Genomic DNA, 50,905 nt, shown 5'->3' with positions numbered 1-50,905 from the left:
GTCAGCAACTCCGTTCGAGACACACACCGAGCGTTCCAGCGACCAGCCCAAACCTTTGGGAGACAGGCCACTAGGCTCGGGGATGCCTCGGCGGGGTCGCCGGGCACTTTCGGGGGAAAGGACAACCATGGCCGAGAACGAGCAGACGTCTTCCGCCGCGCCGCGTCGTGCCACGACCGGCGCCACGACCGGCGAACCGCCCGCGGGCTGGACGCCGAGCCCGGAGGCCAAGGCCTCCGCGACGCGCTTCCGCATCATCGCCGCGGTCCTCTGGGCGCTCGCGATCGCGGGCGAGGCCGTCGGCATCTTCTGGCTCCTGCGCCAGCGCGAGTTCGTCGACGAGGGCGGCGCGCTCGTCCGCGATCCGGACACCGGCCTCCTGGAAGAGCAGGGAGCGACGGCGCAGTTCCCGCAGTGGGCGTTCATCGCCCTGCTCGTCCTGCTGGTCGTGATCGCGGCACTGTCGATCATCGGCTCGATCCTGTGGAAGAAGGCCAACACCCTCGACCCGGCGCGGCGCGCGGACGGGACGCGGTTCTTCGTCCAGAACCAGCTCGGCGCGATCATCGCGGTCGTCGCCTTCCTCCCCCTGGTCATCCTCATCTTCCTGAACAAGGACATGGACAAGGGACAGAAGGCGACCGCCGGCATCGTCGGCATCGTCCTCGCCGTCCTCGCCGCGATCGTCGGGACGAGCTTCGCCCCGCCGTCCGTCGAGCAGTACACCGCGGACCAGTCCGCCGTGATCCAGCTCCTCGGGGCCGATGAGGTCGTGTGGGTCGACGGCGGCAAGGTCTATCACGTCTGCGACGAGGTGCCCGCGATCCAGACCGGCAGCGAGATCCGCACCGGCACCACCTCCGAGGCCATCGAGGCGGGGAAGATCCGGCTCACCCTGCAGTTCGCGTCCGAGCTGCGCACCTGCGGCCTGGCGGTGCCCGAGAATGCCGACGAGATCACCGAAGCCCTCCGCGCGATCCAGGCCGGCCAGGTCGACACGCCTCTGCCTGCTCCGGTCTGGGCCGACCCGACGGATGCCCCGATCCAGATCGAGGACGCCCCCGCCGACGCGGGCTGACGTCAGGAGGCGCCCAGGGCCTCGACGAGACGATCCTCCGCCGAGGCGAGGTGGGCACGCAGCACCGCGGCCGCGCGCTCCGCGTCCCCGGCGGCGACGGCCTCGAGCATCTCCGCGTGCTGCGCGGCGATGAGTTCCGCGTCGAGGAGACGCCGCCCCTGCACCTGCGCCATGCACAGCCGCACCTCGTCCAGCACGCTCCGGTACATGCGACTGGTGCGCTCGCTGCCCAGCGCATCGATGAGGGCCGTGTGGAAGCGGAGGTCGGGATCGACCGTCGCGGGATCGGGGCCCGGTGCCATCGCCTGCAGCTCGGCGTTCGCCGCCACAGCGGCCGCCGGCACGGCGGCGCTCTCCGCCAGTTCGCGCAGCGCCGCGCTCTCCAGCCGGATCCGCGTGCGGTAGACGTCGCGAACGGTCTCCGCCTCGATGCCGACCACGCGAGCCGTGCGATGCGCCGTCCGCACGAGCAGCCCGCTGGCCACCAGCTGCTCGATGGCCGCTTTCGCGCTGGGACGGGCGACGCCGTAGGCCTGGGAGACCGCCGCCTCGGTGAGCGGCTCCCCCGAGCGGATCTCGCCGGAGAGGATCCGGGTGCGCAGCTGTCCGGTCACGGCGTCGACCACGCCGACCACGCCGAGGGGGCGCTCCGCGATCGAGGTCATGCGGAACAGTCTAGTGAGGCGTCCGTCGTTCAGTACACTTGTCTGACAATCTTCGAGCGGAGCAGAGGAGCACCGTGCCCACCACCCTCGACCACCCTCTCGACCCGGCGCTGCTGGGAGCCGAGACGCAGGTCCACGCCCGATCCATCGACCGGTTCGCCCGCGCCCACGACGCCTCGCATTACCTGCTCGTCCCGGACGCGGTGCTCTCCCCCGCGGACGCGGACGGCGTCGCCCGCGCGTTCACGGCGGTCCGGGCGGCCGGGCGCACGCTCACGTTCCGCTCCGGCGGCACCAGCCTCTCCGGACAGGGCATCAGCGGCGACATCCTCGTCGACACGCGCAGCCACTTCCGTGACATCCGCATCGAGGACGACGGCGCCGCGGTGCGGGTCGGCCCCGGAGCCACCGTCCGGCAGGTGAACACCCGGCTGGCCCGGTACCGCCGCAAGCTCGGGCCGGATCCGGCCAGCGAGATCGCCTGCACGATCGGCGGTGTCGTCGCCAACAACTCCAGCGGCATGGCCTGCGGCATCACGGAGAACTCGTACCAGACGATCACCTCGATGGTCGTCGTGCTCCCCAGCGGGACGATTCTGGACACCGGACGCGCGGACGCCGCGGACGTGCTCCGCGCCGCGGAACCCGCCCTGTTCGCCGGACTCTCGTCGCTCCGGGAGCGGCTGCTCGCCTCGCCCGAGAATGTCGCCTTCCTCCGACAGCAGTTCTCGATGAAGAACACCATGGGCTACGGACTGAACGCCCTGCTCGACTTCGACGACCCGGTGCGGATCCTCGAACACCTCCTCATCGGATCGGAAGGGACCCTCGGCTTCGTCGCGGAGGCCCGTTTCCGCACCATCGAGGTGCGCCCCGCGATCGCCACCGGTCTGCTCGTCTTCGATACGCTGTCGGCGGCGATGACCGCGCTCCCCGCTCTCACGGAGCTCGGGCTCGCGACGATCGAGCTCCTGGACGCCGCCTCACTGCGCGTCGCCCAGGGCCTGAGCGACGTCCCCGCCGCGATCTCCGAGATCGACGTCCAGGGCCACGCCGCGCTCCTCGTCGAGGTGCACGCCGCCGACGACGAATCCCTCGCCGTCGCGAGCGCGACCGCGCAGGCGCACTTCGACGCCCTCCCCCTTGCCGTCACTCCGCGACTGACCACGGATGCGGCAGAGCGCGCCGCGCTGTGGCACGTCCGCAAGGGCCTCTACACGGCGGTCGCCGGAGCGCGGCCGTCCGGCACGACCGCCCTCCTCGAAGACATCGTCGTCCCCGTCCCCCGGCTGCTGGCCACCTGCGAACGCCTGATCGAGCTCTTCGCGGAGCACGGCTACGAGGGGTCCGTCATCTTCGGGCACGCGAAGGACGGCAACGTCCACTTCCTGCTGAACGAGCGCTTCGACGACCCCGACAGCGTGGCGCGGTACCGCCGCTTCACGGACGACCTCGTCGAGCTCGTCCTCGCGCAGGAGGGATCCCTCAAGGCTGAGCACGGCACCGGCCGCATCATGGCGCCGTTCGTGCGGCGGCAGTACGGCGACGAGCTCACCGACATGATGTGGGAGATCAAGCGGCTGTTCGATCCGGACGGCGTCCTCAACCCCGGCGTCGTGCTCTCCGACGACCCGGACTCCTATCTGCAGGACCTGAAGCGCGTGCCCACGGTCGAGCGGGAGGTGGACCGCTGCGTCGAGTGCGGCTACTGCGAACCCACGTGCCCGAGCAAGAGCATCACGCTCACACCCCGGCAGCGCATCGTGCTGCGCCGGGACATGGCCTGGGCCGAGGAGCAGGGCGACACGACGCTGCTGCGGGACCTGCGCGCGGACTACGACTACGACGGCGTGCAGACCTGCGCGGTCGACGGCATGTGCGGCGTCGCGTGTCCGGTGGACATCAACACCGGCGACCTCGTCCGCCGCCTCCGCGCCGAGCAGGAGAACGCCGTGGAGGGGGCCGCGTGGGGAACGGCGGCGAAGCACTGGAGCACCGTCACGCGCGCCGGGGGCGTCGCCCTGACGGTCGCCGACGCGCTTCCCGTCCCGCTCGTGCGCGGCGCGACGCGGATCGGACGGGCGGTGCTCGGCGCCGACACCGTGCCCCTCTATGACGGCGGCCTCCCCCGCGGCGGCACTGCTCCGGCGCGACCGGTGTCCCCGCCCGATGCGCAGGCCGTCTTCTTCGGCGCCTGCATCGGCACGATGTTCGGCCCGGAGGACGAGGGCCCCGGCTCCCGCGACGCCCTGCGCGCGCTGCTCGACCGCGCCGGGATCGCCGTCGTGGTCCCCGAGGAGAACGGCGGGCTCTGCTGCGGGACGCCGTGGAAGTCCAAGGGACACCTCAACGGCTATCGCCTCATGTCGGACCGGGTGCTGGCCTCGCTCTGGGACGCCAGCCGCCACGGGGAGCTCCCGGTCGTCTGCGACGCCGCCTCCTGCACCGAGGGCCTCGACGTGATGCTCACCCAGGCCGTCGCCGCCCATCCGGAGTACGCCGGTCTGCGCATCGAGGACGCCACCACGTTCGTCGCGCGGGAGGTGCTGCCGCGCCTCTCCGTCGATGCGAAGCTCCCCTCGATCGCCGTGCACCCGACCTGTTCGACGACCGCGCTCGGCGCGACGGGCGCGCTGACAACGATCGCTGCCGCCGTCGCCGACGAGGTCTTCGTGCCCGACGGCTGGGGCTGCTGCGCGTTCGCCGGCGACCGAGGAATGCTGCACCCCGAGCTCACCGCGAGCGCGACGGCGCAGGAATCGGCCGAGGTCTCCGCGGCCGATGCGGCCCGCGGCGGCTTCGACGCCTTCGTGTCGGCCAACCGCACCTGCGAGATCGGCATGACCCGCGCCACCGGCCGCCCGTACCGCCACGTGATCGAGGTGCTCGAGGAGCGCACGCGCCCCTAGTCCAGCGACGAAGGGCCCCCGTCGGATCACCGACGGGGGCCCTTCTGCGGCGCCTGTGTCAGGCGCCGTGCGCGGTGAGCACGGCGACCGGAGCCTCGCGGAGTCCGGCCGGGATCACGATGCGGGTCGAACCGCCGTCCGCGGACGTCTGGGCCGGAGTCCCGTCCGCCCACGACAGCCCAGCGCCCGCGAGCTCGGACGGCAGCTCGAACTCGCCTGCCGCCGGGTCCAGCGCGTGCACGTGCACCGCATCCGTCGACGTGGTGTAGCGACGAGGAGCCCCCGTCCGCTCCCCCATCCGCGTCCAGGGCCGCGTGCCGTAGATCGCCGCGCCGTTCACGGCCAGCCAGCCGCCGAGCTCCTGCATCGCCTTCCGCTGCAGCGCCGGAATGGACCCGTCCGCCGCGGGGCCCACGTTGATGAGCAGGTTGCCGTTCTTCGCGACGACGTCGACGAGGAGCCGGATCAGGGCCGCCCCGGAGAGCGAGTGCCGCTCGTCCTCGGCCTGGTTGAACCCGAACGAGTAGCCGAGCCCGCGGGTCGACTCCCAGGGCTCGGGGATGATGTCCGGGATGTCCGTGTATTCGCGGGTGAGGAAGCCGTGGTACGGCACGCCCCACCGGTCGTTGACGACGCCGTCCGGGACGGCGTCGAAGTAACGCCGCAGCAGTGCGGCCACGGCGTAGTCCTCCGTGCCCTTGCCGCCGTCCGGCCACTCGATGTCGTTCCAGAGCACGTCGGGCGCGAACCGCTCCACGAGCTCCTCGAGCTGCGCGGCGGCGTACCGGGAGAAGGGGGCGTCGTTGCGACGGAACCGGAACAGGTCGGTGTCCGACTCGATCGGCGGGAAGTCGCTCACGTGCCAGTCGAGCGCTCCGGAGTAGTACACACCGAACCTGGCTCCGGCCCGCCGCGTGGCGTCGTGGAACTCGGAGATGAGGTCGCGACGAGGGCCGCGCGCGACGGCGTTGAATCCCGTCGTGGCGGTGTCCCACAGACAGAACCCCTCGTGGTGCTTGGTCGTGGGCACGACATAGCGGGCCCCGGCCGCGACGAGCTCGCCGACGAAGGCGTCGGCATCGAACGCGGCGGCGTCCCATCGGTCGGCGAGGTCCTCGTAGGAGGTCCCGGGTCCGTAGGTGCGCTGGTGGCGCTCCCACGTCGGGCTGCCCGGGATGCGGACCGTGTTGCCGTACCACTCCGCGTACTGGTGCCACGCATAGGCGTCCTCGGTGGGGATGTTCGCGCCCTCCCCGTGCTGCACGGCCCACGCCGGCACGGAGTACAGGCCCCAGTGCACGAAGAAGCCGAGCTTGGCGTCGCGGTACCAGTCCGGCACGCCGTTCGCCGGGTAGACCGGGGCCGCCGCACCGAAGTCGGGGCCGGTGCGCTTCTCGAAGTTCATCATGATGCCGTGTCCTCCTCGTCGGCGCCGCGGCGCACGACCACCGCGGTCAGGTCGGGGTCGCCGGTCGTGTCGAACGGGAACACCCCGGGGCGCAGGCGATGGTGTCCGAGGCGGAGCAGGTCCTGGTCCACCCCGCCCGGGGTGAGCGCCAGCGTCCATCCCGCCGCCAGCTCGTACAGCTCCGGCTCCAGGTAGCCGATCTTCACGACCACGACGTCCGCCGTCGTCGGCTCGAGCCCCAGCATCCGGAAGTCGGAGAGATGGTGGAAGGGCTTGCGGCGCGCGGTCACGATGGCGTGCAGCCCGCCGACAGCGATCACCACCTGGGTGCCGGCGTCCGGGTCGCCGTCGGTGACGGAGAACACCGTGCCGGTGATCTCGACCGGTCCGTGGGGCCCGGAGTCGACCGCAGCTCCGGCGGACAGCGTGACCGTCGCACCGACGCCCGCCTCCACGGCTTCGGCGACGGCCCGCGAATCGAAGATCGAGGCGACCAGCGTCGTGTGCGTCCCGTCGGTGAGCTCGGGTCGCTGGAGCAGCTGGGCGAGGGTCCAGGTCACATCGCCCGCTCCCCCGGCCGTCGGGTTGTCCCCGGAGTCGGAGATCACGTACGGACGCGGGGCTCCGGACGCCAGAGCCTCCTCCAGTGCGTCGTCGAGGCTTCCGGTCTTCGCGACGAAGACGAAGTCCTCCCGCGCCTCCCAGAACATCCGGGCCACGCGCTCCGCCTCCCGGGCGATGACCTCCCGGTCGTCGCCGGTGACCACGACGTAGGCCTGGCAGCGCGGCTCGTCCGCCCACGCGTAGCCGATCCACACCGAGGCGTCGACGACACCGGGCAGGGCCTCGATCCCGGGGAGCTCGGCATAGATGCTCTGCGCGGGTTCCAGCCGCGTACTCGTCTTCTCCCCCGGTAGCAGCACCGGAACGGGCACCCAGGCGGTGAAGGGCCGCCGCGCCTGCACGTCGCCGCCGTGCGGGCCACGGAGACGGTCGAGCAGGTTCCACACCGCTCGCTCCTTCGTGTTCAGCCAATCCTCGTGCGGGGCCATGCGATAGCAGGTGAGCAGATCCACCGCGTCGCGCAGCGTCTCCGACACGTTCCCGTGCAGGTCCATCGACGTGGAGACGAGGGTGTCCGGCCCCAACGCCGAGCGCACCGCGAGGGCCAGATCGCCCTCGGCATCGTCCATCCCGACGACGCTCATCGCGCCGTGGATGTCGAAGAAGAAGCCGTCGAACGGCCCCTGCGCGCGGATCCCCTCGACGAGCGCATCCTTCATCCGCTGGTAGGTGTCCGGGTCCACGGCGCCGCCGGGCAGCGACCGACCGTGGGTGAGCGGGACCCACTCCGCGGCCTCGGCGAGCTCACGCCCGGCATCGAGGAACGGGTAGTACGCCCGCAACGCGTCGCCGGTCCGGATCGTGAAGGCCTCGTCCCCGGAGATGTGCGGGGAGAACGTGCTCGACTCGATGGAGATGCCGCCGATGCCGATCCGGGGCCGCGCGAGCCCGCCCTCGGCGAGCGGCGGCAGCGGACCCATCCAGATCTCGTGGGCTTCCGGGCGTGCGGTCACGGTGCTGTTCTCCTCTGCGGTCGCAGTCGTGGTCAGGAAACGGGGGCGAGGGCGCGCCGGGCGCTCTCGATGGCGCCGAGCGCGACGGCGTCGGCGCCCAGGACGGCGGGGACGATGCGCAGCGCGATGCCGGACACCGGGGCGTCGGTGCGAAGGGTTCGCTCGATCGACGGCGACAGGAGGTCCCAGGCCGCCGTGACCCCGCCGCCGACGATGGCGGTCGGCAGGTCGAGGAGCGTCGCCGCACTGGCGCAGGCGAGAGCGAGCGCACGCCCGGCGTCGTCGAACACCGCGCGGGCGTCGGCGTCGCCGACCCTGGCAGCCTCCGCGACCTCCCTGGCGTCATTCACCGGACGGCCGGTGCGCTCCGCGAAGCGCCGGGCGATCGACGTCCCGGAGGCCAGGGTCTCCAGGTGGCCGGTCTGCCCGCAGGTGCAGACGAGATCGCTGTAACCGGGCGTGTGCCCGATCTCCCCGGCCGCGCCGTGCGGGCCGTGGTGCAGCTCCCCGCCGATGACCAGCGCGCCGCCGACGCCCGTGCCGAGCATCACACCGAGCACATCGGGCACGCTCGGACCCGCCGCGGCCGCTTCACCGAGGAGGAAGGCGTTCACGTCGTTCTCCACCCGCACCGGGACGCCGAGGCGCTGCGCCAGCTCCGGGCCGAGCGGGAAACCCGCCCAGTCCGCGAACAGGGCGGACGCGGCGCGGATGGTGCCGCTCTCGTGGTCGATGACCCCCGCGGCACCCACCCCCACCGCGGCGACCGTGACACCGGCCTCGGCCGCGAGCCGCGCGACGAGACCGGCCGCCGCATCCGCCATCGCCGCGCCGCCGACGCTCGCGGGCGCCGGCACGCTTCCGCGTGCGAGGACGGCTCCGAAGGCGTCCACGACGAGGGCGGCGATCTTCGTGCCCCCGATGTCCACCCCCGCCAGCGCCAGGTCGGCCGCGAGGCCCGTGGTGGTTCGTCGAGGGTCGTCCGTCTGCTGCCCGACCGCGCTCATCGTCCGCCCAGCCCGGCCATCGCGATGCCCTTGACCAGGTGCTTCTGCAGCACGATGACGAGCAGGGTGGTGGGGATCATCGAGATGATGGCGGCGGCCATCTGCAGGTCCCAGCGGGTGCCGGTGAGGCCGGCGAAGCTCGCCAGACCGACGGGCAGCGTGCCATGCGCGTTGTAGTCGACGGTGACGATGAGGGGCCAGAGGTAGCTGTTCCAGAACGAGAGGAACGTGAAGACCGCGAGCACGGCGACCGCGGACTTCGACAGCGGCAGGATGATCTGCAGGAACGACCGGACGGGACCTGCGCCGTCGACACGGGCCGCCTCCTCCAGTTCGTAGGGGATGCCGCGGAAGAACTGCCGCATCAGGAACGTGCCGAAGGCGCCGAACGCGAAGGGCAGGATGAGCGCCTGATAGGTGTCGACCCAGTTGAACCACTGCATGACCTGGAACATGGGGATGACGAGCACCTCGGCGGGCACCATCAGCGTGGCGAGGAAGAGGACGAACACCGCGTCCCTGCCCTTCCACCGCAGGCGCCCGAACGCGTATCCGGCCGTGGTCGACACCACCAGCACGACCAGGGTGCCGCCGATCGCCACGATGAACGAGTTCATGATGTACGTCAGGAACGGTCCGTAGGCGAAGACGTCGACGAAGTTGCTCCAGCGGATCTCGGAGCCCACCAGGGTCGGCGGCATCGAGAACATCTCCGAGTTCGGCTTGAGGGCCGAGAAGAACGCGTAGACGAGCGGCGCGATGAAGATGAGCGCCGCGACGTAGATGGTGACGTGCGCGAGGATCAGCCGGGCACGCGCGCCGGGCGTTGTCGCCGCGCCGCGGGCCCGCTCCCGCTCGCGCTGACGCCGCGGGGCGGTGCCGGTGGGCCGGACGAGGGTCTCAGTGCTCATAGTGCACCCACTTCTTCTGTGCGGCGAACTGGATGCCCGTGATCGCGATGATGATCGCGAAGAGGATCCATGCGGCGGCGGCGGCGAGCCCGAGGTCGCCGAACGTGAAGCCCTGCTCCCAGATGTACATCACGAGCGGCTTGGTGGCGTTGCCGGGGCCGCCTCCGGTGAGCATCTGCGGCTGGACGAAGACCTGGAGCGAGGTGATCATCGTCATGATCGTCGCGAAGAAGATCGACGGCGAGATCATCGGGATGATGATGCTCCAGACCCGCCGGAACCCCTGCGCACCATCGATGCTGGCGGCCTCCAGCACGCTCTCCGGGAGCTGCTCGAGGGCTGCCGAGAAGATCAGCATGTTGTAGCCGAGACCCTGCCAGACGCTCATGACGACGACCATGATCATCGCCCAGTTGGGGTCGGCGAGGAAGTTCGGCAGCTCGATGCCGAACCAGGTGACCGAGAGGCCGTTGAAGAGCCCCTGGGGCTGCAGCATCATCTTCCACACCAGGACGTTCGCGACCATCGGGGTCACGACGGGGATGAAGAAGAGGACGCGCAGGGCACCGCGGCCGCGGATGCGGGGGCCGAGTCCGAGGGCGAGCACGAGCGAGAGAGCGACGCTCAACGGCACGTACAGCAGCGTGTACACGGCCGAGTTCCGCAGCGCGGGCCAGAAGTCCGGGCTGCTGGTGAACAGCTTGACGTAGTTGTCCACCCCGTTGAAGGTGCGTTCGCCGAAGGTCGGCCAGTCGAACACGCTCATCACGATCGACAGCCCCACGGGCACGATCGTGAACAGGGCGAGGCCCACCAGGGCCGGGCTTGCGAAACCCAGCGCCTGGCGGCCCTCGACCTTGGCGAGCGATCCTCGACGTCTCGTCGTGATCGTCATCTCGTCGTCTCTCTCTGTTACTGCTGTGCGGGCCGGATCCGGCTCACTCGCCGAACTGCGCCTGGGCGTTCGACAGCAGCTCCTCCATCGTCATCTGGCCGTTGTAGACGCTGACGAGGTTGGGCTGGATGTAGCTGTCGAGCTTCTGCCAGTTCTTGGTCATGTAGAGCGGCACCGTGTCGCCGAACGCGGCCTCGAACACCGACTGGACCTGGTCCCGGTACTGCTCGTCGATCGACTCGAAGTACAGCGGCTGCGACGAGGTGCGGGCCGGGTAGGAGCGGCCGGACGAGGCGATGTAGTCCTGCGCGTCCTCGCCGACGAGGGAGCCGAGCACCTTCAGCGCGGCCTCCGGGTTTTTGCAGTTCTCGGCGATGCCGTAGCCGGAGCCGAGGATGGGACCGGGGTTGCCGTCCACGCCGGCGGGCAGCGGCACCATGCCGGCGGCGAAGCCGGACTCGTTGTTGAGGTAGCTGACCGCGTTCCAGGTGCCGTCGACGGCCATCGCCGCGTTGCCGCCCGTGTACTGGTTCTCGCCCCAGCCGGTGTCCGATGCGGAGGCGACCGGAGCCGCGACCTTCTTCTCGGTGACCAGGCCGGCGTACCAGGAGGCCGCGTCGACGAAGTCCTCGTCGTCGATGTGCAGTGTGCCGTCCTCGGAGGCGGGCTGCGTGGCGGAGTAGGCGATCGGCATCGACATCCACTGGTAGCCGCCCATGCCCATGCCGAAGCCGTACTTGCCGTCCTTCGTGGCGTCGGCCGCGATCGTGGCGAAGTCGTCGAATGTCCAGCCGATCTCCGGAGTCGCGGCGCCGGTGGCGGTCAGCATGTCCTGGTTGTAGTAGACGAGCATGGTGGCGACGTCGAACGGCACGCCGTAGACCTTGCCCTCGAAGCTGAGGATGCCGTCCGCGCTCGGGTTGAACTCCGACCAGTCGATGCCGGCGGTCTCGAGGTCCTCGTCGCTCAGCTGACGGAAGCCCGCCGTGTAGCCGCCGAGCTGCGCACCGCTCATGCCGGTGATGCAGGCCATGTTGCCGCTGGCCATGTTGGTGGTGAGCTTCGTGAAGAAGTCGCTCCACGGCGAAGTCTGCAGCTTGATCTTGATGTCCGGGTTCTGCTTCTGCGCGAACTCGATCTGCGCCTCCAGTGCGTCGACGTCCGACTCGCTGCCGGCCCACATGTCCACGACGATGGTGTCGCCGTCGGCCGAGCCTCCGGATCCCCCGCTGCTCGCACAGCCGGTCATCGCCACGGCCACGCCCGCGACAGCGGCGACAGCCCCCACACGCAACTTCTTCATTGAATGCCTCCTGAGAAGGGAACGGTTATTTCGAGACTCGAACTAACCAATTAGGATTTCGTATGAAGTTACGCTGTCATAGTTCGCAAGGTGCCGCAAGCTGAACATCCGATGTTTATAGGGTGGTGATAATTCGTCACTCCCCCGAAACATGCGACATCCCCGCTACGCTGACGATGCTCCGAGACGAAGGGCCTCCATGACGAACCCCGCCGACACCCCCGTCGACGATCCGCACACCCGGCGCATCCTCGACTTCGTCGCGCGCGGTCAGGCCCGCTCCCGCTCGGAGCTCGCCTCCGCTCTCGGCGTGGCCGCCTCCACCGTCGGCCTGCGCGTGCAGGCGCTTCTCGATGCGGGCGTGCTGGAGGAGGCCGGGGCCGGCACCTCCCGCGGCGGACGACGGCCGCGCGTGCTCCGGATCGCCGGCGACGGCATCGTGCTGTCCGCCGATCTCGGCGGGCGCCATGCCCGCATCGGGCGGCACGACCTCAGCGGCGGCCTGCTCCACTCGGAGACCATCGCGATCGACGTGGCGGACGGCCCGGAGGCCACGCTGGAGAGAGTGTCGGAGGTGTTCGAGCGCCTGCTCGCCGAGACGCGGGTCCACGCGATCGGCGTGAGCCTGCCCGGCCCCGTCGACGTCGCGACCGGCTCCGTGGATCAGCCCTCGCGGATGCCGGGGTGGCCCGGATTCCGCGTCGGCGAGCACCTCGCGGAGCGCCACGGCGTCCCCGTCGTCGTCGACAACGACGCGAATCTCGCCGCCCTCGGCGAGCACCGTCGCCAGCTCGGGCACACCCAGCACAGCATCACCGTCAAGGCGGGCACGGCGATCGGCAGCGGGATCATCGTGGACGGCCACATCCACCGCGGGGCCACCGCTGCGGCCGGCGACATCACGCACACGCGGATCGACGGCAGCGGGGACATCCCCTGCTCCTGCGGCAACACCGGCTGCCTGGAGACTGTGGCCAGCGGCGCGAGCCTCGTCCGCCAGATGCGCGAGCGCGGCAACACCGACGTCCGCACCACGGCCGACGTGCTGACACTGGCACGGGACGCGGACCCGCTGGCGACGACGCTCGTCCGCACCGCCGGGACCCACCTGGGTCAGGCGCTCTCCGGGGTCGTGAACTTCTTCAACCCGCACGCCCTCTTCCTCACCGGGAGCATGAGCGCCTCCGAGCCGTTCATCGCCGCGGTGCGCAGCCGGGTCTACGAGGCCTGCCACCCGCTCGCGACCCAGCGCCTGCGGATCGAGGCTGCGGCCACCGGCGCGGACGCGATCCTGCACGGCGCCGCGCGCCTCGCGCTGGAGGGCATGGAGATCCCGGTGGCGACGGCCTGAGCCGCCGCCACCGACGGCCTCACTCCCCCGTCAGCCGCAGCTCGATGACCGGCATCAGCACGTCGGGACGGCGTACCGGGAGGTGCACCGTGAGCGTCCCCTCGGCCTCGCCCGCCGGCGTCATCAGGTCGGCCTGCTGGTCCGGGTCGCTGACGCTCGTGCGCAGCCAGGACCCGTCGTTCAGCAGGCGCGCATACGAGACCTTGCCCGCAAGACCGGGCAGATGCACGAAGCCCAGCGGCCAGCTGAACAGGCTCAGGTAGAGCCGGTCGCCGCGGAGCGTGTACACGCCCTCTCGGGGCGGCGTGAACGGCGCGTGGCCGGCCCCGATCACGGCGCGGTCGTGGAGCCGCATCCACTCCCCGATCTCGGCGAGGGTCGCCGCGTCCCGGGGCGCGATCGCCCCGCGCCCGTCCGGACCGATGTTGAGCAGCATGTTGCCGCCCATCGACACCGAGTCGACGAGCATCTGCACGAGCAGCACCGGCGACTTCTGGTCGGTGTTGTCCCGGTGATAGCCCCAGGAGCCGTTGAGCGTCTGGCACGCCTCCCATACGAGGGGCACCCCGTCGCGGACGATCGGAGCCGTCGGCTGGTACTGCTCGGGCGTCACGAAGTCCGCGGGGATGCCGAGCCGGTCGTTGACGAGCATCTCCGGCTGCAGCTCGCGGCACAGCGCGAGCAGCGCCTCGGCGTCCCAGTCCTGCGGCCCCTTGCCCTCCCAGCCATCCTTGGACTCCGGGTAGGTGAAGTCGAAGAACAGGTAGTCGATGTCGCCGTACTCGGTGAGCAGCTCGCGGACCTGACCGTGCAGGTACTCCCGGTAGCGGGCCATGTCGCGCCCCTCGTTCAGGGCGTGCGCGTTCTCCTCGTCACGTCGGGGGTGGTTCCAGTCCACCGTGAAATCGGGGTGATGCCAGTCGATGACCGAGTGGTAGAGGCCGACACGGATGCCCTCGGCACGGAGAGCGTCGACGTACTCGCGCACGAGGTCCCGCCCGACCGCCGTGACGGAGGTGAAGTCGGTCAGCTTCGAGTCCCAGAGGCAGAAGCCGTCGTGGTGCTTCGTCGTGAGCACGACGTAACCCATCCCCGTCTCCTTGGCGGTCTTCGCCAGGGCCGCGGCATCGAAGAGGTCGGGGTCGAAGTTGTCGAAGTAGGGGCGGTACTCCTCGTCGGTGAGGCGTTCGTAGTTCTGCACCCACTCGTGCCGCGCGGCCCCGCTGTAGAGGCCGAAGTGGACGAACATGCCGAAGCGGGCGTCATCAAACCATTCCTGTCGCATGCGTCCATCCTGGCACAGACATCCGATGTCTGCGCCCCGGAATGCCGTACCGAACGCCGAACGGGCGCCCCCGGAGGGACGCCCGTTCGTTCGCGAGTCGAATCAGCGCGCGGCGCTGCCGTCGACGTAGTCCTCGTCCTGCTGCTTCCAGGCGAAGAGCGAACGCAGCTCCTTGCCGGTCGCCTCGATGGGGTGCTGCTCCTCCTTGGCGCGGAGGGCGAGGAACTCCTCGGCCCCGTTGTCCTGGTCCTCGATGAAGCGCTTCGCGAACGCACCGGACTGGATGTCGGACAGGACGCCCTTCATGCTCTCCTTGACGCGCTCGTCGATCACGCGCGGACCGGAGACGTAGTCGCCGAACTCGGCGGTGTCGGAGATCGACCAGCGCTGCTTGGCGATGCCGCCCTCCCACATGAGGTCGACGATGAGCTTGAGCTCGTGCAGCACCTCGAAGTAGGCGATCTGCGGCTGGTAGCCCGCCTCGACGAGGGTCTCGAAGCCGGCCTGCACCAGGTGGCTCATGCCACCGCAGAGCACGGCCTGCTCGCCGAAGAGGTCGGTCTCGGTCTCCTCGGTGAAGGTCGTCTTGATGACGCCGGCGCGGGTGCCGCCGATCGCCTTCGCGTACGAGAGCGCGAGGTCCCAGGCCTGGCCGGACGCGTCGCGCTCGACGGCGATGATGTCCGGGATGCCACGGCCGGCGACGAACTCGCGACGCACGGTGTGGCCGGGAGCCTTCGGCGCGACGAGGATCACGTCGACACCCTCGGGAGCGTCGATGTAGCCGAAGCGGATGTTGAAGCCGTGCGCGAACGCCAGGGTCTTGCCCGCCGTCAGGTTCGGGGCGATCGACTCGCTGTAGATCGTGCGCTGGTGCTGGTCCGGCGCGAGGATCATGATGACGTCGGCCCACTCGGTCGCCTCGGCGACGGTCTTCACGGGGAAGCCGGCCTCCTCGGCCTTCGCGGCGGACTTCGAGCCCTCCTTGAGGGCGATCGCGACCTCGACACCCGAGTCGCGCAGGTTCTGGGCGTGGGCGTGGCCCTGCGAGCCGTAGCCGACGATGGCGACCTTCTTGCCCTGGATCAGGGACAGGTCGGCGTCGTCGTCGTAGAAGATCTCGGTGCTCACTGGTTTCTCTCCTTGGTTGTGGTTGTGCGGGACGCGCGGTCCCTGAGTCTGTCGAAGGGTCAGCCGCGCAGGACGCGCTCGGTGATGCTCTTGCCGCCGCGGCCGATCGCGAGGAGGCCGGACTGGGCGATCTCCTTGATGCCGAAGGGCTCCAGAGCGCGCAGCAGCGCCTCGACCTTGCCCTTGTCTCCGGTGACCTCGATCACGAGGGCGTCGGCGGCGTAGTCGACGACCGAGGCGCGGAAGAGGTTGACGACCTCGATCACGTTCGAACGGCTGGCGTTGTCCGTGCGCACCTTCACGAGCATGTGCTCGCGCTGCACGGACGACGCCGGGTCCAGCTCGACGATCTTGATGACGTTGATCAGCTTGTTGAGCTGCTTGGTCACCTGCTCGAGCGGCAGCTCCTCCACGTCGACGACGACCGTGATGCGGGAGATCCCCGGCACCTCGGTCACGCCGACGGCGAGGGAGTCGATGTTGAAGCCCCGGCGCGCGAACAGGCCGGCGACGCGGGTCAGGAGGCCGGGGGTGTTCTCCACCAGCAGGCTCAGGACGTGGGTCGACATGGCTCAGTCCTCCTGGTCGAACGCGGGCGCGTGGTCGCGCGCGTACTGGACATAGCTGTTGCTGACCCCCTGCGGCACCATCGGCCACACCATGGAGTCGGCACTCACGACGAAGTCGATCACCACGGGGCGGTCGTTCGTCTCCAGCGCGAGCTGGATGGCGGCGTCGACCTCCTCCTCCTTCTCCACGCGGATCGCGAGGCAGCCGTACGCCTCCGCGAGCTTCACGAAGTCGGGGATGCGGATCGTGCCGTGCCCGGTGTTCAGGTCGGTGTTGGAATGACGGCCGTCGTAGAAGAGCGTCTGCCACTGCCGGACCATGCCCAGCGACGAGTTGTTGATGATCGCGACCTTGATCGGGATGTTGTTGATCGCACAGGTGGCGAGCTCCTGATTGGTCATCTGGAAGCAGCCGTCGCCGTCGATCGCCCAGACCTGGCGCTCCGGCTCCGCGACCTTGGCGCCCATGGCCGCCGGCACCGAGTAGCCCATCGTGCCCGCTCCGCCGGAGTTCAGCCAGGCGTTCGGACGCTCGTACTTGATGAACTGCGCGGCCCACATCTGGTGCTGCCCCACACCGGAGGCGAAGATGCCCTCCGGACCGGTGAGCTCGCCGATGCGCTGGATCACGTACTGCGGGGCGAGCAGACCGTCGGTCGTCGGCGCGTACCCGAGCGGGAACTCGTTCCGGAGCCCGTCGAGGTACGACCACCACTCCTCGATGTCGGGCTTCGCGTCGGCCGTCGCTCCGCGGAAGGCGGCGTCGAGGTCGGTGAGCACGTCGCGCACGTCGCCCACGATCGGCACGTCGGCCGTGCGGATCTTGGAGATCTCCGCCGGATCGATGTCGACGTGCACGACCTTCGCGTGCGGCGCGAACAGCGCGGCCTTGCCGGTGACGCGATCGTCGAACCGGGCGCCGAGCGAGACGAGGAGGTCGGCCTCCTGCAGCGCGAGCACGGCGGGAACGGTGCCGTGCATGCCGGGCATGCCCAGGTGCTGCGGGTGCGAGTCCGGGAACGCGCCGCGCGCCATCAGCGTCGTCACGACGGGCGCGCCGGTCGACTCGGCGAGCTCGAGCAGCTCGGCCGCGGCCCGGCCGCGGACGACGCCTCCGCCCACGTACAGCACCGGCTTCTTCGCCTCCGCGAGGAGGGCGGCGGCCGCCTGGATCTGCTTGCCGTGCGCCTTGGTCACCGGTCGGTACCCGGGGAGGTCGATCTTCGGCGGCCACACGAACGGTGCCGTCGCCTGCTGCGCATCCTTGGTGATGTCCACGAGCACCGGACCGGGGCGCCCGGTGCCGGCGATCTCGTAGGCCGCGGCGATGGCGCCGGGGATGTCCGCGGCGTCCTTCACCAGGAACGAGTGCTTCGTGATCGGCATCGTGATCCCCACGATGTCGGCCTCCTGGAACGCATCCGTCCCCATCAGCGTCGAGAACACCTGACCGGTGATCGCCAGCAGCGGCACCGAGTCCATGTAGGCGTCGGCGATCGCCGTGACGAGGTTGGTCGCTCCGGGACCGGAGGTGGCGATGCACACGCCGACCTTGCCGGATGCGGACGCGTAGCCCTCGGCCGCGTGGCCCGCGCCCTGCTCGTGCCGCACGAGGATGTGGCGGAGCTGCGAGGCGTCCATGAGCGGGTCGTAGACCGGGAGGATCGCGCCGCCGGGAAGGCCGAAGACGTCCGTGACGCCGAGCAGCTCGAGCGAGCGGACGACGGCCTCCGCACCGGTGATCTCCGGGGCGGATGGGCGGGCGGGCGGCCTCGGCACGGCCGAGACGGAGTCAGCAGTCATGACTTTCCTTCTGATGAACTGTGCGGGACACCGGCGCTCCGATCGAGCGGTTGCTGAGCCGGTCGATGGATCAGCCGGTCGTCGCGCCCTCGGCGGCGGACCGCACGAGGCGCGAGTACTTGGCAAGAACGCCTCGGGTGTAGCGCGGGGGAAGCGGCTCCCAGCCAGAGCGGCGGGAGGCGAGCTCTGCCTCGTCGACGAGTAGATCGAGAGAGCGAGCTGCGATATCGACCCGTATCAGATCACCATCGCGCACGAAGGCGATAGGACCTGCGTCCACCGCTTCGGGTGCTATGTGGCCGATGCACAGGCCGGTTGTGCCGCCTGAGAATCGTCCGTCCGTCAAGAGTAGTACATCTTTTCCGAGCCCCGCGCCCTTGATGGCCGCGGTGATGGCGAGCATCTCGCGCATGCCCGGTCCGCCCTTGGGGCCCTCGTACCGGATGACGATGACCGTCCCCGGCTCGATGCTGCCCTCGGCGACCGCGTCCATGGCGGCGCGCTCCCGCTCGAAGACCCGCGCGGGGCCCTCGAAGACGGCAGCGTCGAAGCCGGCGGTCTTGACGACGGCACCCTCCGGCGCGAGCGATCCGTGCAGGATCGTGAGTCCGCCGGTGGCGTGGATGGGGTTGTCGAACGTGTGGATGACCTCGCCGTCGATCGGCTGCGGGTCGAGCTCGGCGAGGTTCTCGGCGAGCGTCTTGCCGGTGACGGTGAGCGCGTCGCCGTGCAGCAGCCCTTCGTCGAGCATCGCCTTCATGATCACGGGGATGCCGCCGTGCCGGTCGACGTCGTTCATGACGTACTTGCCGAACGGCTTCATGTCGGCCACGTGCGGGACCTTGTCGCCGATGCGGTTGAAGTCGTGCAGGCTCAGCTCGACCTCGGCCTCGCGGGCGATCGCGAGGAGGTGGAGGACGACGTTGGTCGAGCCGCCGAGAGCCATCGCGAGGGCGATCGCGTTCTCGAACGCCTCCTTGGTGAGGATGTCGCGCGTCGTGATCCCCTGGCGGAGCAGGTTGACGACCGCCTCGCCCGACCGGTGCGCGAAGTAGTCGCGACGACGGTCGGCCGCGGGCGGAGCGGCGGAGCCCGGGAGGCTGAGGCCGAGCGCCTCGGCGACGGAGGCCATGGTGTTGGCCGTGTACATGCCGCCGCACGCGCCCTCACCGGGAGCGATGGCGCACTCGATGCGCTTGAGGTCCTCCTCGCTCATGAGGCCGGCACGGCAGGCCCCGACCGCCTCGAACGAGTCGATGATCGTGACGTCCTTCTCGGTGCCGTCGGAGAGCTTGACCCAGCCCGGTGCGATCGACCCGGCGTAGAGGAAGACGCTCGACAGGTCGAGGCGCGCGCTGGCCATGAGCATGCCGGGGATGGACTTGTCGCAGCCGGCGAGGAGGACGGAGCCGTCGAGGCGCTCGGCCATCATCACGGTCTCGACCGAGTCGGCGATGACCTCGCGGGACACGAGCGAGAAGTGCATCCCCTCATGGCCCATCGAGATGCCGTCCGAGACGGAGATGGTTCCGAACTGCAGCGGGTACCCGCCGCCGGAGTGCACGCCCTCCTTCGCGCCCTGCGCGAGCCGGTCGAGGCTCAGGTTGCAGGGCGTGATCTCGTTCCAGCTCGACGCGATGCCGATCTGCGGCTTGTCCCAGTCGGCATCCCCCATGCCGACGGCGCGGAGCATGCCGCGGGAGGTCGTGGCCTCGATGCCGTCGGTGACGACGCGACTGCGGGGCTTGATGTCGATGGGCGCGCTGGCGGAGGGATCATGCGAGGACATGACGAGAGTCTATTCCTGCGCGACGGCCCTCTCGTTCGCGAGCGTCTCCAGAAGCGCGGCGATCTGTTGTGGGGAGTCCACACGGAGGGTCGCGGCGCTCTCCCCCGGTCCGACGCGCACGCCGAGGTCGCCCTCCTGCAGCACGCGCATCGCATCCTCGTCGGTCACGTCGTCGCCGGCGAAGAGGATGCCCGTCGCGTCGAAGCGCTCCCGGAGGGCGATCATCGCGGCGTCCTTGCCCTCGTTCCGCGACGAGAACTCGAGGACCCGGTGACCGGCGCGCCGCCGCCAGTGCGGGAAGCGCTCGGCGACGAGGGCGTCGATCTCGGCGAAGACCTTCTCCTCGGTGTCCCGGTCCGCGCGGCGGGTGTGGACGCCCATGCCGAAGGTCTTGGGCTCCAGCTCCGCCCCCTCGTAGCGGTCGATGATCGGCTGCGCGGCCGCCCACAGCTCCTCCCGCGCCCCGGTCTCGGTCGCATCGCCCGGCGCGTCGGCGGCCCCCTCGCCGGGGAACCAGTACTGCGCGCCGTGGGAGCCGGCGAGCACCACGACGGAGTCGTCGGTGTGCTCGGTGATCTCCCGGAGGTCGTGCATGCTGCGCCCGGAGACGTAGGCGACCACGGTGTCGGGCATGGCAGCGAGGCGATTCATCTGCACGGCCACCTCGGGAAGCGCCCGCGCGGCCATGGGGTCCACGACGAGCGGGGAGGCGGTGCCGTCGAAGTCGAGGGCGACGACCAGGCGCGGCGTCGTCGCGAGGGCGGTGAGGTCGGCGTCGGCGGTTCCGGGGATCCAGGGGCGCGTCACGGTGTCTCCGATCGAGAGGAAGTAGGGGGTGCAGGAAGGCGGTCAGCGGCTGCGGACGTCCGCGAGGGCCTCGAGGAAGGACGACGACCAGGCGTTCACGTCGTTGTCGAGCACACGTCGGCGCAGGGACCGCATGCGGCGTCCCTGCTCGGCGGGCGACATCTCCACGGCCTCCATGATCGCGTCCTTGAGCCCGGCGATGTCGTGCGGGTTGACGCGCACGGCCTGACGGAGCTCGTCCGCCGCGCCGGTGAACTCGCTGAGCACCAGCACGCCGCGGTTGTCCGTCCGCGTGGCGATGTACTCCTTCGCGACGAGGTTCATACCGTCGCGCAGCGCCGTCACGAGCATGACGTCCGCCGCGAGGTACAGGGCGACCATCTCCTCGCGCGGGTACCCCTGATGCAGGTAGCGGATGGCGGAGTGGCCGACCGTGTCATGGTCGCCGTTGATGCGGGCCACCGCGAGCTCGATCTCGTCCCGGAGGTGCGCATAGGCGTCCACCCGCTCCCGGCTCGGGCTTGCCACCTGGATGAGCGTGACGTCCTCCACGTCTAGGCGGCCGTCTTCGAGGAGCTCGCCGTAGGCCTTGATCCGGTGCCCGATGCCCTTGGTGTAGTCCAGGCGGTCGACGCCGAGGAGGATGCGCTTGGGGTTGCCGAGGCTGGCGCGGATCTCCGCGGCCCGCGCCCGGACGTCCTCCCGCGCGGCGAGCTCGAGGTACGGGGCGGTGTCGATGGAGATCGGGAACGCCTTGGCGATCGCCGTCCGCGAGCCGCCCTGCTCCGGGACCGTGATGTTCGGCCCCTTCACCTCGTAGCGCAGCCGTCGCCGCACCGCGGTGAGGAAGTAGGTCGCGTCCTGCGCCCGCTGGAAGCCGATGACGTCGGCGCCGAGCAGCCCGCGGAGCACCTGGTCACGCCACGGGAGCTGCGCGTAGAGGCCGTGCGCGGGGAACGGGATGTGGTGGAAGTAGCCGATCGTGACGTCGGGGCGCAGCTCGCGGACCATCTGGGGCACCAGCTGGAGCTGGTAGTCGTGGACCCAGACGGTGCCGTCCTCAGCGGCGGCGGCCGCGGCGGCCTCGGCGAACCGGCGGTTGACCCGCACATACGCCTCCCACCACTCACGGTGGTACTGCGGCGGGGCGATGACGTCGTGGTAGAGCGGCCAGATCGTGTCGTTGGCGAAGCCCTCGTAGTAGTCCGCGACCTCCTCGGAGCTCAGCGACACCGGGATGAGATGGATCCCGTCGGCGTCGAAGGCCTCGAGCTCCACGTCCGGCTGACCGGGCCAGCCGACCCAGGCGCCGTGCACGCGGCGCATCATCGGCTCGAGGGCGGCGACGAGGCCGCCGGGCGACGTCCGCCAGGTCTCCTCGCCGTCGGGCCCCACGACCCGGTCCACCGGGAGGCGGTTGGCGACGACGACGAAATCAGCAGCGGTCACAGGGGCACTCCTCGGTCCAGGAGCTTCCAACCTACCGAGGATGAGCGCCGACCGCTGGTCCGCGCTCAGGCCTTGACAGCGGACGTTCCGCGGTGCAGACCGCTGAGGGCCCAGTTGGCGAGACCCGCCGCGAACGCGATGCCGGCCGCGATCATCGGAAGCACGAGGGCGGCCGACGTGCCGAGACTCTCCGCGACCTCCCCCGCCACCGCGGCGCCGATCGACTGGCCGACGATCACGCCGGAGCCGAGCATCGTCATCACCGTCGCCGATCGGCCACGGGGGCTCCGCGCCGCTCCGAAGCTGTACTGGGTGACGAGGGTCGGGCCGATGCCGATGCCCATGATGGCCAGGGCGAGCATCATCCCCGCCGGCGAGTCGACGATGCCGAGCAGCAGCGAGCCGGCGAGGAGGACTCCGGAGAAGACGAGCCATCGCGCCCGGAGCGAGAACCGCGCGGGGAGCCACGCGACACCCAGGGCCAGCAGCGCGGAGCCGACGCCCATCACGCCGTACAGCAGGCCCGCCTGCTCCGGGGCGCCGAGGTCGGCCATGAACGACGTGAGCGAGGTGAGCATGGTTCCGAAGAAGATGCCGACGCCGAGGATGCCGAGGACGACGATGAGGAGCTGCGGCCGGAACAGCTCGGACACGGCGGAGGGCGCCCGACCGTCCTCGGTGCGGTCCTGCGAGACATGCCGTCCGCTCGGGTGCAGCGCGAAGGCCCCGACGAACACCAGGGTCAGCACGGCGGCGCCGACCAGCGGGGCCCAGGGTGCGAGTGCCGAGGCGAGGACGCCCACGAGGAAAGGACCGAACACGAAGACGGTCTCGTCGGCGGCCGACTCGTACGCCATCGTGCCGGAGACGGTGCGGGCGCGGCGCTCCGCCGGCATCCGCTCGCCGATGATCGTGACCAGACGGGAGCGCGAGAGCGGCGCCACCTGCGGAGCCGTCGCACCGATGCCGATCGCGGTGAGAAGCACGAAGCCGTCGGCGGCCGGACCGTAGACCACCGCGGTGAAGAGCAGGAGCATCGCCGCGTTGCCCACGGCGAGCGCGAGGAGGACCGTGCGCTGGCCGAAGCGGTCGGCGGCGGCGCCCAGGAGCGGGCCGAAGCAGGCGGTGCCGAGACCGACCGCAGCGGACGTGAGCCCGCCGAGCGACAGGGATTCCCGCGCCGACACGACGACGGTCAGCACACCGACCACCATCATGGCGAAGGGCAGACGCGCGATGAACGCGATGAGGAAGTAGGGCAGGCCGGCGAGGCGGAAGAGGCTCGGCTCGGCGATATCGGGCGTGGTGCTGGCGTGTGTCATGGCTCTCGCGCGTCGACGACGCGATGTCGGGTGCCGCCGCTGTCCGCCGGAGATGCCGACGGCCGGTAGATACACGGTTTCTGCGGCCGCGGGCGAACCGCGACCCTCCCATGATATCCGGTGCCTCAGGACGCATGCCCTGCCAGTCGCTCCCCCGCCTTGTCAAGCCACCGACCCGCGTGCGCTCCCTGCGGGTACCGTAGGGGCATGCGCTACCTCTTCAGCACCGGACTCGTCGCCGCGATCTCGGCTGGGATCTCGCTGCTGCGCGGCACCCGCAACGAACCCATCACCTGGCGCTCGCTCCTGTCGTGGGTGAGCTGGGGCATCACCATGGCGCTCGCGGTCGGCGCGGTCGTCGACATGCGCCGTGAGCGCCACGGCGTGCCGGTGGACGCGGACTCCCCGCAGTCGGTGAAGAAGTCCAAGAAGGCGCAGCGTCTGCAGTTCCGTTCGCAGAAGGCCCTCGCCGACGCGCAGGGGCACGCCCAGGACAAGCGGTCCTGACGCACCCCCGCGCCTCCCGCGTCACCGGGTGAGGATGAGTGCCTCGCCCTGACCGCCGCCGCCGCACAGGCCGACCGCCGCGGTTCCGCCTCCCCGGCGGGCCAGCTCGTGCGCGACGTGCACCACGAGGCGGTTGCCGGAGGCACCGATCGGATGACCGATCGCGATGCCGCCGCCGTGCACGTTGACGATCTCCCCGTCCAGCCCGAGCTCGGTCTGCGAGCGGGCCACGACGGCCCCGAACGCCTCGTTGATCTCCACGAGGTCGAGGTCCTGCGGCGTGATGCCCTGTTTCCGGCATGCCTGCTCGATCGCCCGCGCCGGCTGCGCCTGGAGCGAGTTGTCCGGGCCGGCGGTCTGGCCGCTCGCCCCGACGGTCACGAGCACCGGCCAGCCCTTGGCCTCGGCCGTCCCGCGAGTCGTGACGACGACGGCGGAGGCGCCGTCCGAGATCTGGGATGAGTTGCCCGCCGTGATCGAGCCGCCCTCGGCGAAGGCGGCGCGCAGTCCCGCGAGGGTCTCCACCGTGGTCTCGGGGCGCACCCCCTCGTCTCGGGTCACCCGCACGGGTTCGCCCCGGCGCTGCGGCACCTCGACGGCGACGATCTCCGCGTCGAGCACACCGCTCTCCTGCGCGGCGGCGGCCCGCTGATGCGAGAGCGCGGCGACCTGGTCCTGGGCCTCCCGGGTGAGTTCGTAGCGCGCGTTGTGCCGCTCAGTGGACGCGCCCATGCTCTCCCGGTCGTAGGCGTCCGTCAGCCCGTCGTAGGCCATGTGGTCGAGGACCTCGACGGTGCCGTAGGTCCAGCCATCGCGCGATCCCATGAGCAGGTGCGGTGCGCGGGTCATGGACTCCATGCCAGCGGCGACGACGACCTCGGCGTCCCCGGTCCGGATCATGCGCGCCGCGTCGATCACGGCCGTGAGACCGGACAGGCACACCTTGTTCACGGAGTGGGCGGGGACGTCCCAGCCGATCCCGGCGCCGATGGCGGCCTGACGGGCGGCGTTCTGTCCCGACCCCGCGGCGAGCACCTGCCCCACGATGACCGCATCGACGTCTGCCGGGTCCACCCCGCCCTGCTCCAGCGCACCGCGGATCGCGAACGATCCGAGCTGCGGCGCGGTGAAGGCGGCGAGCTGTCCTTTCAGCCGCCCCTGCGGGGTGCGCGCCGCGGCGACGATGACGACATCGTTCTCACTCATTGATCTCGGTCCTTCCGTTGTCCAGTTCCGGGGCGAGGCGGAGAGGCGGCTCCGTGGCCTGCCGCACTTGCTCCACCGAGACGTCGGGCGCGAGCTCGACCAGGACGAGCCCGTCCGGCGTCACGTCGATCACCGCGAGGTCCGTGATGATCCGGTCCACGACGCCGCGTCCGGTCAACGGCAGCGTGCACGCGTCGACGATCTTCGCCGAGCCGTCCTTGGCGACGTGCTCCATCAGCACGATCACCCGTCCGGCGCCGTGCACGAGGTCCATCGCACCCCCTGGGCCCTTGACCATCTTGCCGGGGATCATCCAGTTCGCGAGATCTCCCGTGGCGGAGACCTGCATCGCCCCGAGGATCGCGGCATCGATCTTCCCGCCGCGGATCATGCCGAAGCTGAGGGCGGAGTCGAAGAACGCCGCCCCGGGCAGCGTGGTCACCGTCTCCTTCCCCGCGTTGATGAGATCCGGGTCGACCTCGTCCTCCCGCGGATAGGGCCCGACCCCGAGGATGCCGTTCTCCGACTGCAGCACCACGGTCACGTCGGACGGGACGTGGTTCGGCACGAGCGTGGGCAGGCCGATGCCGAGGTTCACATACGCGCCGTCCGGCAGCTCGGCCGCCGCACGCGCGGCCATCTGGTCTCTCGTGAGCGCCATGTCAGGCTCCTTCCGCGGCGACGGTCCGTCGCTCGATGCGCTGGGGGATGTCCTCGCCGACTTCGACGATCCGGTGCACGAAGACGCCGGGCAGGTGGATCGCGTCCGGGTCGAGCTCTCCCGGTTCGACGAGCCGCTCCACCTGCGCGATGCACACGCGCCCGGCCATCGCAGCGAGCGGGTTGAAGTTCCGCGCCGCCTTCCGGAACACGAGGTTGCCGTGCCGGTCGCCGCGGACCGCATGGACCAGGGCGAAGTCGGTGGTGATCGCCTCCTCCAGCACGAACTCGCGCGGTTCGCCGTGCACCGTGAACGTGCGTACGTCCTTGCGCGGCGAGGCCACCGCGATCGAGCCATCGGCGTGGTACCGGCGAGGCAGACCGCCCTCGGCCACCTGGGTGCCGACGCCCGTCTGGGTGAAGAACGCCGCGATTCCGGATCCTCCCGCCCGCAGCTTCTCGGCGAGCGTGCCCTGCGGGGTCAGCTCCAGCTCGAGCTCCCCGGACAGGAACTGCCGCTCGAACTCCTTGTTCTCCCCCACGTACGACGACGTCATCTTCCGGATGCGCTGCGCGGCGAGCAGGATGCCGAGGCCCCAGTCGTCCACCCCGCAGTTGTTGCTGACGACGCTCAGGTCTGTCGTGCCCTGGGCGAGGAGCGCCTCGATGAGGGCGATCGGGTTCCCGGAGAGCCCGAAGCCTCCGACCGCGAGCGAGGCGCCGTCCGGGATGTCGGCGACCGCGGCCGCCGCGGACTCCCATTGCTTGTCGATCACGTCTGCTCCTTCGGTTCCGTGTCCCCACCAGCCTCCCGCCCCGGCGGAGCCATGACCAGCGCCCTCTTGCGATGTGGACGCCCGCGCCACTAGCGTCCACTATGTGGACACTGCGACGAACCCGGTCCCCGGCACTCAGGCGGTCGCGCGGGCAGCGCGGCTCCTGCGACTGGTGACGGCCGCCGGCACCGACGGCGCCACCCTGCAGGAACTCGCCGGCAGCGCCGGCCTCTCCCGGCCCACCGCGCATCGCCTGCTCAGCGCCCTCCGCGCGGAGGGACTCGTCGACCGCGACGCCGACAGCACGCGCTGGATGCCCGGACCCGAGCTCTTCCTCATGGGATCCGTGGCCGCCGCACGATACGACGTGACGGCCCTGGCCCGGGACATCGTGCGGTCGCTCGCCGTGAAGACTGAGGAGAGCGCGTTCTTCTCCGTCCGCCGCGCGGACGAGACGGTCTGCCTGCTGCGCGAGGAGGGGTCGTTCCCCATCCGCTCGTTCGTGCTGAGCGAGGGGGTGCGCTTCCCGCTCGGCGTGGCGAGCGCCGGCCTCGCGATCCTCGCCTTCCTCCCCGACCACGATGTGGATGCCTACCTGGAGCGCCATCCGGAGCTCGTCGAGAACTGGGGACGCGCTCATGGCGAGCGCCCGTTGCGGAAGCGCCTCGCCGAGACGAAGGAACGCGGGTTCGCCGTCAACCCCGGCCTGATCGTCGAGGGGAGCTGGGGCCTCGGCGCGGCGGTGTTCGACCGCGCCGGACGCCCGGAGTGGGCGCTCAGCCTCACCGGTGTCGCCTTCCGCTTCGGCCCGGAGCGTCAGGCCGAGCTGGGCCGGATCCTCCTCGCTCACGCGCATCAGCTCTCGGCGAGGATCGCGCACGCCCGACGGTGACCTTAATACATACCAGCCGGTATATACTTTCTGGTATGAATCGCTCTGAGGTCATCCCCTCGCTCGTGCTCTCGGGCTACGCGCTGGGTCGCATCGCCGCCCAGGACGCGGGGAACGAGGCGCCCGCCGCGCAATGGCGGGTGCTCAGCCTGCTCGACCAGTCGGGTCCCCGTCGCGTCGGCGAGCTCGCCGCGGCGGCCCGCACGACACAGCCCGGGATGACCCGGTTGCTCGGCACCCTCGAACGCGAGGGCCTCGTCCGCCGCTCCCCCGACCCCGACGATTCCCGTGCCACCGTCGTCGCCGCGACCCCCGACGGCACGGCGGCCCTGGCCGCCTGGCGCTCCGAGTTCCGGGAGACGATCGCACCGCGGTTCGCCGACCTCGACGACGACGACTGGCATGCCCTCACCCGTGCGGCCGAGATCCTCGCCGCCCGCACCTCTGCCGACCGGACAGGAGACATCCGTTGAACACCGCCCCCGCTACACCCGCCCCCTCGGTCTGGCGGCAGCCGGCCCAGGTATGGGCCGTCGCCTTCGCGTGCGTCGTCGCTTTCATGGGCATCGGCCTCGTCGATCCGATCCTCCCGGCCATCGCGGAGTCCCTCGAGGCCACGCCGGTCGAGACGGAACTGCTGTTCACCAGCTACCTCCTCGTCACCGGCCTCGCGATGCTCGTCACCAGCTGGATCTCCAGCCGGATCGGCGCCAAGGCGACCCTCCTCGTCGGTCTCGGCCTGATCGTCGTGTTCGCCTTCCTCTGCGCGATCAGCGGCAGCGTCGACGCGGTCATCGGCTTCCGTGCCGGCTGGGGGCTGGGCAACGCGCTGTTCATCTCGACGGCGCTGGCCACGATCGTCGGCGCCGCATCCGGCGGCAGCAGCGCGGCCATCGTGCTGTATGAGGCGGCACTCGGCCTCGGCATCGCCGTGGGTCCCCTCCTCGGCGGCATCCTCGGCGAGCAGAGCTGGCGCGGCCCGTTCTTCGGCGTCGTGGCCCTGATGGCCATCGCCTTCATCGCCGTGCTCGTGCTGCTGCGGGGTCCGGGCGAGAAGCGCACGCCGGTGAAGTTCTCCGCCCCCTTCACGGCCCTGCGCCGTCCCGCGCTCGCGATCCTCGCCGTGGCCGCCCTGTTCTACAACATCGGCTTCTTCGTGCTGCTCGCGTTCTCGCCCTTCCCCCTGGGCTTCGGCGCGATGGGCATCGGCCTGACCTTCTTCGGCTGGGGTGTCGCCCTCGCGATCACCAGCGTGTGGGTCGCGCCGGTGCTGATGCGCCGGATGCCGCGGACGCACGTGATCCTCACCGTGCTGCCCCTGCTCGCCGTCGATCTCGTGGTCGCGGGACTCGTGGTCGCCGAACCGGCCGCTCTCGTCGTGTGCATCATCGTCGGCGGTCTGCTCCTCGGCATCATGAACACCGTGCTGACCGAAGCCGTCATGGAGGCGACAGACCTCCCCCGCTCCGTCGCCTCTTCGGCCTACTCCGCAGTCCGCTTCCTCGGCGGCGCGATGGCCCCGCCGATCGCCGCCCTGCTGTGGCACCTGTTCAGCGCCACCGTGCCGTACCTCTTCGCCGCCGCCGCCGTCCTGCTGGCCGCGCTGACGATCCTCCTCGGCCGGAAGGTCCTCGCGCACATCGACGACGAGCCGGCTGATGCGACCGCCGAGGACGCGGCGGCGATCCTCGTCGGTGACGCCGGCTGACCTGCTCGGCTACCGTGGGGGCATGACCGACGCTCCTCCCCTCCCCGAGCGCAGCCGACGGGTGCAGGAACACCTCCTCGCGGCCGGTGTCGAGACCGAGATCCGGGTTCTTCCGGACTCGGCGCGCACCGCCGCCGAGGCGGCCGCCGCCATCGGCTGCGATGTCGCCGCGATCGCCAACAGTCTCGTCTTCCTCGCCGACGGCCGCCCCGTCCTCGTCATGACCAGCGGCGGGCACCGGGCGAACCTCGCCGTCCTGGCGCGAAGCGTGGGGGCGAGCGAGGTCGTCATGGCACCGCCCGCCACCGTGCGCGACGCCACCGGACAGGCGATCGGCGGAGTGGCGCCCGTCGGCCATCCCACGTCCCTCCCGACCTTCATCGACAGCGCGCTGCAGGTGTACGACGTGGTGTGGGCGGCGGCGGGCCACCCGCACACCGTCATGCCGCTGACCTTCGCCCAGCTGTCGGATCTGACCGCCGGCACGGTGATCGAGGTCGTCTGACCCGATGTCCGCGCCATGCCCCATGATGGAGGCGATGCCGGCCGCGGCGCGAGCGACCGGCGAGACGGAGGCGATGACATGTGCGGACGATTCGCGAACGACGCGGCGACGGACGAGCTGATCAGGGAGTTCGTCGCCGAGGGCGGCCGCCCGGAGGACTGGTGGAAGTCCTGGCACGGCGCCTACTCGATCGCGCCCACCGAGAGCGCCCCGATCGTCCGGGACCGCGGTGAGGGCCGCATCCTCGAACTCGTGCGGTGGGACTGGCAGAGTCCTCCCAACCGTCCGCAGCGCGCCCCGCTGATCAACGCACGGATGGAGAAGCTCGCCGCCGGGTTCTGGGCGCCGGCGTTCTCCGCCGCGCGGTGCCTCGTGCCGATGCGCGGGTACTTCGAATGGACGGGCGAGAAAGGCCACAAGACCCCGCACTTCCTCCACGGGGACGGCCTGCTCGCCGCCGCCGGCCTCACCTGGTCGATGGAGCATGAGGGAGAGAAGGTGCGCTGCTTCGTCGTCGTCACCCGGGAGGCACGCGATGCCGGTGGGGAGGTGCACGACCGGATGCCCGCCTTCCTGACTCCGGACACCTGGGACGCCTGGCTCACACCGGAGAAGCTCACCGGGCAGACCAAGCTCGATACGCTGGCGATGCTCGATCACACCTCCGCCGATGTCGCGGCGACGCTCCGCGGACACGTCGTCGACCGCAAGGTGAGCAACACGCGCACCGTCGACCCGTCCGATCCCACGCTTCTCGATCCGGTGGCCTGAAACAGGGAGACACGCGACGACGCACGACACCCCGGTCGGGTAGGAGAACGGGCAGAAGTGTGAAACGCTGAGCACACCCCACACCAGCGGTCATCGCGTCCGCGCCTCTTAGCACAGGTTCCCGTGGCGAGAAGGGAATCTTGCGATGGGCAAGTTCATCTACGAGAACAGCGTCAAGGTCGACATCGAAGACCGCGCTCTCACACACATCCAGCTGGTCATGACCGCGAAGCTCCGCCGTGGCGAGCCCTTCGGCTTCACCTGGAAGGACGACGTCAGCATGGGCGGCGGCCGGACGACGGTCTGGATCCATGCCGGAAGCTCGCTGGTGTACAAGTACCACGGCAGTCGCCAGCCCAGCGTCAACCGCGCCTGGATCGAGGCCCTCGCATTCACCGCCAACGCCCCGAGCGGTCTGTACCTCGTCCCCGAGCCCGCGGACCAGCAGCAGCCGGACGGCAGCGAGAGCGCTCTCACCCGGTCCTAACACGCTCTTCGGCGGGGTTCAACCCCTCTTGTCGGGTTTCGAGGAGGTTCGTACCGTGGAGCGCATGGGGAACCAGACGGGAATGACGACGACGCACATCGAGATCGATGGGCACGACTTCCTCCTGCCTCGCAGCACGGATGTCGCGGACCTCATGTCTCGGATCGAAGCGGCGGCGCGCTCGCAACCGACGTTCATCGACTTGGCGACCGGCGACGCTCTGACGAGCGTGCTCATCACCGCGCAGTCGCGTGTCGTCGTCTACCTGATCCGCGAGGACGCCGGCCACGACGCCCCCATCGACGTGCGCTCCACGCTCGACTGGGATCTCTGAGTAGCACGGTCCGCTCGTAGACTGGACGGATGCTCGTCGCCCTCATCCGCCCCCGAGGATCCATGACCGTCGACGTCACCGGGACATCCCTCGAAGACGTCCACGCCCAGCTCGATGCTCATCGTGAGCCGGGCTACGCGCTCACCTCCGCCCCGGTGCACATGCTCAAGGGTGAGGCGAAGATGGAGGCCACGGGGACGTTCCAGCGCGTCGACGGCGTCGAGCAGATCGAGGCCGAGGACATGGCGGGCATCGAGGCGAAGGTCCCGGAGGGCTGGCAGCTGCTCTCCGTCCGCCGCGCCTGACGCGCACCCCACCCGCCGCCGCAACGCGCGTTTCCGATCCCCGCGTCGGCAGGTCGTCCCTCCCGCCCCATGCCGGTTCGATAAGGTGCCTCTCCCGGCCGCGAGAGGCACGGTTTCGATCCCGCCCTGAGCGATCCAGCCCCGAAACAGGCAGAGAAAAAGCCCCGGAGATGGCGAGATCTCTGAGGCTTGTTCCGTGCACCCCCAGGGACTTGAACCCTGAACCCACTGATTAAGAGTCAGTTGCTCTGCCGATTGAGCTAGAGGTGCGTGGCCCGGGATAACCCCGACCGAGGAATTACATTACCAGCGGTTGGCGCCGACACGAAATCCAGCGCGGCCCGGGCGTGGCTCGGGCGTTTCGCCCCCTCATCCTGGCCGATGGTCTCTGCGGGCGCCGTCGGGACGGCGACTATCCTGAGAGCGTGACCGCCACTCCCGACGCCGCCGACCTGCGCGCCGATCTCCAGCTCGCCCTTCGCCTCGCCGACGCCGCGGATGCCCAGTCGCTCCCGCGTTTCGACGCCGCCGACCTGGAGATCTCCACGAAGGCGGACCGCTCGCACGTGACGGACGCCGACCTGGCGACGGAGCGCGCGATCCGCCGGATCTTGGAAGAGGAACGTCCCGCCGACGGCATCTTCGGCGAAGAGTTCGGGGCTCAGGGCGGCACCGCTCGGCAGTGGATCATCGACCCGATCGACGGCACCGCGAACTTCCTCCGCGGCGTTCCTCTGTGGGGGACGATGATCGCCCTGGCGATCGATGGCGTGCCCCGTGTCGGCGTGGTCAGCATGCCCGCCCTCGGGCGGCGCTGGTGGGCCGCAGCAGGACGCGGTGCCTGGACGGTGAGCGACCGCACCGAGCGCCGTCTCGCCACCTCCACCGTCTCCTCGCTGGACGAGGCCAGCGTGAGCTTCCAGAGCATCGCGCAGTGGCGTGACGCCGGGCAGCTGGATGCCCTGCTGCGCCTGAGCGAGCACGTCTGGCGCGATCGGGCGTACGGCGACGTCTACGCCTACATGCTCCTCGCCGAAGGACGACTGGAGGCGGTCGCGGAGTTCGATGTGAAGGAGTACGACATCGCAGCGGCTGTGGCGATCGTGAATGAGGCCGGCGGGCGCATGACGGCATTCGACGGCTCCGAGACGATCTCCGCCCGCTCGACACTCGCCACCAACGGCACCCTTCACGACGAGTTCCTCCGTCTCCTGCACGACTGACCACCCCGAGGCCACGATGACCACCCGACGACTCGCGATCCTGACCGGTCTCGTGCTCGCGGGAGCCGCCCTGACGGCGTGCACGGGTGGCGGCACCCCTGAGCCGTCGGCGCCGGGCTCGGCCGCTCCCACGGGAGACGGCGGCGCGAGCGCGACACCGGGCGGGGACGAGCTCACGTGCGAGTCGATGATCTCCGAAGGCACCGTAGCGGCCCTCACCGACGCCGGCTGGACGGCAGAGCCACGCGAGTTCCGCGTCGGGGACGTCGAGCTGACACAGGGACTCCTCTGCTTCTGGGCGGACTTCAGCGTGCCCTCGGACCACGGTCAGATGTACGGCTGGTCCCCCCTGTCCGCCGAGGAGGCGGAGCGCGCACAGGCGGGGCTCGAGGAGGAGGGGTGGCGGAGCGAGGAAGACGCTCAGGGCACGTACGTCACCGAGGACCCGCAGTTCGCCATGAGCACGGACGAGGACGGGTACGCATGACGTATCTCTTCGGGGACGGCTGGGTGAAGGTCGCCGACACGAAGCAGGGACTCCTCCTCATCGAGGGACAGCACTGACGCCGCACACCACTCGGGCTGGTGTTGTCAAGCCGCTGGGCCTGAGGCCGCAGACGGACGAGGCTGGTGACATCCGTCGAGGAAAGGAATGCGCATGGGTAACGACAGCGACCGCAACGACATCAGCACCGAGCCCTCCCCCGGCCCCGAGGAGAACGACAACCTCGGCGCCGAGGACAACAAGGGCGAGCCGCGCACCGTTCCGCCCACGGACGGATCGGACGACGACGGCGACGACGTGCGCGCCGACGACCCGGACCGCTCGCACTGAGCCGCTCGTCCGGACGGCAGGAGCCCCGCCTCGCGAAGAGGCGGGGCTCCTGCGCTGTCACTCGGTCGTGGAGCCCTGGACGATCTCGTCGACGAGCGTGATGCCTCCGGTGGAGTTCGCCGATTGCATGAGGTCGTCGATCCACTTCGGGTTCAGCTTGGGCGGCTCCCGCCCTTCGAACGTGAAGCGCAGCGGGATCGACGGATGCAGCCAGATCGTGGAGCGTCCGTACGCATCGCCCTCGGGGTGGGTCCACGACACCGTGAAGCTCTCGTTGCGTCGGAGCTTCGTCGCGATCACGACCTTGAGGTGCGCGAGCGCGCGGTCCTCGATGTGGAGCTGGCTCGTGCTGTCGTACATGATGAACCCCATGTGCGAATGGTAGGCCTCGCCCGACTCCGCCACCAGGGCCGTCATGCCGCGCCTCCCCACCCGCGTCTCAGCCGCGGACGTCCCGAGGGTCGTTGCCGTAGCTGTTCCGCTCCCCGATCGTGCCGTCCTCCCGTCGGATGAGGTGCTCGACCTGACGTGCCCGAGCCGTCTCCCGCCCGACGGCGACCGCCTCGTCCTTCGTGTCATGCGGCCCGCTGAACGTGTTCACCTCGCCCTGGACGCGATTGAACCAGCCGCCTTCCTGGTGGAACGTGTCGACATCGCCCTTCGGCATGGCGTCTCCCTTCGTCGTGGACCCCCTTGGTACCTCGCGAGCGCAGTCGCCTCCGACCCCCTTGCGCGCGCGCCGGATCGGTCGTACGCGACCGCAGATCCGTTCGCGTCCCCCGAAGAGGGGACAGACACCCGGCCCTCGCGCCTGCGATCATCGCGGTGAGGGAGTCGAACGGGCGGGCGCTGTCCCGCCGATCGGGGAAGGAGACTTCTGATGACGACCGACATCATCGCGGGGCCGTTCCTGACAGCGGTCCGCGAGGCCTGGGACCGTGGGCGGGGAACACTCATCGTCCCCCGGGATTTCACCCTGACGCAGTTGGCGGCCGGAGCGGGGTCGCTGAGCGCAGAGGTCACCGACTCGACGGGGACCCGGTTCGGCTTCCGCGTTCCGCTTCCGGCAGCCGCCCGGTGGGAAGGGAGGGCACAAGGTGGTGAAGGCACGCCGGAGCACTGGGCGCTGTGGAGCGTCATCATCCCGCTCATGGAGGAGCTGGAGACGGACGCCGGGCGCCGCTTCGCCCCCGACGCCGACGGCGTCCGCTGGGTGACCGCATAGTCGACCGCGGTCACCGCGCCGCGGAGCCTATCGCAGGCCGTCTTCGCAGTCGCTTCCCCGGCGGGCTTCCCACCAGAGCGCGTACTCGGGTCCCTCCGCGGTCTCGATCGTCCACGGTGGGAAGGTGATGAAGCGGTCGAGCGCGAGTGCCCACGAGCTGTCTGCTCTGGTCGATCCGGGGTCGTCGGCAGGAAGCTCGTCCTCTGTGGACCAAGACTCGGCCGGATGGGTCTTCGCCCATTCGTAGATGAGCTGGCCCGTCTGAGACCAATCGCGGTCGTTCATCTCTTCCGCGATCTCCGGGGGCATCGGCGCGCGGTGCGGGGTCCTGTAGTCGTAGGTACACGAGTACGTCCGCCCGTCGTCGCCGACATAGCTCAGCGCGATGGTCACGTTCGTGACGAGGTCCCCCCTCCGCCCCAGCACCCACGCTGCGGCGACGAGGAGCACGGCTGCCACCACCACCGCGATCACCGCGACGAGCCAGCCGGTGCGGCGCCGCCGACTCCGCACGGACGGGCGGGGTTCAGACGACACCCTCCCATCGTAGCCAGCTCGATGCTATGACCCTGCGGGGGTCTCGGCCGCCCGTTCCCCCGACACGAATAAGGCCCGCCTCCTTAGTGGTTACTGGGGAGGTGGGCCTCGTTGTGTGCGACAGCGACCTGGTGGAGCTGGGGGGAATCGAACCTTGCCTCGCGGCGGGCGACGGCGAAGCACCCCCGGAATTACGGATTGCCATCACGCGGGCGATCACCGCGTTGATCGCGGCGAGTATCGCGACCGCAGCCGTCGCTCAGGCGATCACCGGGCCTGGCACTACGTCAGCGACCACGTCGATGATCTGCAGGGCGACGACGACGGTCGTCGCGAGGACGGCGGCCGCGGTGATGAAGACCTGCACCGCGGTGCGGATCGCTCGCTGCTGCGGAATCGGATCTTGCTTATAAAGTGCCTCCTGGGTTCTGTCGGCGCTTACGGGCGGTCGTTTCGATCACGTCCTACTGGTGGCGTTCGGTCTTGCGGATCTGGCCGATCTCCTCGCGGATGCCGAGGACGTCGCGGGCCTTGAAGTTCTAGGGCTGCTCGACGCCGTAGAGCCGTGAGTCGGTGGCCTTGACGATCCGCTTGGTCTCGTCGATGTCGTCGCGCAGGATCGTCGAGGAATGAGAGTTCACGACGTGTTCCGCTGTCTGCGAGGTGTTCTTCCCGACCGCATTGACCTCGGGATGATCACCGAGCCCAGGCTCGACAGGAGCGCGATGAGCGCGAGCACCACCTGGTTCGGATCGATCTCACGCGCTGAGCGCAGTGGCGCGACCAGGGCGACGACGACGGCGACGGCTGCGCCGACGATCGCGGCGGGCTACCATCCCCAACCGATCTTGATCGTGTGCTCGGTCGGATGCGTGGTGGTCGAGGGCTCCGTCCCAACCATCAGCTCTTCGCCGGGGTCGAGCGCGGGCGTACTCCTGGCCTGCCTGCTTCGTCGATGCGAGCACGATGATGAGGCGGTGCGGGTCGGGCGCAAAGTCGGCAGCCTCGACGATCGGCTCGCCGTGCTGCACCTCAACGGCAGCGGGGTGGTCGGCGATGACGACGTCGACGCGGTTCCTCGTGTTGCGCATCGTGGGAATCTTCCAGTCTATGACGCCGCCCAGATCTCAGTATCGGCGTGATCGCTCTTGAACGAGTTGCAGCGGCGATGCATCGGCACGAGCGCCTGCCCGAAGGGCCGGTCACCGTTGGCCATCGCCTTGTCGTGGTCGGCAGTGAAGCTCATCCGGTGTGTGGATCGCAGGTCGGTGTCGATGTGCTCGCCACCGCCCCACCCCAAAGGTGAGCCATGCCCGCAGGGGAGGCCCTGAGCCTTCGTGCGGCGCTTGAGCGCGACCTGATGGCCACGATAAGCACGATGGCCCGTGTCGTCCCGGACGCTTCGACTGCCCATCTGTTCGCTCCGCTCTCGGTACGATCACCGCATGGTGAAGTTCACGCGAATCCTGATCGGGACCCTCTTGGCTGGCGGCTTAGCGCTAGTCGCTCTCTCGCTCCCTGGCATGGCGTGGGCTGCCGCGGAGCCTAGCCTTCTACAGCCGGGTATCAGCTTGATTGGGGCGGCACTTGCCGGCGCTGTTGCGCTATCGATCACGCGCGATTGGCGCGGGCAGCGCAAAGATCAACTCAACGAGCAGGAGCGAGTAGCTCGTGCGGCACTGGCATCCGAACAGCGTGATCAGCGAGCCAGTGTGTACGCGAACATGATCAGCGGGATCATTCAATCCTTCGCAGGCGGCCGAACAGGTGACCTCGCCGTCGATCGCGCGACCGTAGCGATGTGGGGAAGTCCGGGCACGCTCGCCGCGGTCGACGAGTGGCAGAGAGAGTCTTACGAGATCATGCGCGAGCACGGCGGAAGAGTCCCTGCTGACCGACGCAAGGAGATTCAGTTGATGGTCGCGGCGGTTGCCGTTGGAGCGCGCAAGGACCTCGGCCTCGAGCCGATTGCTCCTGATGACATCGCGGCCCTCTTCTTTGATGACTTCCCTCGCCGATAGCGCGAGGCTGCGACCGGCCCAGTGCTGCTCACCCGACGACTCCCGATTCGATGCCGTGAACGTGACGTCATGGCTAGCGGCGGTTGCTCTGCGGAGGGGTGAGAACGTGTGGCGGCGCAGCCACGCGCGGAAACGACGAAACCCCGCCGAGATCGGAGGCTTCGGTCACAGTTTGCGTGGAAGCACAGCTTTACAGGGCCGGCGCGCACACTTCTACCGGATCAGCTTAACGTGCCCCAGCCTGCGGCCGACTGGAGGCTGCGAATGCCCGTGGGGCGGCGTTGCCGGATCCGCGGGCTGAGCGAGGAGGTCACTATGTCGCAGCTTCTCCGGAGCTAGCTCGTTCGCGGTCCTGTTTGCCCGTGGATTCCGTCGCTGGATGCGGGTCGTGGAGGTGCGTCTCAGGCTTGATGCGCGATCGAGCCTTGGTGAACTGCTCCGCGATTATGGCGGCCGTAGATACGAAGTTCGCCGCAACTTCGACGGTAGGGGGCTCATCGGCGTGCAAGATTTCTCGGCGAAGTGCCTGCAGTCCCGTAAGGATCGTCGCGTACTCAGGACGGAGCAACTTCCGCCGAATAAGCTCCAGCGCGGTGTCGCTCGTCGTTCGTTTCTCTTCCGGTAAGCCGAGCAGATCAGCGACCGAGTAGGCCTCTCGTTCCAGCCTTCGCCATGCACCGTCGACGGGACGCAAGCCTGTCTGTCGTTGAGAGAGCTGATACCAACTCCACTTGGGCCTGGTGTGGAGCGTTTCGGAAAACCTCCTGCCATCTGCGATGCGACCCTCAGCGAGGAGGTTCTGCATCGCTGAAACGAGGTAGCTATCCACGGTTGTCTCGGCTGAGCTGGTACCGGCCGGAGACTTGGGGGGCTCATCGTCGATGTCGTGGGTACGACCTTGAGCTGGCTCGGTCCCCGCCACGCCCCCCGGAGGCCCCGTCGGTGCTTCGCCCGACGCAACAGCGGCTTCGTTGGGCACCGCTGGGACGTCCTCTGTCGCGGCCGCTTGTTCGGCCGCTCCAGCGAGCTCATCTGCGAAGAGCTCTACCGCGACGCCGGGAGCCGTGGCCTTCCGCAGCCTTGCCAGGACGCCAATGAGAGGGCGCTTGTAGATCAGCACGAGGGTGAACACGACCGCGGGCCAAACGAGAACCTTGAGGTAGTCGAGCGCAAGTTGAGCAAGCTTCATGAACACTTCGAAGCCAGCGGCGAGGATTTCCCAGAGCTGCATCCGCTCAGTATGCCCGAACTGAGGCAGCGAGCGCGGTGCCGAGGCTAGGGGCGCCTCTTGACGCGGAGAATGCGGGCGCCGAGTAACTCGGTCGCTTGGCGGTAGGTCATCATGGCGGCGAGGAGAGCGACCGTCGTGGTGCCGAGGCCCATGGAGCTAAGCACGTAGAGTGTGCCGTCGTCGTTGTCGATGGTCGCACCGTGTTTGGAGGTGTCGGTGACGCGAAGTGGGCTGGGGTGGGTGAGGCCGGAGATCATGCGCCAGACGGTGGAGGCGTGGGCACCGGTGAGGTCGGGAGAGTCAGTTGCTTCTTCGACGATCCGTTCGTAGCCGGGAGCGCCGTCGGTGTACTCGTCGGGGGTGATGTCGTTGGCCTCGGCGATGGTGGCCAGCTGCTCGCGGTGCTTGCGTCTGCGTTTGGTAGCGTCGCGGATGCCTCGCTGGGCGGCGGAACGACCTTCTCTGGTGGTGTTGTCAATCAGGCGGACGGCGGCCTTGACAAACCGCAGGTTGTAATCGATGTCGGTGGTGCGCAGCTGCAGGAGTCGGACGATCCGGTCGCGCTGGTCGGCCGGTTGGAGCAGCCAGAGCGCAGTTGCGGCCGATTCAAGCGTGCTACGCAGCAGCGGGAACTGGGAGGTGATGCGGTGTTCGAGCTGCTTGCCATCTGGCATCAGGAGTTGCTTGGTCGCGAGGAGGCTGTCGGTGGCCATGCTCATGCAGGCGGAGACGTAGTGACTGAGCTGCAGCCAGTGGGTGCGGCGGTCATCATCACCGAGCTCGGACGTCGGTTTGGCTCGAAGTTGGGCGACAGTTGAGTACCGTTCGGTGAGTCGGTCGACCTGATGGAGTCGGCGCGCGAGCTCTTGCGATGCTGCGAGCTCCGCTGCATCGGTGATGGGGACGCGCACTAGCCCCCGTGGGGGTGGCTCATCTCCAGTGATCATGGTTAGAGCTTGTCATACCCGCAGGAGACGAACCGGGGCTCCTTTCGAACAGCGTGTTAGCCCTCGTTGCTGCTTCGTGTCCTGGCCTATAGCTAGCCCCCCCCCCCCCTAACCGGCAGGACGTCGTTGGGCCCTTCTTGCATGACCGGCACGCGCGGGCCAGCCTTGGCGCATCTGACGATCACGAAGTGCGCCATGGATACCTCGGATTGTCCTCCGTCCTTCATCCTGGCCCTTCTCCCCTGCCGTTGGCGCGCGGGCGTCCCGCGCGATGGAGCGAGGCATTGGGCTCCGCGTCTCCGACATCAACATGCTGCGTCGGCGAGTGCACGTGAACCGAGCCACGGTCGAGGTCGACGGCGTGATCGAAGTCGGCGCGCCGAAGTCATGGGAAAAGCGCACCGTCCCGTTCCCCGGGTTCATCATCGACGCCCTCGGGCGGCAGTGCGCCGGAAAGTCTAAGAGCGATCTCGTGTTCTCCGACCCGAACGGCAACTTCCTGCGGCGCGCCAAGACGAGCGAGGGCGCCGGATCCTGGTTCGCTCGAGCAACCGAGGAAGCCCGTCTCGAGCGCCTCACCCCCCACGACTTGCGACACACCGCTGCATCCCTCGCCATCGGCTCTGGCCCTCACGTCAAGGCCCTGCAGCGGATGCTCGGCCATAAGTCCGCCGCGATGGCCCTCGACACCTTCGCCGATCTATTCGACGACGACCTCGACGACGTCGCGAACCGGCTCGACGAGCGAGCGACGGCAGCAGATGTGGGCAAAGTGTGGGCAAGCATCGCCGCCTGACGAGTTATCCACAACGCAAAGAAGACCCGCCTCTCCAGTGATCACTAGGGAGGCGGGCCTCGTTCTTTGTGACAGCGACCTGGTGGAGCTGGGGGGAATCGAACCCCCGTCCAACGCTGAGTCTCCACGCCTTCTCCGGGCGCAGTCTGTGGAAGCGTTCTGCTCGGCTCCGACCTTTGTCACAGACACCTAAGTCGACGAGCCCAGCCTGGGAAGAGTCCCACGTGACGTCCAGACGCCGTCACGCAGCAAGATTCCTAGATGACGCCAGGATCCGTATCGGAATCACATACGGTCTGACGGACTATCGGGCTCGCTTAGGCAGCGAGGGCGAAGTCGTTGCGCTTGGATTCGGCAACTATTGTTTTGCAGAGAGCGTTTACGAGATAACTCTGCATCCTCGGCCCGCTTCTCGTGGATTCACAGGCGCTGTCGAAACCGATCAGCCCCGTGGTCCTTCTCTCGAAGGAGCCGCTGTCACACTGTGGAATTGTCAGCCTCGGACGACGAGCACCCGAGCATCACAGGATACAACGTTCCCGCCCGCGTCGCCATTCCACGCCGCCGGTGAACGTCGCGTAGAGTCGGCGCCATGAGCGATGTGACTGTCACCGTCCGCGGCGAGCACGAGGCCCGTCTGGCTCCGGAGCGCGCCACCGTCCGCGTCGCGGTCCGCGCGGAAGGTCCGGACCGCGCCGCGGTCGTCGACCATGTGATGCGCCTGGCCGAGCCCGTGCGGACCAGCATCGTGGGCCGCGTGGAAGCCGGCTCCGCTCTCGACTGGAGCAGCACCCGCCTCTCGGTCCGTGCGGAGCGTCCGTGGAACGCCGACGGGAAGCGTCTCGCCCCGGTCTACTACGCGAGCATCGACGTCACCGCGACCTTCGCCGAGGCGTCGGAACTGTCGGTCTGGATCTCCGACATCTCCGCCTGGGATGGCGTCGAGGTCGGCGGTGTCGACTGGCACCTCACCCCCGAGACCCGCGTTCGCGTGGAACGAGAGGTGGCCACGCAGGCCGTCCATGTGGCCGTGACGAGAGCCGAGGCCTACGCCGCCGCGCTCGGCCTCGCCGACGTGGCTCCGCTGGAGATCGCTGATACCGGCCTGCTCTCCGCCACGGCGCCGACGCCCGGCACACCGCTGGGGAAGGCGCGCGGTGCCGTCGCTTTCGCGGCCGACACCGCGCCGGCCATGGAGTACGAGCCGCAGGACATCGTCCTCACGGCGACCGTCGAGGCGCGCTTCCTCGCTCGCTGAGCCTCCGCCGTCAGTCGCTGACGACGTAGGCCGCGAGGTCGGCGGCGAGACGCTCGGACACGTGCGCGTGCACCGCGGTCCCTGCCTCCTGGTGCTCGACGGACAGCAGCATCCCGGTCTCGTGGATCGCCGCGACGAGGTCACCGCGGTCGTACGGGATCACGGCGTGGAGTTCGACGGCCGGCTTCGGCAGCGCCTCCTCGATCGCTGCGCGGAGCTCGACGATGCCCTCGCCGGACCGTGACGAGACGAAGTGCGCCTGCGGCTCCAGGCCGCGCAGCACGAGCCGCTCGTCCTCGGGGATGAGGTCGGCCTTGTTGAAGACGACGATCTCCGGCATGTCGCGCACGCCCACATCGCCCATCACGTCGCGCACGGTCTGCAGCTGGCCGGCCGGGTCGGGGTGCGAGCCGTCGACCACATGCAGCACGACGTCCGCGTCACCGACCTCCTCCAACGTGGAGCGGAAGGCTTCGACGAGCTGGTGCGGCAGGTTGCGCACGAATCCCACCGTGTCGGTGAGCGTGTACACCCGGCCGTCTTCGGTCTCGGACCGACGAACGGTCGCATCGAGGGTCGCGAACAGCGCGTTCTCCACGAGCACGCCCGCGCTCGTCAGCGCGTTGAGCAGACTCGACTTCCCGGCGTTCGTGTACCCGGCGATGGCGACGGAGGGGATGGTGTTGCGCTTGCGTTCGGCCCGCTTCGCCTCGCGCGCGGGCGCGAAGTCGCGGATCTGCTTGCGCAGGAGCGCCATCTTCGTCCGGATGCGTCGGCGGTCGAGCTCGATCTTCGTCTCACCGGGTCCGCGCGAGCCCATGCCCGCGCCTCCGGCACCGACCTGTCCACCGGCTTGGCGGCTCATCGACTCACCCCAGCCGCGCAGGCGCGGCAGCAGGTACTCGAGCTGCGCGAGCTCGACCTGGGCCTTGCCCTCTCGGCTCTTGGCGTGCTGGCTGAAGATGTCGAGGATCACGGTGGTCCGGTCGATCACCTTGACCTTCACGACGTCTTCGAGCGCACGTCGCTGGCTGGGGGCCAGCTCGGTGTCGGCGATCACGGTGTCGGCGCCGACGGCGGCGACGATGTCCTTCAACTCCTGCGCTTTGCCGCGTCCAAGGTAGGTGGCGGCGTCCGGGTGCGGACGGCGCTGCAGCACGCCGTCGAGCACGACGGCGCCTGCCGTCTCCGCGAGCGCGGCGAGCTCACGCAACGAATTCTCCGCGTCCTCCTGGGCGCCCTGGGGATACACGCCGACGAGCACGACGTTCTCGAGACGCAGCTGGCGATACTCGACCTCGGTGACGTCCTCGAGCTCCGTCGACAGACCGCCCACACGCCGCAGCGCATGCCGGTCCTCGAGGTCCCACTGGTCGCCGTCTGCGGTCGAGTGCGCGGCCGTCGCTTCGTCCTGGAGCGCCTGCGCGGCGCCGAACATCCGCACCTCCGAGCGCTTCTCTGCGTTCGCCAGCACGCGGTCGACCGTCTGGTCGTCGGTGGAGGCTGTCTTCGTCTCCGTCATCCGTTCCTGTCTCTGGTTTCCTCGCGAGCCTTAACCTTAGCCCGCGCCGTCCGGTACGCTCACCGTATGGGGTCCGACCACTACTTCACTGCGGCCCCGGCTAGCCCCGAGAACCTGCGCAAGATCCGCGTATCCCTGGCAGGACGTGAGCTCGAAGTGACCACCGCGGGTGGCGTCTTCAGCCCGGATCGACTCGACGCCGGCACCGCAGTGCTTCTCGCCAACATGCCTCCGGTTCCGCCGGGAGGTCATCTTCTCGACCTCGGCAGCGGGTGGGGGCCGATCTCCCTGTCGATGGCGCTGGCCGCTCCGCACGCGACCGTCTGGGCGGTCGATGTGAACGAGCGGGCTCTGGACCTCGTGCGTCGCAACGCCGCAGCCCTCGGCCTCACCAATGTCAACGCCGCACTGCCCCAAGATGTTCCCGCCGACGTGACCTTCCGCACGATCCGATCCAATCCCCCGATCCGGGTGGGGAAGAACGAGCTGCACGGTCTGCTCGAGAAGTGGATCCCGAGGCTCGACGAGCGCAGCGATGCGTGGCTCGTCGTCCAGCGGAACCTCGGCGCCGACTCCCTGCAGCGCTGGATCGCGGCGACCTTCCAGCCCGGCTACAGCGTCTTCCGGACGGCGACCGGCAAGGGGTACCGCATCCTCAAGGTGCGCAAGCACGGAACACCGCCGACGGAGCCCATCGACCTCGTCTGAGAGGTCCGCCCCGCGACCTCAGACGAGGTCGACCTCACCCTGATAGACGAGCTGCGCGGGCCCGGACAGGGCGACGTGCTCCCCGTCTTCGGCGGGGAACATGCGAACTCCGAGCGTGCCGCCGGGAACCTCGACCTGCCAGTTGTCGGGGGCCTGTGCGCCGGCCCAGTAGCGCACAGCGAGAGCCGTGGCGGCGACACCCGTCCCGCAGCTCAGTGTCTCGCCGACGCCGCGCTCGAAGACACGCATCCGCACGTGCCCGATGCCGTCGCGCACGAGGGGCTCACCGGGCACCACGAACTCGACGTTGGCTCCCGCGGGCGGAGCCGGCTCCAGCTCGGGCGTGCGGGTGAGTTCCAGCAGTCCGAGCTCCGCGTCCGAGGCCAGTGCCACCACGACGTGCGGATTCCCGACGTCGATGCCCAGTCCCGGACGGGTGACGGTCAGCCCGTCCGCGCGCACCAGCGGGTCGTCTCCCGACAGCTTCCACGCGCCGAGGTCGACCTGATAGCCGCTCACGCTGCGGGTGACGTCACGGACGCCGGCTCTGGTGCCGATCGGGAGCGTGCTGCCGGGCTCGATCGCCGCGAGACCCGAGCGGACGAGGTAGTGGGCGAAGACCCGGATCCCGTTCCCGCACATCTCCGCGACGGAGCCGTCGGCGTTGCGATAGTCCATGAACCATTCGGCATCCGGCTCTTCTGCCAGGGCGGCTGCACCCTCCGGGATCGCGGACGAGCGCACGACGCGCAGCACGCCGTCCGCGCCGATGCCGAAGTGGCGATCGCAGAGTACGGCGACCTGCTCCGCCGTCAACTCCAGCTGCCCGTCGGGGTCGGCGATGATGATGAAGTCGTTGCCGGTACCGTGCCCCTTGGTGAATGCGACCATGGGACCAGTCTAGGGAGCCGACGACCCTGCGCCCGGCCGTGCGACGCGATAGCGCCCGCAGAGGAAGCTGCGGTTGCGAGCCACCTCGATCAGTTCCAGATCGAGCCGCCGCGGCAACAGCGGGGCGCCGCTCCCGAGGGTCACCGGTGCGTACTGCACCCAGACCTCGTCCAGCAGCCCCGCGTCGGCGAACTGCCCGGCGAGGTCTCCCCCGCCGACCACCCAAAGATCCTTGCCACCCGCGGCGTCGAGCATCGCGCTGTGCACGTCGCGGATGTCGGCACTCGTCACCCGGACATCGGCCCCGGCCGGCACCGCAAGGTCACGATGCGACAGCACCCACGTGGGCTGCGTGTACGTCCAGCGGCCCTCCTCATGGCGCATGACCCACTCGAACGTGGATGCCCCCATCACCAGCGCACCGATGCTCTTCTCGAAGGCGGGGTACGCCATCGGACCCTCCATGTCGATGTCCTGGCTCAGCAGCCAGTCCAGGGAGTGCTCGGCAGTGGCGATGAAGCCGTCCAGGCTGGACGCGGTGAAGTAGTGAGTGGCCATACGCGCATGCTCGCACGGGCCACCGACATCGCGGTCAGTCCCGCAACAGGTCGGCGACGGCCACGGGTGGCGTCACCCACTCCAGCTCCGGGTAGCGCTTGAACCACGACACCTGTCGACGTGCATAGCGTCGCGTGAGAGCCTGCGTCTCGGCGATCGCCTCTTCGGCGGTGGAGCGACCGTCCAGCTGTGCGAGCGCCTGTGCGTATCCGATCGCCCGCGGGGCTGTCGTCCCGCGCTCCAGACCGCGGTCCCGCAGCCCGGCGACCTCGGCCACCAGGCCGTGCTCCCACATCCGACGCACACGCGCATCGAGGCGGGCGACGAGTTCGCCCCGATCCACGTGCAGCCCGATCAGACGCGTGTGCGGATACCAGAGCGTCGGCGTCTCGGGGAGGACGGCACCATGCGTCGCGCTCCCCTGCTCGATGATCTCGAGCGCGCGGATCACGCGTCTCCCGTTGCGCGGGTCCACTCGGGCCGCGACCCCCGGATCACGCTCACGCAACCGCTGGAGCAGGGACCCGACACCCTCGCGATCGAGTTCCTGCTCGAGACGCTCGCGGATGGCGGGGTCCCGGGGCGGGAAGTGGAACTCGTAGACGACGCTCGACACGTAGAGTCCCGATCCACCGACGAGGATCGCGTCCCCTCCCGCCGCGTGGATCTGCTGCACGGCCTCTCGTGCGAGCGGCTGATACCAGGCCACGGCAGCGTCCTGCGTCACCTCTCGCGCGTCGAAGAGGTGGTGCGGAATGCCGCGACGTTCGGCGACCGACAGCTTCGCGGTGCCGATGTCCATGCCGCGGTAGAGCTGCATAGCGTCGGCGTTGACGATCTCCGCCGGGTTGCCGCGCCGCCGGAGCTCCTCGGCGAGATCGAGCGCCAGATCGCTCTTCCCCGTGCCGGTCGCGCCGACGACGGCCCAGAGCCGAGGCGCGGTCACACTCCGACGCGGAGGGTCGGCAGGCCGAGGGAGACGGCGCGCGGAGCGCCGTCGCTCGGTGCCGGCACGGCGCACGACTCGGCCTGTCCCCGATCCCAGGCGTCGCCACCACGCGTCCGACGGATGCGGAGCGGGGCACCCGTCGGGTCGTCGGCGAGGAGGTGGAACGGCGCGGCGTGCGTCACCGTCACCGTGACGACATCCCCTGGGCGCGGCAGCTCGGACCCGGGAGTGACCTCGAAGTGCACGAGCCGGTTGTCCTGCGCCCGCCCGGTCAGGCGACGCGTCTCCGTGTCCTTCTTGCCTTCGCCCGTGGACACGAGAACCTCGACCTCCCGGCCGACCTGCTTCTGGTTCTCCTCGAGCGAGATGCGCTCCTGGAGCGCGATCAGCCGGTCATAGCGAGCCTGCACGACGTCCTTGGGCACCTGGTCCGGCATCGTGGCCGCAGGGGTGCCTTCGCGGATCGAGTACTGGAAGGTGAAGGCTCCGGAGAAGCGCGACTGCTCGACGACGCGCATCGTGTCCTCGAAGTCCTCCTCGGTCTCGCCGGGGAAGCCGACGATGATGTCGGTCGTGATGGCCGCGTGCGGGATGCGCTCGCGGACGCGGTCCAGGATGCCCAGGAAGCGCTCGCTGCGGTAGGAGCGACGCATCGCCTTGAGGATCCGGTCGCTCCCCGACTGCAGCGGCATGTGGAGCTGCGGCATGACGGCGGGCGTCTCCGCCATCGCGTCGATCACGTCGTCTGTGAAGGCGGCGGGATGCGGGCTCGTGAAGCGGATGCGCTCGAGCCCCTCGATCTCGCCGGCGGCGCGGAGGAGCTTTCCGAACGCCTGACGATCCCCGAACTCCACCCCGTAGGAGTTCACGTTCTGCCCGAGGAGCGTCACCTCGATGGCGCCGTCCTCCACCAGCAGACGGATCTCGTTGAGGATGTCGCCCGGGCGACGGTCCTTCTCCTTGCCCCGGAGGCTCGGGACGATGCAGAAGGTGCAGGTGTTGTTGCAGCCGACGGAGATCGACACCCAGCCGCTGTGCGCGGAGTCGCGCTTGGTGGGAAGCGTCGACGGGAAGACCTCGAGGGACTCGAGGATCTCGAGTTCGGCGTCACCGTTGTGGCGCGCGCGCTCCAAGAGGCCGGGCAAGGATCCCATGTTGTGCGTGCCGAAGACCACGTCGACCCAGGGGGCCTTGTCGAGCACGGCCTGCTTGTCCATCTGCGCCAGGCAGCCGCCGACGGCGATCTGCATCCCGGCCTTGCGGCGCTTGACGGCGGCCAGGTGCCCGAGCGTCCCGTAGAGCTTCCCGGCGGCGTTGTCCCGGACGGCGCAGGTGTTGATGATCACCACGTCGGCCTCGGCTCCGGCCTCGGCGCGGATGTAGCCAGCGCTCTCCAGGGATCCGGACAGACGCTCGGAGTCGTGGACGTTCATCTGGCAGCCGAAGGTGCGCACTTCGTAGGATCGCTGGCGCCCGTCATCGTCGACGGCCGCCGACGACGCGCTGATGATCGTCGGTTCACTGCGGGGGATAGTCATGATGCTCCCATTGTACGAGCGTCGCCGAGAGCAGATCGCGTGCGAACCGTCAGTCGGAATCCACGAACCGGACGCCGGAGACGCCCCCGCCGAACGAGGCTTCCCGCAGCGCCGTCTTCGCCGCGTTCATGGCGACCGATCCCCCGTACCCGCGGCGCGACAGCTGCCCGACCAACCGGCGGAGCGCCGCGTCGGGGTCGAGGCGTCCCATCGAACGCGCTTTGGTCCGGGCGAACTCCAGTGCCCGCTCCGCATCGTCGTCGGGCAGCTCGTCGAGCGCGGCGTCGATGACGTCACGAGGAATGCCCCGCTGCGCGAGCGCTCGAGACAGCGCGACCCGCCCCTGGCCCTTGCGTTCGACGCCGGACGTGACGAGGAGCTCGGCGAGCACGGCGTCGTCGAGGTATCCGCGCCGTACGAAGTCGTCGACCACGTCTTCGACGGCGTCCGTCGCAAGCCCGTGCCCTTTCAACACCAGCCGGGCCTCGGAGACGGACAGCGACCGCGTGCGGAGCTTCCGCACCAACGATTCCTCCGCCGTCGCTCGGATCTCCGCCGCCGAGGGGCCGTTCTCCGCGCTCTCGCCCCCTCCGGGCGATCGGGACGCATCGCCGACGGCGCGCAATGTGGTGGTCTTCCCGCCTCGGGAAGCGGCCCGCGCCGCGGCACCCCGGGCGGGGTGCCTCGCGCTGGGAGAACCGTCGTCGACCGACGGGGACCCTGCCGACGCGGGCTCGTGCCACGTCGAGCGCCAGAGTCCCGCCCCGTCCGCGGGCGGCCCCGACCGCGCAGGCGGCGCGGACGACGACTCGTCTGCACCGCCTGCGGCCGGATGCTCCGCACGCGTGGGTCCGCCGAAGAGAGGGATGATGGGGGCGATCCGCTCGGAATCGCCCCCACGCTGGTCACTCATCAGGCCGGGCGACGCTCGGCCAGCTCATCAGCTCCCGGAGCCGCGGCCGGGCCGCCGATACCGAGCTTCTGCTTGATCTGACTCTCGATCGCCAGGGCGATGTCGGCGTTGTTGAGCAGGAACGTGCGCGCGTTCTCCTTGCCCTGGCCCAGCTGGTCGCCGTCGTAGGTGTACCACGATCCCGACTTCTTGACGATGCCGTGCTCGACGCCGAAGTCGATCAGGCTGCCCTCGCGGGAGATGCCGACGCCGTAGAGGATGTCGAACTCCGCCTGCTTGAAGGGCGGGGCCATCTTGTTCTTGACGATCTTGACGCGGGTGCGGTTACCCACGGCGTCCGTGCCGTCCTTGAGCGTCTCGATGCGGCGGATGTCCATACGCACGGAGGCGTAGAACTTCAGCGCCTTACCACCGGCAGTGGTCTCCGGGGAGCCGAAGAACACGCCGATCTTCTCGCGCAGCTGGTTGATGAAGATCATCGTCGTGTTCGTCTGGTTCAGACCACCGGTGAGCTTCCGCAGCGCCTGCGACATGAGGCGGGCCTGGAGACCCACGTGGGAGTCTCCCATCTCGCCCTCGATCTCCGCACGCGGCACCAGGGCCGCCACCGAGTCGACGACGATGAGGTCGATGGCACCGGAGCGCACGAGCATGTCGGCGATCTCGAGAGCCTGCTCACCCGTGTCGGGCTGCGAGACGAGAAGGGCGTCGATGTCGACGCCGAGCTTCGCGGCGTAGTCGGGGTCGAGCGCGTGCTCCGCGTCGATGAATGCCGCGATACCGCCGGCCCGCTGGGCGTTGGCGATGGCGTGCAGCGTCAGCGTCGTCTTACCCGAGGACTCCGGGCCGTAGATCTCGACGATGCGGCCACGCGGCAGACCTCCCACGCCGAGGGCGACGTCAAGGGCGATGGAGCCGGTGGGGATGACGGCCACAGGGGCACGCTCATCGCTGCCCAGCCGCATGACCGAGCCCTTTCCGAACTGGCGGTCGATCTGGGCGAGGGCGGTCTCGAGGGACTTCTCGCGGTCGGCGGGTGATGGCATGGTGTGCTCCTTCTGCGCGTGTGCTGCCGCCTGTAGGCTGTCGCGGCTCTTCCGGCGGAAGGAACTCTCCGACAAGGCGTATGGCTTTTCAGCCTGGACCTCACGGTACGGCGGGCCTCCGACATTGCGTCGAGGAGCCGCGGATCGTGGGGACCAGAACCGTCTGACCACTTGTGCAGAAGACTACGCCTGGTTCGAACAGATTTTCGACAACACGCCGGTCCGGCGTGTCGGACTTCCGCACACCCGGGAAGCCGCCGTCACCGGCCGCGCGGCTCCAGACGCCCCACGCCGTGGCGACGGGATTCGGGGACATCCATGTCGGCGCAGAGCGCGAGCCAGATGTCGCGCGGAGGTACCCCGGCTTCGAGAGCCTCGAGCGCCGTTCGTCCCCCCATGCCGGAGAGCACGAGGTCATTCACCAGAGAAGAGGCTCGGGTATGGAACTCGGCGTCGACGGCGCGCAGGAACTCACTGCGTCGCATAAGGGTGATCTCCGCGTGTCAGCGGAGCGAGAGCTCGGGCTCCACGGACGCGACCAGGTCGTCCGGAACGACGTCCGGGAAGACCTGGATGCCTTCGAGCACCGAAATGCGGTCCCCGACCTCGCGCATGATCGTGGAGATGGGGACGTCGAGCGCCTCTGCCACCGAGGCGAGGATCTCGCTCGAGGCCTCCTTCTGTCCGCGCTCGACCTCACTGAGATAACCGAGAGCGACGGATGCCTTGCTCGCGACCTGCCGGAGCGTCCGCCCCTTCTGCAGACGGAAGTCCCTCAGCACGTCGCCGATCTCCTGTCGTACAAGAATCATCGGAACCTCCTCCGCAGTTCGTGAATCGAGGTCTCCCTCGAAGAGACGGCCAGTCTAGTCCTCCTGGCTTGCACAGAATCTACCCTTGCACTCTGTGGTTTAAATGTGAGCACATCCGTATCAACATGACGCGGGGAGTCGCTATTCCCGCAGCGCAGCGGCCAGCACATCGAGGACTGCCGCGACCGCCTGCGCTCGCACCGCGTCGCGGTCCCCCTCGAAGTGGAACGGTCGGGTCCGGCTCACCGTCGGGGTGACCACGCCGATGTGGACGGTGCCCACGGGCTGCCCATCCGGGGACTCCGGGCCCGCGATCCCCGTGGTGGACACCCCGACATCGGCGGGGAGACCATCCACCGCGACGGCGTCGCGCACTCCGGCAGCCATCTGCCGCGCGACCTCCGGGTGCACCGGCCCGTATCGCTCCAGCAGGTCGGTGTCGACGTCGAGCAGCGTGTGCTTGACGGGGGTGGCGTAGGCGACGA

The 50,905-nt window shown here is 69.5% G+C and carries 54 protein-coding genes, 1 tRNA gene and 1 other RNA gene (1 of these 56 only partly in view); 21 read left to right on the top strand and 35 right to left on the bottom strand.

Features of this window, described 5'->3' with window-relative positions:
- The first annotated feature begins 127 nt into the window (after positions 1 to 127).
- On the top strand, positions 128 to 1,078 hold the full coding sequence (locus B7W94_RS14905) for a hypothetical protein (protein WP_085607378.1): 951 nt from the start codon (positions 128 to 130) through the stop codon (positions 1,076 to 1,078).
- 2 nt (positions 1,079 to 1,080) lie between these two features.
- Here B7W94_RS14905 and B7W94_RS14900 read toward each other — a convergent pair whose 3' ends face one another.
- Positions 1,081 to 1,743 (bottom strand): GntR family transcriptional regulator, encoded by a 663-nt coding sequence (locus B7W94_RS14900; protein WP_085607376.1) that lies wholly within the window; start codon positions 1,741 to 1,743, stop codon positions 1,081 to 1,083.
- Between the two features lie 74 nt (positions 1,744 to 1,817).
- Here B7W94_RS14900 and B7W94_RS14895 point away from each other — a divergent pair, with 74 nt between their 5' ends.
- Positions 1,818 to 4,652, top strand: a complete 2,835-nt coding sequence (locus tag B7W94_RS14895) for an FAD-binding and (Fe-S)-binding domain-containing protein (protein WP_085607374.1) — start codon at positions 1,818 to 1,820, stop codon at positions 4,650 to 4,652.
- Between the two features lie 58 nt (positions 4,653 to 4,710).
- Here the strand turns inward: B7W94_RS14895 and B7W94_RS14890 are convergent, their stop codons facing one another.
- The 6 genes from B7W94_RS14890 to B7W94_RS14865 form a co-directional block, all read right to left on the bottom strand.
- Positions 4,711 to 6,060, bottom strand: a complete 1,350-nt coding sequence (locus B7W94_RS14890) for an alpha-L-fucosidase (protein ID WP_085607372.1) — start codon at positions 6,058 to 6,060, stop codon at positions 4,711 to 4,713.
- On the bottom strand, positions 6,057 to 7,604 hold the full coding sequence (locus B7W94_RS14885; RefSeq protein WP_301178381.1) for a M81 family metallopeptidase: 1,548 nt from the start codon (positions 7,602 to 7,604) through the stop codon (positions 6,057 to 6,059). The genes B7W94_RS14890 and B7W94_RS14885 overlap by 4 nt, the downstream gene beginning before the upstream one ends.
- Positions 7,605 to 7,669: 65 nt before the next feature.
- The gene (locus B7W94_RS14880; RefSeq protein ID WP_085607368.1) at positions 7,670 to 8,644 is read right to left on the bottom strand and encodes an ROK family protein; all 975 of its coding nucleotides are present in this window, start codon (positions 8,642 to 8,644) and stop codon (positions 7,670 to 7,672) included.
- Entirely contained in the window at positions 8,641 to 9,555 is a 915-nt protein-coding gene (locus tag B7W94_RS14875) for a carbohydrate ABC transporter permease (RefSeq protein WP_025103274.1), read from the bottom strand. The genes B7W94_RS14880 and B7W94_RS14875 overlap by 4 nt, the downstream gene beginning before the upstream one ends.
- A complete protein-coding gene (locus B7W94_RS14870) occupies positions 9,545 to 10,450 on the bottom strand; it encodes a carbohydrate ABC transporter permease (RefSeq protein ID WP_025103273.1) in 906 nt (301 codons plus the stop codon). Before B7W94_RS14870 ends, B7W94_RS14875 begins: the two co-directional genes overlap by 11 nt.
- Positions 10,451 to 10,493: 43 nt before the next feature.
- Positions 10,494 to 11,753 (bottom strand): ABC transporter substrate-binding protein, encoded by a 1,260-nt coding sequence (locus tag B7W94_RS14865; protein WP_025103272.1) that lies wholly within the window; start codon positions 11,751 to 11,753, stop codon positions 10,494 to 10,496.
- Positions 11,754 to 11,952: 199 nt separating this feature from the next.
- On the opposite strand from B7W94_RS14865, the gene B7W94_RS14860 reads away from it, so the two are divergent.
- A complete protein-coding gene (locus B7W94_RS14860; RefSeq protein WP_025103271.1) occupies positions 11,953 to 13,104 on the top strand; it encodes an ROK family transcriptional regulator in 1,152 nt (383 codons plus the stop codon).
- Positions 13,105 to 13,123: 19 nt separating this feature from the next.
- On the opposite strand, the gene B7W94_RS14855 is transcribed toward B7W94_RS14860, so the two are convergent.
- From B7W94_RS14855 to B7W94_RS14820, 8 genes are all read right to left on the bottom strand, one after another.
- Positions 13,124 to 14,389: an alpha-L-fucosidase gene (locus tag B7W94_RS14855; RefSeq protein ID WP_085607366.1), complete on the bottom strand. Its 1,266-nt coding sequence runs from the start codon at positions 14,387 to 14,389 to the stop codon at positions 13,124 to 13,126.
- Between the two features lie 102 nt (positions 14,390 to 14,491).
- Entirely contained in the window at positions 14,492 to 15,520 is a 1,029-nt protein-coding gene (gene ilvC, locus B7W94_RS14850; protein ID WP_025103269.1) for a ketol-acid reductoisomerase, read from the bottom strand.
- Between the two features lie 59 nt (positions 15,521 to 15,579).
- A complete protein-coding gene (gene ilvN / locus B7W94_RS14845) occupies positions 15,580 to 16,089 on the bottom strand; it encodes an acetolactate synthase small subunit (protein WP_025103268.1) in 510 nt (169 codons plus the stop codon).
- A 3-nt stretch (positions 16,090 to 16,092) separates the two neighbouring features.
- Positions 16,093 to 17,892 carry an acetolactate synthase large subunit gene (locus tag B7W94_RS14840; RefSeq protein ID WP_085607364.1) on the bottom strand — a complete coding sequence of 600 codons (1,800 nt, stop codon included), beginning with the start codon at positions 17,890 to 17,892 and terminating at the stop codon, positions 16,093 to 16,095.
- Positions 17,893 to 17,962: 70 nt separating this feature from the next.
- Positions 17,963 to 19,681 carry a dihydroxy-acid dehydratase gene (ilvD, locus tag B7W94_RS14835; protein ID WP_060920981.1) on the bottom strand — a complete coding sequence of 573 codons (1,719 nt, stop codon included), beginning with the start codon at positions 19,679 to 19,681 and terminating at the stop codon, positions 17,963 to 17,965.
- A 9-nt stretch (positions 19,682 to 19,690) separates the two neighbouring features.
- Positions 19,691 to 20,488, bottom strand: coding sequence for a trehalose-phosphatase (gene otsB / locus B7W94_RS14830; RefSeq protein WP_025103265.1), 798 nt, complete (start codon positions 20,486 to 20,488; stop codon positions 19,691 to 19,693).
- 42 nt (positions 20,489 to 20,530) lie between these two features.
- On the bottom strand, positions 20,531 to 21,937 hold the full coding sequence (locus B7W94_RS14825; protein ID WP_025103264.1) for an alpha,alpha-trehalose-phosphate synthase (UDP-forming): 1,407 nt from the start codon (positions 21,935 to 21,937) through the stop codon (positions 20,531 to 20,533).
- Between the two features lie 65 nt (positions 21,938 to 22,002).
- Complete coding sequence (locus B7W94_RS14820; RefSeq protein ID WP_085607362.1) at positions 22,003 to 23,259, bottom strand: MFS transporter; 1,257 nt, start codon at positions 23,257 to 23,259, stop codon at positions 22,003 to 22,005.
- Between the two features lie 207 nt (positions 23,260 to 23,466).
- Here B7W94_RS14820 and B7W94_RS14815 point away from each other — a divergent pair, with 207 nt between their 5' ends.
- A complete protein-coding gene (locus tag B7W94_RS14815) occupies positions 23,467 to 23,766 on the top strand; it encodes a hypothetical protein (RefSeq protein ID WP_025103262.1) in 300 nt (99 codons plus the stop codon).
- Between the two features lie 21 nt (positions 23,767 to 23,787).
- Here B7W94_RS14815 and B7W94_RS14810 read toward each other — a convergent pair whose 3' ends face one another.
- From B7W94_RS14810 to B7W94_RS14800, 3 genes are read right to left on the bottom strand one after another with little or no spacing between them, the layout of a single operon-like run.
- Positions 23,788 to 24,972, bottom strand: coding sequence for an acetyl-CoA C-acetyltransferase (locus B7W94_RS14810; protein WP_025103261.1), 1,185 nt, complete (start codon positions 24,970 to 24,972; stop codon positions 23,788 to 23,790).
- Positions 24,965 to 25,633 carry a CoA transferase subunit B gene (locus B7W94_RS14805; RefSeq protein ID WP_025103260.1) on the bottom strand — a complete coding sequence of 223 codons (669 nt, stop codon included), beginning with the start codon at positions 25,631 to 25,633 and terminating at the stop codon, positions 24,965 to 24,967. Before B7W94_RS14805 ends, B7W94_RS14810 begins: the two co-directional genes overlap by 8 nt.
- Position 25,634: 1 nt before the next feature.
- On the bottom strand, positions 25,635 to 26,408 hold the full coding sequence (locus B7W94_RS14800; RefSeq protein WP_025103259.1) for a CoA transferase subunit A: 774 nt from the start codon (positions 26,406 to 26,408) through the stop codon (positions 25,635 to 25,637).
- Between the two features lie 103 nt (positions 26,409 to 26,511).
- Between B7W94_RS14800 and B7W94_RS14795 the strand changes: the two genes are divergently transcribed.
- From B7W94_RS14795 to B7W94_RS14760, 8 genes are all read left to right on the top strand, one after another.
- Complete coding sequence (locus tag B7W94_RS14795) at positions 26,512 to 27,300, top strand: IclR family transcriptional regulator (protein ID WP_025103258.1); 789 nt, start codon at positions 26,512 to 26,514, stop codon at positions 27,298 to 27,300.
- A gap of 35 nt (positions 27,301 to 27,335) precedes the next feature.
- Entirely contained in the window at positions 27,336 to 27,773 is a 438-nt protein-coding gene (locus tag B7W94_RS14790; protein ID WP_025103257.1) for a MarR family winged helix-turn-helix transcriptional regulator, read from the top strand.
- Positions 27,770 to 29,008, top strand: a complete 1,239-nt coding sequence (locus tag B7W94_RS14785) for an MFS transporter (protein WP_025103256.1) — start codon at positions 27,770 to 27,772, stop codon at positions 29,006 to 29,008. Before B7W94_RS14790 ends, B7W94_RS14785 begins: the two co-directional genes overlap by 4 nt.
- 22 nt (positions 29,009 to 29,030) lie before the next feature.
- Positions 29,031 to 29,513 (top strand): YbaK/EbsC family protein, encoded by a 483-nt coding sequence (locus B7W94_RS14780; protein ID WP_025103255.1) that lies wholly within the window; start codon positions 29,031 to 29,033, stop codon positions 29,511 to 29,513.
- A 78-nt stretch (positions 29,514 to 29,591) separates the two neighbouring features.
- The gene (locus B7W94_RS14775) at positions 29,592 to 30,284 is read left to right on the top strand and encodes an SOS response-associated peptidase (RefSeq protein WP_085607360.1); all 693 of its coding nucleotides are present in this window, start codon (positions 29,592 to 29,594) and stop codon (positions 30,282 to 30,284) included.
- A gap of 145 nt (positions 30,285 to 30,429) precedes the next feature.
- The gene (locus B7W94_RS14770; RefSeq protein ID WP_025103253.1) at positions 30,430 to 30,771 is read left to right on the top strand and encodes a DUF7882 family protein; all 342 of its coding nucleotides are present in this window, start codon (positions 30,430 to 30,432) and stop codon (positions 30,769 to 30,771) included.
- Positions 30,772 to 30,835: 64 nt separating this feature from the next.
- Complete coding sequence (locus B7W94_RS14765; RefSeq protein ID WP_126893022.1) at positions 30,836 to 31,105, top strand: hypothetical protein; 270 nt, start codon at positions 30,836 to 30,838, stop codon at positions 31,103 to 31,105.
- A gap of 29 nt (positions 31,106 to 31,134) precedes the next feature.
- Positions 31,135 to 31,410, top strand: a complete 276-nt coding sequence (locus tag B7W94_RS14760; RefSeq protein ID WP_085607356.1) for a hypothetical protein — start codon at positions 31,135 to 31,137, stop codon at positions 31,408 to 31,410.
- A gap of 197 nt (positions 31,411 to 31,607) precedes the next feature.
- Here the strand turns inward: B7W94_RS14760 and B7W94_RS14755 are convergent.
- Positions 31,608 to 31,680, bottom strand: a tRNA-Lys gene (locus B7W94_RS14755).
- Positions 31,681 to 31,835: 155 nt separating this feature from the next.
- Between B7W94_RS14755 and B7W94_RS14750 the strand changes: the two genes are divergently transcribed.
- The 3 genes from B7W94_RS14750 to B7W94_RS18150 all read left to right on the top strand — a co-directional run bounded on the left by B7W94_RS14750 (position 31,836) and on the right by B7W94_RS18150 (position 33,468).
- A complete protein-coding gene (locus tag B7W94_RS14750) occupies positions 31,836 to 32,633 on the top strand; it encodes an inositol monophosphatase family protein (protein WP_085607354.1) in 798 nt (265 codons plus the stop codon).
- A 16-nt stretch (positions 32,634 to 32,649) separates the two neighbouring features.
- Positions 32,650 to 33,120, top strand: a complete 471-nt coding sequence (locus tag B7W94_RS14745) for a hypothetical protein (RefSeq protein ID WP_253247449.1) — start codon at positions 32,650 to 32,652, stop codon at positions 33,118 to 33,120.
- Positions 33,121 to 33,291: 171 nt separating this feature from the next.
- Positions 33,292 to 33,468: a hypothetical protein gene (locus B7W94_RS18150; RefSeq protein WP_172400131.1), complete on the top strand. Its 177-nt coding sequence runs from the start codon at positions 33,292 to 33,294 to the stop codon at positions 33,466 to 33,468.
- A 57-nt stretch (positions 33,469 to 33,525) separates the two neighbouring features.
- Here B7W94_RS18150 and B7W94_RS14735 read toward each other — a convergent pair whose 3' ends face one another.
- Together B7W94_RS14735 and B7W94_RS14730 are read right to left on the bottom strand one after the other, a co-directional pair.
- Positions 33,526 to 33,840: a DUF7882 family protein gene (locus tag B7W94_RS14735; protein ID WP_025103247.1), complete on the bottom strand. Its 315-nt coding sequence runs from the start codon at positions 33,838 to 33,840 to the stop codon at positions 33,526 to 33,528.
- A gap of 67 nt (positions 33,841 to 33,907) precedes the next feature.
- Positions 33,908 to 34,135, bottom strand: coding sequence for a DUF2188 domain-containing protein (locus B7W94_RS14730; protein ID WP_062634870.1), 228 nt, complete (start codon positions 34,133 to 34,135; stop codon positions 33,908 to 33,910).
- Between the two features lie 213 nt (positions 34,136 to 34,348).
- Between B7W94_RS14730 and B7W94_RS14725 the strand changes: the two genes are divergently transcribed.
- Positions 34,349 to 34,693, top strand: coding sequence for a hypothetical protein (locus tag B7W94_RS14725; protein WP_085607350.1), 345 nt, complete (start codon positions 34,349 to 34,351; stop codon positions 34,691 to 34,693).
- A 27-nt stretch (positions 34,694 to 34,720) separates the two neighbouring features.
- Here the strand turns inward: B7W94_RS14725 and B7W94_RS14720 are convergent, their stop codons facing one another.
- Positions 34,721 to 35,230, bottom strand: a complete 510-nt coding sequence (locus tag B7W94_RS14720; protein ID WP_085607348.1) for a hypothetical protein — start codon at positions 35,228 to 35,230, stop codon at positions 34,721 to 34,723.
- A gap of 725 nt (positions 35,231 to 35,955) precedes the next feature.
- Between B7W94_RS14720 and B7W94_RS14715 the strand changes: the two genes are divergently transcribed.
- Both B7W94_RS14715 and B7W94_RS14710 read left to right on the top strand, forming a co-directional pair.
- On the top strand, positions 35,956 to 36,372 hold the full coding sequence (locus tag B7W94_RS14715; RefSeq protein WP_139833336.1) for a hypothetical protein: 417 nt from the start codon (positions 35,956 to 35,958) through the stop codon (positions 36,370 to 36,372).
- A gap of 303 nt (positions 36,373 to 36,675) precedes the next feature.
- The gene (locus B7W94_RS14710; protein WP_085607344.1) at positions 36,676 to 37,251 is read left to right on the top strand and encodes a hypothetical protein; all 576 of its coding nucleotides are present in this window, start codon (positions 36,676 to 36,678) and stop codon (positions 37,249 to 37,251) included.
- 313 nt (positions 37,252 to 37,564) lie between these two features.
- On the opposite strand, the gene B7W94_RS14705 is transcribed toward B7W94_RS14710, so the two are convergent.
- Together B7W94_RS14705 and B7W94_RS14700 are read right to left on the bottom strand one after the other, a co-directional pair.
- Positions 37,565 to 38,482, bottom strand: a complete 918-nt coding sequence (locus B7W94_RS14705; RefSeq protein ID WP_085607342.1) for a hypothetical protein — start codon at positions 38,480 to 38,482, stop codon at positions 37,565 to 37,567.
- A 44-nt stretch (positions 38,483 to 38,526) separates the two neighbouring features.
- Complete coding sequence (locus tag B7W94_RS14700) at positions 38,527 to 39,393, bottom strand: hypothetical protein (protein ID WP_085607340.1); 867 nt, start codon at positions 39,391 to 39,393, stop codon at positions 38,527 to 38,529.
- A gap of 307 nt (positions 39,394 to 39,700) precedes the next feature.
- Between B7W94_RS14700 and B7W94_RS14695 the strand changes: the two genes are divergently transcribed.
- Complete coding sequence (locus B7W94_RS14695; protein ID WP_301178380.1) at positions 39,701 to 40,225, top strand: tyrosine-type recombinase/integrase; 525 nt, start codon at positions 39,701 to 39,703, stop codon at positions 40,223 to 40,225.
- Between the two features lie 80 nt (positions 40,226 to 40,305).
- On the opposite strand, the gene ssrA is transcribed toward B7W94_RS14695, so the two are convergent.
- Positions 40,306 to 40,675, bottom strand: a transfer-messenger RNA (tmRNA) gene (ssrA, locus tag B7W94_RS14690).
- A 142-nt stretch (positions 40,676 to 40,817) separates the two neighbouring features.
- Between ssrA and B7W94_RS14685 the strand changes: the two genes are divergently transcribed.
- Positions 40,818 to 41,483: an SIMPL domain-containing protein gene (locus tag B7W94_RS14685; RefSeq protein WP_085607338.1), complete on the top strand. Its 666-nt coding sequence runs from the start codon at positions 40,818 to 40,820 to the stop codon at positions 41,481 to 41,483.
- A 10-nt stretch (positions 41,484 to 41,493) separates the two neighbouring features.
- On the opposite strand, the gene hflX is transcribed toward B7W94_RS14685, so the two are convergent.
- Positions 41,494 to 43,005 (bottom strand): GTPase HflX, encoded by a 1,512-nt coding sequence (gene hflX, locus B7W94_RS14680; protein WP_085607336.1) that lies wholly within the window; start codon positions 43,003 to 43,005, stop codon positions 41,494 to 41,496.
- Positions 43,006 to 43,071: 66 nt separating this feature from the next.
- Between hflX and B7W94_RS14675 the strand changes: the two genes are divergently transcribed.
- Complete coding sequence (locus B7W94_RS14675) at positions 43,072 to 43,713, top strand: class I SAM-dependent methyltransferase (RefSeq protein WP_025103235.1); 642 nt, start codon at positions 43,072 to 43,074, stop codon at positions 43,711 to 43,713.
- Positions 43,714 to 43,731: 18 nt separating this feature from the next.
- On the opposite strand, the gene dapF is transcribed toward B7W94_RS14675, so the two are convergent.
- The 9 genes from dapF to B7W94_RS14630 all read right to left on the bottom strand — a co-directional run.
- Positions 43,732 to 44,604, bottom strand: a complete 873-nt coding sequence (gene dapF / locus B7W94_RS14670) for a diaminopimelate epimerase (protein WP_085607334.1) — start codon at positions 44,602 to 44,604, stop codon at positions 43,732 to 43,734.
- A 9-nt stretch (positions 44,605 to 44,613) separates the two neighbouring features.
- On the bottom strand, positions 44,614 to 45,162 hold the full coding sequence (locus B7W94_RS14665; protein ID WP_025103233.1) for a dihydrofolate reductase family protein: 549 nt from the start codon (positions 45,160 to 45,162) through the stop codon (positions 44,614 to 44,616).
- Positions 45,163 to 45,196: 34 nt separating this feature from the next.
- Positions 45,197 to 46,108, bottom strand: a complete 912-nt coding sequence (gene miaA / locus B7W94_RS14660) for a tRNA (adenosine(37)-N6)-dimethylallyltransferase MiaA (protein ID WP_025103232.1) — start codon at positions 46,106 to 46,108, stop codon at positions 45,197 to 45,199.
- Positions 46,105 to 47,649: a tRNA (N6-isopentenyl adenosine(37)-C2)-methylthiotransferase MiaB gene (miaB, locus tag B7W94_RS14655; RefSeq protein WP_060921069.1), complete on the bottom strand. Its 1,545-nt coding sequence runs from the start codon at positions 47,647 to 47,649 to the stop codon at positions 46,105 to 46,107. Before miaB ends, miaA begins: the two co-directional genes overlap by 4 nt.
- A 49-nt stretch (positions 47,650 to 47,698) precedes the next feature.
- Entirely contained in the window at positions 47,699 to 48,172 is a 474-nt protein-coding gene (locus B7W94_RS18415; RefSeq protein WP_231729436.1) for a regulatory protein RecX, read from the bottom strand.
- A 389-nt stretch (positions 48,173 to 48,561) separates the two neighbouring features.
- Positions 48,562 to 49,608, bottom strand: coding sequence for a recombinase RecA (recA, locus tag B7W94_RS14645; RefSeq protein ID WP_025103229.1), 1,047 nt, complete (start codon positions 49,606 to 49,608; stop codon positions 48,562 to 48,564).
- Positions 49,609 to 49,868: 260 nt separating this feature from the next.
- Complete coding sequence (locus B7W94_RS14640) at positions 49,869 to 50,093, bottom strand: DUF3046 domain-containing protein (RefSeq protein ID WP_025103228.1); 225 nt, start codon at positions 50,091 to 50,093, stop codon at positions 49,869 to 49,871.
- Between the two features lie 18 nt (positions 50,094 to 50,111).
- Entirely contained in the window at positions 50,112 to 50,420 is a 309-nt protein-coding gene (locus tag B7W94_RS14635) for a helix-turn-helix domain-containing protein (protein WP_025103227.1), read from the bottom strand.
- 141 nt (positions 50,421 to 50,561) lie between these two features.
- Positions 50,562 to 50,905: the 3' portion of a CinA family protein gene (locus B7W94_RS14630; protein WP_085607332.1), read on the bottom strand. Its footprint extends 145 nt past the window's final position; the window shows 344 of its 489 coding nt (coding positions 146-489); its start codon lies beyond the right edge, outside the window; its stop codon occupies positions 50,562 to 50,564.

Source organism: Microbacterium sp. LEMMJ01 (assembly GCF_002114135.1).
In the GTDB taxonomy this organism is placed as follows: Bacteria; Actinomycetota; Actinomycetes; order Actinomycetales; family Microbacteriaceae; genus Microbacterium.
This window is presented reverse-complemented; position numbering and strand designations above follow the sequence as displayed.

Bases quoted from the DNA above. Each gene is read 5' to 3' on its own strand.
- B7W94_RS14875 (WP_025103274.1), bottom strand. From the start codon at position 9,555: ATGAGCACTGAGACCCTCGTCCGGCCCACCGGCACCGCCCCGCGGCGT.
- ilvN (WP_025103268.1), bottom strand. From the start codon at position 16,089: ATGTCGACCCACGTCCTGAGCCTGCTGGTGGAGAACACCCCCGGCCTC.
- B7W94_RS14900 (WP_085607376.1), bottom strand. From the start codon at position 1,743: ATGACCTCGATCGCGGAGCGCCCCCTCGGCGTGGTCGGCGTGGTCGAC.
- miaB (WP_060921069.1), bottom strand. From the start codon at position 47,649: ATGACTATCCCCCGCAGTGAACCGACGATCATCAGCGCGTCGTCGGCG.
- hflX (WP_085607336.1), bottom strand. From the start codon at position 43,005: ATGACGGAGACGAAGACAGCCTCCACCGACGACCAGACGGTCGACCGC.
- B7W94_RS14805 (WP_025103260.1), bottom strand. From the start codon at position 25,633: ATGGCGCTCACGAGAGACCAGATGGCCGCGCGTGCGGCGGCCGAGCTG.
- B7W94_RS14820 (WP_085607362.1), bottom strand. From the start codon at position 23,259: ATGACACACGCCAGCACCACGCCCGATATCGCCGAGCCGAGCCTCTTC.
- B7W94_RS14855 (WP_085607366.1), bottom strand. From the start codon at position 14,389: ATGCGACAGGAATGGTTTGATGACGCCCGCTTCGGCATGTTCGTCCAC.
- B7W94_RS14665 (WP_025103233.1), bottom strand. From the start codon at position 45,162: ATGGCCACTCACTACTTCACCGCGTCCAGCCTGGACGGCTTCATCGCC.
- B7W94_RS14840 (WP_085607364.1), bottom strand. From the start codon at position 17,892: ATGACTGCTGACTCCGTCTCGGCCGTGCCGAGGCCGCCCGCCCGCCCA.
- B7W94_RS14815 (WP_025103262.1), top strand. From the start codon at position 23,467: ATGCGCTACCTCTTCAGCACCGGACTCGTCGCCGCGATCTCGGCTGGG.
- B7W94_RS14870 (WP_025103273.1), bottom strand. From the start codon at position 10,450: ATGACGATCACGACGAGACGTCGAGGATCGCTCGCCAAGGTCGAGGGC.
- B7W94_RS14715 (WP_139833336.1), top strand. From the start codon at position 35,956: ATGAGCGCGAGCACCACCTGGTTCGGATCGATCTCACGCGCTGAGCGC.
- B7W94_RS14730 (WP_062634870.1), bottom strand. From the start codon at position 34,135: ATGCCGAAGGGCGATGTCGACACGTTCCACCAGGAAGGCGGCTGGTTC.
- B7W94_RS14675 (WP_025103235.1), top strand. From the start codon at position 43,072: ATGGGGTCCGACCACTACTTCACTGCGGCCCCGGCTAGCCCCGAGAAC.
- B7W94_RS14810 (WP_025103261.1), bottom strand. From the start codon at position 24,972: ATGAGTGAGAACGATGTCGTCATCGTCGCCGCGGCGCGCACCCCGCAG.
- B7W94_RS14790 (WP_025103257.1), top strand. From the start codon at position 27,336: ATGAATCGCTCTGAGGTCATCCCCTCGCTCGTGCTCTCGGGCTACGCG.
- B7W94_RS14880 (WP_085607368.1), bottom strand. From the start codon at position 8,644: ATGAGCGCGGTCGGGCAGCAGACGGACGACCCTCGACGAACCACCACG.
- B7W94_RS14780 (WP_025103255.1), top strand. From the start codon at position 29,031: ATGACCGACGCTCCTCCCCTCCCCGAGCGCAGCCGACGGGTGCAGGAA.
- B7W94_RS14760 (WP_085607356.1), top strand. From the start codon at position 31,135: ATGCTCGTCGCCCTCATCCGCCCCCGAGGATCCATGACCGTCGACGTC.
- B7W94_RS14705 (WP_085607342.1), bottom strand. From the start codon at position 38,482: ATGCAGCTCTGGGAAATCCTCGCCGCTGGCTTCGAAGTGTTCATGAAG.
- B7W94_RS14745 (WP_253247449.1), top strand. From the start codon at position 32,650: ATGACCACCCGACGACTCGCGATCCTGACCGGTCTCGTGCTCGCGGGA.
- ilvD (WP_060920981.1), bottom strand. From the start codon at position 19,681: ATGTCCTCGCATGATCCCTCCGCCAGCGCGCCCATCGACATCAAGCCC.
- B7W94_RS14635 (WP_025103227.1), bottom strand. From the start codon at position 50,420: ATGATTCTTGTACGACAGGAGATCGGCGACGTGCTGAGGGACTTCCGT.
- B7W94_RS14860 (WP_025103271.1), top strand. From the start codon at position 11,953: ATGACGAACCCCGCCGACACCCCCGTCGACGATCCGCACACCCGGCGC.
- dapF (WP_085607334.1), bottom strand. From the start codon at position 44,604: ATGGTCGCATTCACCAAGGGGCACGGTACCGGCAACGACTTCATCATC.
- B7W94_RS14765 (WP_126893022.1), top strand. From the start codon at position 30,836: ATGGGGAACCAGACGGGAATGACGACGACGCACATCGAGATCGATGGG.
- B7W94_RS14865 (WP_025103272.1), bottom strand. From the start codon at position 11,753: ATGAAGAAGTTGCGTGTGGGGGCTGTCGCCGCTGTCGCGGGCGTGGCC.
- B7W94_RS14640 (WP_025103228.1), bottom strand. From the start codon at position 50,093: ATGCGACGCAGTGAGTTCCTGCGCGCCGTCGACGCCGAGTTCCATACC.
- B7W94_RS18150 (WP_172400131.1), top strand. From the start codon at position 33,292: ATGGGTAACGACAGCGACCGCAACGACATCAGCACCGAGCCCTCCCCC.
- B7W94_RS14735 (WP_025103247.1), bottom strand. From the start codon at position 33,840: ATGGGGTTCATCATGTACGACAGCACGAGCCAGCTCCACATCGAGGAC.
- recA (WP_025103229.1), bottom strand. From the start codon at position 49,608: ATGCCATCACCCGCCGACCGCGAGAAGTCCCTCGAGACCGCCCTCGCC.
- B7W94_RS14695 (WP_301178380.1), top strand. From the start codon at position 39,701: ATGGAGCGAGGCATTGGGCTCCGCGTCTCCGACATCAACATGCTGCGT.
- B7W94_RS14725 (WP_085607350.1), top strand. From the start codon at position 34,349: ATGACGACCGACATCATCGCGGGGCCGTTCCTGACAGCGGTCCGCGAG.
- B7W94_RS14890 (WP_085607372.1), bottom strand. From the start codon at position 6,060: ATGATGAACTTCGAGAAGCGCACCGGCCCCGACTTCGGTGCGGCGGCC.
- B7W94_RS14905 (WP_085607378.1), top strand. From the start codon at position 128: ATGGCCGAGAACGAGCAGACGTCTTCCGCCGCGCCGCGTCGTGCCACG.
- B7W94_RS14710 (WP_085607344.1), top strand. From the start codon at position 36,676: ATGGTGAAGTTCACGCGAATCCTGATCGGGACCCTCTTGGCTGGCGGC.
- B7W94_RS14885 (WP_301178381.1), bottom strand. From the start codon at position 7,604: ATGGGTCCGCTGCCGCCGCTCGCCGAGGGCGGGCTCGCGCGGCCCCGG.
- B7W94_RS14775 (WP_085607360.1), top strand. From the start codon at position 29,592: ATGTGCGGACGATTCGCGAACGACGCGGCGACGGACGAGCTGATCAGG.
- B7W94_RS14685 (WP_085607338.1), top strand. From the start codon at position 40,818: ATGAGCGATGTGACTGTCACCGTCCGCGGCGAGCACGAGGCCCGTCTG.
- B7W94_RS14770 (WP_025103253.1), top strand. From the start codon at position 30,430: ATGGGCAAGTTCATCTACGAGAACAGCGTCAAGGTCGACATCGAAGAC.